47 protein-coding genes, 1 tRNA gene and 1 pseudogene are annotated in these 48,898 nt (G+C 52.8%); 27 read left to right on the top strand and 22 right to left on the bottom strand.

Annotated elements, in window-relative coordinates; all coding sequences use genetic code 11:
- The 5 genes from ACODR9_RS22085 to ACODR9_RS22065 all read left to right on the top strand — a co-directional run.
- Positions 1 to 1,172, top strand: a 1,172-nt coding sequence (locus tag ACODR9_RS22085; RefSeq protein ID WP_488812416.1) for a putative Ig domain-containing protein, incomplete at its 5' end; no start/stop codon positions are given.
- A 62-nt stretch (positions 1,173 to 1,234) separates the two neighbouring features.
- Positions 1,235 to 2,752, top strand: a complete 1,518-nt coding sequence (locus ACODR9_RS22080) for a TolC family protein (RefSeq protein ID WP_488812414.1) — start codon at positions 1,235 to 1,237, stop codon at positions 2,750 to 2,752.
- The gene (locus tag ACODR9_RS22075) at positions 2,749 to 3,510 is read left to right on the top strand and encodes an efflux RND transporter periplasmic adaptor subunit (RefSeq protein WP_488812412.1); all 762 of its coding nucleotides are present in this window, start codon (positions 2,749 to 2,751) and stop codon (positions 3,508 to 3,510) included. The genes ACODR9_RS22080 and ACODR9_RS22075 overlap by 4 nt, the downstream gene beginning before the upstream one ends.
- Before the next feature lie 7 nt (positions 3,511 to 3,517).
- Positions 3,518 to 4,852, top strand: a complete 1,335-nt coding sequence (locus ACODR9_RS22070; RefSeq protein WP_488812410.1) for an efflux RND transporter periplasmic adaptor subunit — start codon at positions 3,518 to 3,520, stop codon at positions 4,850 to 4,852.
- 2 nt (positions 4,853 to 4,854) lie between these two features.
- Positions 4,855 to 6,963: an efflux RND transporter periplasmic adaptor subunit gene (locus tag ACODR9_RS22065; protein WP_488812408.1), complete on the top strand. Its 2,109-nt coding sequence runs from the start codon at positions 4,855 to 4,857 to the stop codon at positions 6,961 to 6,963.
- 131 nt (positions 6,964 to 7,094) lie between these two features.
- Here ACODR9_RS22065 and ACODR9_RS22060 read toward each other — a convergent pair whose 3' ends face one another.
- The 4 genes from ACODR9_RS22060 to tyrS all read right to left on the bottom strand — a co-directional run bounded on the left by ACODR9_RS22060 (position 7,095) and on the right by tyrS (position 11,921).
- Positions 7,095 to 8,465 (bottom strand): DEAD/DEAH box helicase, encoded by a 1,371-nt coding sequence (locus ACODR9_RS22060; RefSeq protein WP_488812406.1) that lies wholly within the window; start codon positions 8,463 to 8,465, stop codon positions 7,095 to 7,097.
- Between the two features lie 361 nt (positions 8,466 to 8,826).
- A complete protein-coding gene (locus ACODR9_RS22055) occupies positions 8,827 to 9,615 on the bottom strand; it encodes a hydroxypyruvate isomerase family protein (protein ID WP_488812404.1) in 789 nt (262 codons plus the stop codon).
- Positions 9,609 to 10,571 (bottom strand): NAD(P)-dependent oxidoreductase, encoded by a 963-nt coding sequence (locus tag ACODR9_RS22050; protein ID WP_488812402.1) that lies wholly within the window; start codon positions 10,569 to 10,571, stop codon positions 9,609 to 9,611. The genes ACODR9_RS22055 and ACODR9_RS22050 overlap by 7 nt, the downstream gene beginning before the upstream one ends.
- 72 nt (positions 10,572 to 10,643) lie before the next feature.
- A complete protein-coding gene (tyrS, locus tag ACODR9_RS22045; protein WP_488812400.1) occupies positions 10,644 to 11,921 on the bottom strand; it encodes a tyrosine--tRNA ligase in 1,278 nt (425 codons plus the stop codon).
- A 274-nt stretch (positions 11,922 to 12,195) separates the two neighbouring features.
- Between tyrS and ACODR9_RS22040 the strand changes: the two genes are divergently transcribed.
- Positions 12,196 to 12,849: a cytochrome b/b6 domain-containing protein gene (locus ACODR9_RS22040; protein ID WP_488812398.1), complete on the top strand. Its 654-nt coding sequence runs from the start codon at positions 12,196 to 12,198 to the stop codon at positions 12,847 to 12,849.
- A 78-nt stretch (positions 12,850 to 12,927) separates the two neighbouring features.
- Here ACODR9_RS22040 and ACODR9_RS22035 read toward each other — a convergent pair whose 3' ends face one another.
- Complete coding sequence (locus ACODR9_RS22035) at positions 12,928 to 13,365, bottom strand: c-type cytochrome (RefSeq protein WP_488812396.1); 438 nt, start codon at positions 13,363 to 13,365, stop codon at positions 12,928 to 12,930.
- A gap of 95 nt (positions 13,366 to 13,460) precedes the next feature.
- Positions 13,461 to 13,901 carry a c-type cytochrome gene (locus ACODR9_RS22030; RefSeq protein ID WP_488812394.1) on the bottom strand — a complete coding sequence of 147 codons (441 nt, stop codon included), beginning with the start codon at positions 13,899 to 13,901 and terminating at the stop codon, positions 13,461 to 13,463.
- A gap of 147 nt (positions 13,902 to 14,048) precedes the next feature.
- Here ACODR9_RS22030 and ACODR9_RS22025 point away from each other — a divergent pair, with 147 nt between their 5' ends.
- The 6 genes from ACODR9_RS22025 to ACODR9_RS22000 are packed head-to-tail and all read left to right on the top strand — an operon-like array spanning position 14,049 to position 18,130.
- Positions 14,049 to 14,483: a Fur family transcriptional regulator gene (locus tag ACODR9_RS22025; protein ID WP_488812392.1), complete on the top strand. Its 435-nt coding sequence runs from the start codon at positions 14,049 to 14,051 to the stop codon at positions 14,481 to 14,483.
- Positions 14,471 to 15,397: a CobW family GTP-binding protein gene (locus ACODR9_RS22020; protein ID WP_488812390.1), complete on the top strand. Its 927-nt coding sequence runs from the start codon at positions 14,471 to 14,473 to the stop codon at positions 15,395 to 15,397. The genes ACODR9_RS22025 and ACODR9_RS22020 overlap by 13 nt, the downstream gene beginning before the upstream one ends.
- Positions 15,398 to 15,405: 8 nt before the next feature.
- Positions 15,406 to 15,618: a hypothetical protein gene (locus tag ACODR9_RS22015; RefSeq protein ID WP_488812388.1), complete on the top strand. Its 213-nt coding sequence runs from the start codon at positions 15,406 to 15,408 to the stop codon at positions 15,616 to 15,618.
- Entirely contained in the window at positions 15,615 to 16,358 is a 744-nt protein-coding gene (locus tag ACODR9_RS22010; protein WP_488812386.1) for a metal ABC transporter ATP-binding protein, read from the top strand. The genes ACODR9_RS22015 and ACODR9_RS22010 overlap by 4 nt, the downstream gene beginning before the upstream one ends.
- Complete coding sequence (locus ACODR9_RS22005) at positions 16,358 to 17,233, top strand: metal ABC transporter permease (RefSeq protein WP_488812384.1); 876 nt, start codon at positions 16,358 to 16,360, stop codon at positions 17,231 to 17,233. Before ACODR9_RS22010 ends, ACODR9_RS22005 begins: the two co-directional genes overlap by 1 nt.
- 9 nt (positions 17,234 to 17,242) lie before the next feature.
- Positions 17,243 to 18,130, top strand: a complete 888-nt coding sequence (locus ACODR9_RS22000) for a metal ABC transporter substrate-binding protein (RefSeq protein WP_488812382.1) — start codon at positions 17,243 to 17,245, stop codon at positions 18,128 to 18,130.
- Between the two features lie 60 nt (positions 18,131 to 18,190).
- Here the strand turns inward: ACODR9_RS22000 and ACODR9_RS21995 are convergent, their stop codons facing one another.
- A complete protein-coding gene (locus ACODR9_RS21995) occupies positions 18,191 to 18,862 on the bottom strand; it encodes a sulfite exporter TauE/SafE family protein (protein ID WP_488812381.1) in 672 nt (223 codons plus the stop codon).
- 301 nt (positions 18,863 to 19,163) lie between these two features.
- Between ACODR9_RS21995 and ACODR9_RS21990 the strand changes: the two genes are divergently transcribed.
- Complete coding sequence (locus ACODR9_RS21990) at positions 19,164 to 19,943, top strand: enoyl-CoA hydratase (RefSeq protein WP_488812379.1); 780 nt, start codon at positions 19,164 to 19,166, stop codon at positions 19,941 to 19,943.
- Positions 19,944 to 20,298: 355 nt separating this feature from the next.
- A complete protein-coding gene (locus ACODR9_RS21985; RefSeq protein ID WP_488812377.1) occupies positions 20,299 to 21,114 on the top strand; it encodes an N-acetylmuramoyl-L-alanine amidase in 816 nt (271 codons plus the stop codon).
- 108 nt (positions 21,115 to 21,222) lie between these two features.
- Here ACODR9_RS21985 and serS read toward each other — a convergent pair whose 3' ends face one another.
- A complete protein-coding gene (gene serS, locus ACODR9_RS21980; RefSeq protein WP_488812375.1) occupies positions 21,223 to 22,509 on the bottom strand; it encodes a serine--tRNA ligase in 1,287 nt (428 codons plus the stop codon).
- Between the two features lie 313 nt (positions 22,510 to 22,822).
- A pseudogene (locus ACODR9_RS21975) lies at positions 22,823 to 23,797 on the bottom strand (replication-associated recombination protein A); the annotation flags it as partial.
- A gap of 181 nt (positions 23,798 to 23,978) precedes the next feature.
- Here ACODR9_RS21975 and ACODR9_RS21970 point away from each other — a divergent pair.
- The 5 genes from ACODR9_RS21970 (at position 23,979) to ACODR9_RS21950 (ending at position 28,136) form a co-directional block, all read left to right on the top strand.
- On the top strand, positions 23,979 to 25,205 hold the full coding sequence (locus ACODR9_RS21970; protein ID WP_488812373.1) for a tyrosine-type recombinase/integrase: 1,227 nt from the start codon (positions 23,979 to 23,981) through the stop codon (positions 25,203 to 25,205).
- Positions 25,206 to 25,273: 68 nt separating this feature from the next.
- Entirely contained in the window at positions 25,274 to 25,591 is a 318-nt protein-coding gene (locus ACODR9_RS21965; RefSeq protein ID WP_488812371.1) for an H-NS histone family protein, read from the top strand.
- A gap of 246 nt (positions 25,592 to 25,837) precedes the next feature.
- Positions 25,838 to 26,839 carry a replication initiation protein gene (locus ACODR9_RS21960; protein ID WP_488812369.1) on the top strand — a complete coding sequence of 334 codons (1,002 nt, stop codon included), beginning with the start codon at positions 25,838 to 25,840 and terminating at the stop codon, positions 26,837 to 26,839.
- A 284-nt stretch (positions 26,840 to 27,123) separates the two neighbouring features.
- Positions 27,124 to 27,654 carry a hypothetical protein gene (locus ACODR9_RS21955; protein WP_488812367.1) on the top strand — a complete coding sequence of 177 codons (531 nt, stop codon included), beginning with the start codon at positions 27,124 to 27,126 and terminating at the stop codon, positions 27,652 to 27,654.
- Positions 27,655 to 27,737: 83 nt separating this feature from the next.
- Positions 27,738 to 28,136, top strand: a complete 399-nt coding sequence (locus ACODR9_RS21950; RefSeq protein WP_488812365.1) for a hypothetical protein — start codon at positions 27,738 to 27,740, stop codon at positions 28,134 to 28,136.
- 28 nt (positions 28,137 to 28,164) lie between these two features.
- On the opposite strand, the gene ACODR9_RS21945 is transcribed toward ACODR9_RS21950, so the two are convergent.
- Positions 28,165 to 30,936 (bottom strand): DotA/TraY family protein, encoded by a 2,772-nt coding sequence (locus ACODR9_RS21945; RefSeq protein WP_488812363.1) that lies wholly within the window; start codon positions 30,934 to 30,936, stop codon positions 28,165 to 28,167.
- 157 nt (positions 30,937 to 31,093) lie between these two features.
- On the opposite strand from ACODR9_RS21945, the gene ACODR9_RS21940 reads away from it, so the two are divergent.
- Both ACODR9_RS21940 and ACODR9_RS21935 read left to right on the top strand, forming a co-directional pair.
- On the top strand, positions 31,094 to 31,429 hold the full coding sequence (locus tag ACODR9_RS21940) for a hypothetical protein (RefSeq protein WP_488812361.1): 336 nt from the start codon (positions 31,094 to 31,096) through the stop codon (positions 31,427 to 31,429).
- 115 nt (positions 31,430 to 31,544) lie between these two features.
- Entirely contained in the window at positions 31,545 to 31,946 is a 402-nt protein-coding gene (locus ACODR9_RS21935; protein WP_488812359.1) for a helix-turn-helix domain-containing protein, read from the top strand.
- Between the two features lie 212 nt (positions 31,947 to 32,158).
- On the opposite strand, the gene ACODR9_RS21930 is transcribed toward ACODR9_RS21935, so the two are convergent.
- From ACODR9_RS21930 to ACODR9_RS21910, 5 genes are all read right to left on the bottom strand, one after another.
- Positions 32,159 to 32,341 (bottom strand): hypothetical protein, encoded by a 183-nt coding sequence (locus ACODR9_RS21930; RefSeq protein ID WP_488812357.1) that lies wholly within the window; start codon positions 32,339 to 32,341, stop codon positions 32,159 to 32,161.
- Positions 32,341 to 32,610 (bottom strand): hypothetical protein, encoded by a 270-nt coding sequence (locus ACODR9_RS21925; protein WP_488812355.1) that lies wholly within the window; start codon positions 32,608 to 32,610, stop codon positions 32,341 to 32,343. The genes ACODR9_RS21930 and ACODR9_RS21925 overlap by 1 nt, the downstream gene beginning before the upstream one ends.
- A 238-nt stretch (positions 32,611 to 32,848) precedes the next feature.
- On the bottom strand, positions 32,849 to 33,226 hold the full coding sequence (locus ACODR9_RS21920; protein WP_488812353.1) for a hypothetical protein: 378 nt from the start codon (positions 33,224 to 33,226) through the stop codon (positions 32,849 to 32,851).
- A 721-nt stretch (positions 33,227 to 33,947) separates the two neighbouring features.
- Positions 33,948 to 36,104 carry a hypothetical protein gene (locus ACODR9_RS21915; RefSeq protein WP_488812351.1) on the bottom strand — a complete coding sequence of 719 codons (2,157 nt, stop codon included), beginning with the start codon at positions 36,102 to 36,104 and terminating at the stop codon, positions 33,948 to 33,950.
- A 53-nt stretch (positions 36,105 to 36,157) separates the two neighbouring features.
- Complete coding sequence (locus tag ACODR9_RS21910; RefSeq protein WP_488812349.1) at positions 36,158 to 37,123, bottom strand: DNA-methyltransferase; 966 nt, start codon at positions 37,121 to 37,123, stop codon at positions 36,158 to 36,160.
- Between the two features lie 72 nt (positions 37,124 to 37,195).
- On the opposite strand from ACODR9_RS21910, the gene ACODR9_RS21905 reads away from it, so the two are divergent.
- Positions 37,196 to 37,978 carry a hypothetical protein gene (locus ACODR9_RS21905; RefSeq protein ID WP_488812347.1) on the top strand — a complete coding sequence of 261 codons (783 nt, stop codon included), beginning with the start codon at positions 37,196 to 37,198 and terminating at the stop codon, positions 37,976 to 37,978.
- 108 nt (positions 37,979 to 38,086) lie between these two features.
- On the opposite strand, the gene ACODR9_RS21900 is transcribed toward ACODR9_RS21905, so the two are convergent.
- From ACODR9_RS21900 to ACODR9_RS21890, 3 genes are read right to left on the bottom strand one after another with little or no spacing between them, the layout of a single operon-like run.
- Positions 38,087 to 38,869, bottom strand: coding sequence for an HNH endonuclease signature motif containing protein (locus ACODR9_RS21900; protein ID WP_488812345.1), 783 nt, complete (start codon positions 38,867 to 38,869; stop codon positions 38,087 to 38,089).
- Positions 38,866 to 40,170, bottom strand: a complete 1,305-nt coding sequence (locus tag ACODR9_RS21895; RefSeq protein ID WP_488812343.1) for a replication-associated recombination protein A — start codon at positions 40,168 to 40,170, stop codon at positions 38,866 to 38,868. Before ACODR9_RS21895 ends, ACODR9_RS21900 begins: the two co-directional genes overlap by 4 nt.
- Positions 40,163 to 40,609: an AAA family ATPase gene (locus ACODR9_RS21890; RefSeq protein WP_488812341.1), complete on the bottom strand. Its 447-nt coding sequence runs from the start codon at positions 40,607 to 40,609 to the stop codon at positions 40,163 to 40,165. Before ACODR9_RS21890 ends, ACODR9_RS21895 begins: the two co-directional genes overlap by 8 nt.
- An 84-nt stretch (positions 40,610 to 40,693) precedes the next feature.
- Here ACODR9_RS21890 and ACODR9_RS21885 point away from each other — a divergent pair, with 84 nt between their 5' ends.
- The gene (locus ACODR9_RS21885) at positions 40,694 to 41,611 is read left to right on the top strand and encodes an alpha/beta hydrolase (protein WP_488812339.1); all 918 of its coding nucleotides are present in this window, start codon (positions 40,694 to 40,696) and stop codon (positions 41,609 to 41,611) included.
- A 51-nt stretch (positions 41,612 to 41,662) separates the two neighbouring features.
- Here ACODR9_RS21885 and lolA read toward each other — a convergent pair whose 3' ends face one another.
- The 3 genes from lolA to ACODR9_RS21870 form a co-directional block, all read right to left on the bottom strand.
- Entirely contained in the window at positions 41,663 to 42,271 is a 609-nt protein-coding gene (gene lolA, locus ACODR9_RS21880; RefSeq protein ID WP_488812337.1) for an outer membrane lipoprotein periplasmic chaperone LolA, read from the bottom strand.
- Positions 42,272 to 42,452: 181 nt separating this feature from the next.
- Positions 42,453 to 43,466 (bottom strand): hypothetical protein, encoded by a 1,014-nt coding sequence (locus ACODR9_RS21875; RefSeq protein ID WP_488812335.1) that lies wholly within the window; start codon positions 43,464 to 43,466, stop codon positions 42,453 to 42,455.
- Between the two features lie 95 nt (positions 43,467 to 43,561).
- On the bottom strand, positions 43,562 to 45,157 hold the full coding sequence (locus ACODR9_RS21870) for an NAD+ synthase (protein WP_488812333.1): 1,596 nt from the start codon (positions 45,155 to 45,157) through the stop codon (positions 43,562 to 43,564).
- A 73-nt stretch (positions 45,158 to 45,230) separates the two neighbouring features.
- Between ACODR9_RS21870 and ACODR9_RS21865 the strand changes: the two genes are divergently transcribed.
- The 4 genes from ACODR9_RS21865 to ACODR9_RS21850 all read left to right on the top strand — a co-directional run bounded on the left by ACODR9_RS21865 (position 45,231) and on the right by ACODR9_RS21850 (position 48,254).
- Positions 45,231 to 46,361: a GNAT family N-acetyltransferase gene (locus tag ACODR9_RS21865; RefSeq protein WP_488812331.1), complete on the top strand. Its 1,131-nt coding sequence runs from the start codon at positions 45,231 to 45,233 to the stop codon at positions 46,359 to 46,361.
- Positions 46,362 to 46,424: 63 nt separating this feature from the next.
- Positions 46,425 to 46,515: transfer RNA gene (locus tag ACODR9_RS21860), tRNA-Ser, on the top strand.
- Between the two features lie 580 nt (positions 46,516 to 47,095).
- The gene (locus tag ACODR9_RS21855) at positions 47,096 to 47,563 is read left to right on the top strand and encodes a hypothetical protein (RefSeq protein ID WP_488812329.1); all 468 of its coding nucleotides are present in this window, start codon (positions 47,096 to 47,098) and stop codon (positions 47,561 to 47,563) included.
- A gap of 88 nt (positions 47,564 to 47,651) precedes the next feature.
- Positions 47,652 to 48,254, top strand: coding sequence for a hypothetical protein (locus ACODR9_RS21850; protein WP_488812327.1), 603 nt, complete (start codon positions 47,652 to 47,654; stop codon positions 48,252 to 48,254).
- A gap of 191 nt (positions 48,255 to 48,445) precedes the next feature.
- Here ACODR9_RS21850 and ACODR9_RS21845 read toward each other — a convergent pair whose 3' ends face one another.
- Positions 48,446 to 48,871 carry a hypothetical protein gene (locus ACODR9_RS21845; RefSeq protein ID WP_488812325.1) on the bottom strand — a complete coding sequence of 142 codons (426 nt, stop codon included), beginning with the start codon at positions 48,869 to 48,871 and terminating at the stop codon, positions 48,446 to 48,448.
- Positions 48,872 to 48,898: the final 27 nt, after the last annotated feature.

The raw sequence follows: 48,898 nt of genomic DNA, 5'->3' as shown, positions 1-48,898 counted from the left end.
GCTACACACTGCCTGCGGCCCTGGCCGACGGCAGCCACAGCATCCAGGCCACTGCGACCGATGCGGCTGGCAATGTTGGCACCTTGGCTACGGCATATAGCATCACGGTGGATACTGTGGCACCACAGGTTCAATCGATCACACCGCTGGACCCGACTTCAACCAGTGCCAGCAGCGCCCGCTATGATGTGGTGTTCAGCAAGGCGATCAGTGGCCTGACTAGCGATGCATTCAGCCTGATCAGCAGTGGCACTGCCCGTGGCCAGATTGTCTCGGTGACGGCTATCAGCAGCACACATTACATCGTGACCCTGTCCAGCCTGGCGGGGGATGGTTCACTAGCATTGGCAGTCAAGCAGAATGGTGCCAGCGATGTGGCAGGCAATAGCAATGCACAGCAGTTTGTTGCGTCGGCTTATCAGCTGCTTTCGCCGGTGGTGATTACGCCTTCGGCACCAAGCCCGACTCCGGTTCCCGAGCCGGACAGCACTGCCACCATCATCAATATTGGCACCATCACGCCGAATATCGTGCTGGCTGCGGTCAGCGGCACCGGCCTCCCCGTCAGTACCGCAGGTACGACGTCGGCACTCACCGGCGTTCCGGGCATTCTTGGGCAAACAGCAGGCCCCATCCCGTTTGGTCAGGACCACTTTGTCCCGTTGCCGCTTGAGCCCTTTGGCAGCAGCCATGTCAATCCATCCTTCGTTTCCAATCAGACCGGCAGCAGCGGCCCCGCCTTGCAGGTGATGCCGGACTTGGGTATCCAGCAGCTGCAAGCCGGGCAAGGCTTCGCGTTCAGTTTGCCGCGCAGCACGGTGCTTACGCAGGGCTCGGACGTTGTGCTGACTGTACAGGTTCGCCAAAGCAATGGTCAGCCATTGCCTGCCTGGCTGAAATTTGACCCGCAGACTGGCCGTTTCAGTGGCACACCACCCACCGGCTGGGATAAGTCTTTGTCACTGGAAATTATCTTCAGTGATCAGCAAGGCCATCGTGGTGTGACGCATATCAAGTTGAATTCCAAGCAAGGCCAGCGTGCTGCTGCTGTGGAGGAAAACAAGGTGGCAATGGCAGGCAAACCGGCCTTGCATGAGCAGTTCCGCCAGCACGGCAAGCTGTCTTTTGACGAGCAGGTGGCTGAATGGCTGCAACAGGAAGATGTGGTCTGAGAAGGCCAAGCCGGAAACAAATCAACAATGTGCAATCAAGCATCAGTTCCAGGGGGGATACTATGACTCGACCAACTAAATGGCACACATCCTGGGCTTTCCCGGTGCTGGCCGCGCTGACCATGCTGGCATTGACAGGCTGCGCCGTCAGCCCGGCACCAATGAGCCTGAGCGACCGGCAAGCCACACTGCAGGCAGACCGGCAGAACATGTTTGGCCATCAGGAGCCGCTGAGCGGACCGGTCAGCTTGCAAGAAGCCATGGCGCGCGCCCTCAAGTACAACCTGGACTACCGGGTCAAGTTGATGGAAGAGGCCATGGCGCAGCGTCAGCTGGATTTGTCCAGCCTGGACATGCTGCCCAAGCTGGCAGTGGCGGCTGGCTACACGGCCCGCAACAAGGATAATGCGTCCTCATCGCAAAATGTTGTCACCGGCGAGCAATCCCTGGTGCCGTCTATTTCCTCCGAAAAGCGCAGCAGTACGGCAGATCTCAGCCTTAGCTGGAATGTGCTGGACTTTGGCGTCAGCTATTACACCGCGCAGCAACAGTCTGATCGCGTGCTGATCCTGCAACAGCGCAAGCGCAAAGTGGCGCAACAGTTGATCCAGCAAGTCCGTGAAGCATGGTGGCAAGCGGTTGGTGCGCAGCAGCTGGAAACTCGCATTGATACCTTGCTGGCCGAAACCAACCGCGCTCTTGACGATGCGCGCCAGGTGGAAAAGCTCAAATTGCGTGCGCCGCTGGAAATGCTGAACTACCGTCGCCAGCTGCTGGATGTCATCCGCCAGATGGGCATGGTGCGCAATGCACTGGCCCAGGCCAAGCCAAGGCTGGCCTCCATCATGAATGTTCCGCCGGGTACCGATTTCAAAGTGGCGGCTCCCAATGGCCTGCCCAGCCCGGAATTGAGCATCAAGCTTGAACAGATGGAAGAAATGGCTTTGCTGAGCCGCCCCGAGCTGAATGAGGCACGGTACAACGAACGTATCAACGTGATCGAAACCCGCAAAGCCATCGCCAAGCTGCTGCCGGGGCTGGAGTTCAGCGTTGGCCAGCACTACGACAGCAACAAATTCCTGGTGAATAATTCCTGGAGTGATGCCGGTTTGCGTGTCAGCTGGAACCTGCTGAATCTGTTTAGCGCCGGGCCCATCACCAAGGCCGCCGATGCCCAGTTGCAAGTCGCCCAGGCTCAGCGCATGGCCCTGAACATGGCGGTACTTACCCAGGTGCACGTGGCCTACCTGGACTGGCAGGGCAAGTCCCGTCAGTTTGCCCAGGAGCAAGAACTCAATGACGTTGAACAGCGCATCTACCAGCAAAACCGCAATGCCACCGATAGTGGGGTGCAAGGCCGCTTGCCTGCGATTCTGGCCGATGCCAATGCGGTATTCTCCACCCTGCGCCTGTATCAGAGTTATGGCGATCTGCAAAACGCCTATGGCCAGATGGCCTCCAGCCTGGGCCTGGATTCATTGCCGGAAAGCACCAGCAGTTACGAACTGCCCGCTTTGACCGCCGCTTTCCAAGGGGCGGAAACACATTGGCAAAGCCAGGTTTCCGGGAGCAAGCAATGACACGAGCGGCAAGCCATGCTGTGGCGTGCTTGCTGATTTCGGCAAGCACGCTGGCGGCAACACCGCCATCCAAACCACTGGCCACCCCGGTGGGCATCAGTAGCGACGGTCGCATTCGCGTGCAGCTGATTGCACGCAATGCCGTTACCTTGTCTGGCGAAATTGCCGCCAAGATTGCGGCCCTGCCGGTACCGGAGGGCGGCAGCTTCAGCAAAGGGCAGGCGCTGGTGCAATTTGACTGCGGCAGTTATCGGGCCCAGCTGCGCAAGGCCCAGGCCTCGCTGGAGGCGGCCACCCAACTGCTCAAGGTCAACAACCAACTGGCCAAGCTAAATTCGGCAGGCGCGCTGGACATTGCCCAGGCAGAGGGAAAGGCAAAGGAAGCCGCTGCCGATACCAGCTATATGCAAACCCTGGTGGGCAAATGCGTCATCAGTGCGCCGTTTAATGGCCGGGTGGCACGGCGCATTGCCGCCGTGCATCAGTATGTCAGCCCGGGAAATCCGGTACTGGATATCGTTGATTCCGGTGCCCTGGAGCTGCGCATGCTGCTTCCTTCCAAATGGCTGACCACGCTCAAGCCCGGCAAAAAATTTACCGTGAGTGTGGACGAGCTGGGTAGCAGTTTCCCGGCCCGGATTGAACGGCTGGGGGCGCAAATCGACCCGGTAAGCCAGTCCATTCTTGCGATAGGCGTGATCGAGGGGAATGGGTCCAGCCTGCTGCCAGGGATGAGCGGCTGGGCCAGCTTCAAGTAGGACATTTATGGGTCATGCGGATAGAAGCCGGGAGTTAGCCGGCCTGTTACAACTGCTGCACCGTGCGCGGGATGCCATCAGCGCAGAGCAGTTGGGATTCATCATCGTCAACGAAAGCCAGCAACTGCTGCCTTACCGGCAGGCGGCATTATGGCGGGAAGGCAGCATCCGCCACGTTGCCGCGCTATCCGGCCTGGCCGAACTTGACCCCACGGCACCCTATATGCAGTGGCTGTCGCAGTTGTTCCGGCATTTGGCGGCAAGGCCAGAGGCCGACGACAGCAAGCCGGACAGCCTGCGGGTCGATCCCCATGCACTCCCGCCTGCCTTGGCGGAGGAATGGCAGTCCTGGCTGCCTGCCCATGCACTCTGGTTGCGGCTGGGGGAGCAGGGGGCCTGCCTGTTGGCCCGCGACATGCCCTGGAACGACTACGAATGCAAGCTGGCAGAAGAGTTGGCACATGGCTACGGGCATGCATTGCTGCGCTTTGCCCCGCGCCACAACTGGAGAGAGCAGGCCGGCCAATGGTTGCGTCCCGGACGCAAGCAGCGGCGCTTGTTGCTTGTTCTGCTGCTGCTGGCCTGCCTGCCGATACGGCTTAGCGTCTTGGCCCGTGGCGAAGTTACACCGCAAGATCCGGTATTGCTGCGCGCACCGCTAAGCGGCGTTATCGACCGCATTCAGGTTCAGCCCAATCAACGGGTAAAAGCGGGAGATGCCTTGTTCGACCTGGATGCAACCACCCTGGCCGGTCAATTTGCCATGGCCGCTGGTGAGCGTGATGCCGCACAGGAAAGCTTTCGCGCCAGCGCCCAGCTGGCCGTGACCGACGACAAGGGCAAGCTGGCCATGGCGCAGGATCGTGCCAAGCTGGAAGAAAAAAGCATCGCCGCAGAATACACCGGGCTGGAACTGCAACGACTGCACGTTACCGCCCCCAATGCGGGGGTGGTGGTGTTTTCCGACCGCAACGACTGGCTGGGCAAAGCGGTAACCCTGGGTGAAAAAGTCATGACCCTGGCCGACCCGGCACATGTGGAGCTGGCCGCCTGGCTGCCCGCCGCCGAAGCGATCGATGTGGCACCCGGAGGCAAGATCACCCTCTACCCCAATGCCTCGCCCACCGAGTCTTATGATGCGGAAATCACCCGCGTTGCCTACAAGGCAGAAGCGGTGGAAAACGGCTTGCTTGCCTATCGCTTGCAAGCACGCTTCCTCAACAACAGCAAACCAAGACTAGGCCAGATGGGGACTGCCCGGGTTTATGGCAACTGGGTGCCACTCATTTATTACGCCTTGCGCCGCCCGCTGACGGCAGCCCGGCAATGGCTGGGATGGTGAAGATGAAAACCACCGTCCTGCCGGCATTGCGTCAGGAACTGACGCTGTACCCTGGCCCGACACAATCCGATGGCTCACCCAGCTGGACGTTGCACGATCCGAGCGCCAACCGGTTTTACCAGCTAGGCTGGGCCAGTTTTGAAATCCTGTCGCGCTGGTCGCTGGGTGACGCCACCGCTGTGCTGCAGGCCGTCAATCAGCAAACCACGCTGCAGCTGGGTAGCGAAGACCTTGATGCCGTACTGCTGTTCCTGTCGCGGCATCAACTATTGCAAACAACGACCGCCGAGCAAAGCAACTGGCTGTGGCAGTTGCACGAAGCCAACCGCCCCAGCCATGCCATGTGGCTGCTCAAGAACTACCTGTTCTTCCGGATTCCACTGGTACGGCCAGAAGCGCTGCTCAAGCGCTTGCTGCCCTGGACCACCTGGCTGTTTCACCCCCGTTTCTGGCTGCTCATGGGCGGTGTCTTGTTACTGGCGCTGGCATTGGTATCGCGGCGCTGGGACGAATTTACCCATACGTTTTCCGCTTATGGTGGTGTGGGTGCTGCAATCGGTATTGGTCTGTCGCTCAGCCTGGCCAAAATCCTGCACGAAATGGGGCATGCGCTGGCGGCACGGCACTTCGGCTGCCGGGTTCCGGCCATGGGTGTTGCCTTCCTGGTGATGATGCCGGTGCTCTACACCGACACCAATGACGCCTGGAAACTGGACAAGCAGCGCCAGCGGCTGCTGATTGGCGGCGCAGGCATGCTGGCCGAGCTGCTGCTGGCGGCCTGGGCCACATTGTTATGGAGTTTTTTGCCGGATGGCCCGTTGCGGGCCGGCGTGTTTCTGCTGGCAACCACCACCTGGCTGGCCACGCTGGCCATTAATGCCAGCCCTTTCATGCGTTTTGATGGTTACTTTCTGCTGGCCGACTACCTGGGACTACCCAATTTGCACAGTCGTGCCTTTGCGCTGGCGCGCTGGCAACTGCGCAAAACCTTGCTGGGGCTGGACGACCCAGTACCAGAACACTTTCCGAAAATGCGCCAGCAGGGGCTGATCCTGTTTGCCTGGGCCACCTGGCTGTATCGGTTGGTGTTGTTTCTGTCGATTGCCTTTTTGGTCTACCACCTGTTTTTCAAGGCCGTTGGCTTGCTGTTGCTGGCGGTGGAGCTGGGATGGTTTATTGCCCGTCCCATCGTCAGCGAGCTGAATATCTGGTGGCAGCGCCGCCAGGAATTGCACTGGTGCAGGCAAAGCCGCCGCAGTACCGTGCTCTTGTTGTCACTGCTATTGGTCCTGATCTTGCCCTGGCAACAGGAAGTGGCCAGCCCCGCCGTGCTAGGTGCCCTGCAATCACAAGGCCTGTATGCGCCGTCCTCCGGCGAGGTAGCAGAAACGCTGGTGCACGATGGTCAGCAAGTCAGGGCAGGCCAGGTTCTGGCACGCTTGCGCTCGTCAATACTGGACGCACAGCTGGCGCTGGCCAATGCCCGCGAGCGAGACCTGGCCTGGCAAGTCTCACAACAGGCTTTTGACCCTGAGTTACAGCGGCATGGCCCCGTATTGCAAAAACAATGGCAAGTTGCCCAAGAGCAAGTAAACACCTTGCGCCAACAACAGGCCAGGCTGACATTGACCGCCCCTTTTGCTGGCCGAGCTGTGGATATCAGTGAAGCACTGCATACCAAAACCATTGTGGCCGAGGGGGAGCATCTGTTGGATGTGGTGGGCCCGCACGGTGTCAAAGGCGAGGCCTTTGTTGATGAAGCCGCCTTGTCTGGCCTCAAGCCCGGTTATATCGCCCGTTTTGTCGCCGATGGTGGGGAATTTGCCAGCGTTCAATGCCGCCTGGGTGTGATTGACCGGCTGAACCTGCCACTACTGGATCAAACGCTACTGGCTTCCAGCTATGGTGGCCCCATTCCCACCGAACAGCGCGAACACGGGCTAAAGCCCTTGTCCGCCATTTTCCGTGTCAGGCTGGAGCAGTGTGACGATCAGGACGCTCCACTAAGAGAACTTGCCGGGTTGGCAAGATTACAGACAGAACGTTACAGCGTGTTGGAGCGTGGTGTCCGGCAATTGCTCGCCATCCTGCGTAAAGAAGCGGGGTTATAAAAACTGCTGCCTGCCGCCAAGGGCCGTGGTGCCGGTGTTTACTTCATGCCCATGCGACGGGCAAAAAAAAACTACCGCTTCCTGATGTGGAGGCGGTAGTTTTGATGAGTCTGATTTAAATAGACTGGCGCTTAGTCAGCGCGCTGGGTGCTGCGCTGGCCTTGGCTGCTGCCGGCAGAGCGCGGGCTGCGACGGTCGTAGCTGCCGCCGCCATTGCCACCAGTGCCACGACCATAGCCGCCTTCGCGACGCTCGCGACCATAACCATTGCCGGTGCTGCTACCGCTGCCACGACGCTGGCCTTGGCCCTGCGCACCGTAACCACCCGGCTTGCCGTTGCGACGCGGGCCTTTCGGCGGGCGACGGGTCGGTTCCAGGCCTTCGATCACGCCTTCGGTGATCTGGCGCTTCAGGTATTGCTCGATACGGCGAACCTTGTGGAATTCTTTCGATTCCGCCAGGGTGATGGCAGTACCGTCACGACCGGCACGACCGGTACGACCGATACGGTGTACGTAGTCTTCAGCCTGTTTCGGCAGGTCGAAGTTCACCACGTGGGTGATGGTCGGTACGTCGATACCGCGCGCAGCAACGTCAGTGGCAACCAGGATTTTGATACGACCGCGACGCAGGTCGTTCAGGGTACGGTTACGCCAGCTTTGCGGCATGTCACCATGCAGGCAGGCGGCGGAGTAGCCCTGATCGGACAGCTTGTCAGCCAGCTCTTCGGTGTAAGCCTTGGTGGCGGAGAAGATCACGCACTGATCAAAGCCCGATTCTTTCAGGATGTGATCCAGCAGACGATGCTTGTGGTTCAGGTCGTCAGCGTACAGCAGGTGTTCTTCGATGGTGCCGCCGGAAGTTTCGGTACGGGCGATTTCGATGCGTTGCGGATCGCGGGTAATCTTTTCAGCCATGCGGCCCACGGTGCCATCCAGCGTGGCGGAGAACAGCACGGTCTGGCGGCTTTCCGGGGTGGCCTTGACGATGGTTTCGATGTCTTCGATGAAGCCCATGTCCAGCATGCGGTCGGCTTCGTCCAGTACCAGCATTTCCAGACGGGAGAAGTCAACACGGCCAGAGCGCATATGGTCCATCAGACGGCCCGGAGTGGCCACGATCAGATCGATCGGGCGGGACAGGGCGCGAGTCTGGTAGCCGAAGGAAGCGCCGCCAACCAGGCAGGCGGTTTTCATCCAACGCAGGTCCTTGCCGTATTCCAGGGCGTTCTTTTCTACTTGCTGAGCCAGTTCGCGGGTCGGGCACAGAACCAGAACGCGCGGGCCTTGGCCCTTGCCGGTGGAGCGCTCGGACAGCTTGGTCAGCGCCGGCAGCAGGAAAGCGGCGGTCTTGCCGCTACCGGTTTGGGCGGAAACCAGCAGGTCGCGGCCAGCAATGGCAGCGGGGATGGCTTCGGCTTGTACGCCGGTGGGCGAGGTGTAACCAGCAGTTTCGAGTGCGCGCAGAATAGTCGGGGCAATGCCCAGATCGGAGAAATGCATAATGTCCTTTCAAACCGGAATAGAGCCGGTGTCGCTTGGCCAGGAGATGTGGCGGTTAGCAGCCTCATTCAGAGGCTGTCGGTCATCGGCACCAACCTGTGCAAGCGGCGAACAGCAGTCCAGTCAAAAGAGACACTACGTGGACGAAGCCTGGGATATCGGTCAGGGACGATGAAGTATCACGCCAGCATGCTTGCTGATTCCTGCAAAAGCTGCTGGCGGAAATGGAAATCAGAAGGGTTCGCACTTTACGGTAAAAAACGTGCGTTTGCAAGCTGTTTTTGCAAAGTGCTTGGCTAAGTGATTGATTCACCGCCAGGTGATGTCGCAAAAAGAGAAAAATTGCATATTTCTGCAATATTCAGCTGTGCCGGCCATTCATGGCTTGCTTTGCCAGTAATGGTTGTAGCCATTGCACTGCACCATCGGTATCGCGATATTCCGCACCACTCCAGTAGGCATAGGGCAGGCTGGCAAGCTGTGCGAACAGCGCGGCGAAATCCAGTGTGCCGCTGCCAGGGGCTCCGCGACCGGGGAAGTCGGCAAACTGCAGATGGCCAATGCGCGGCCAGTGCTGCGCCAGCAAGGCTGCCAGTGGTTCGCCCATGCGTGCCATGTGGTAAAGGTCGACTTGCCAGAAAAGGTTGGGGTGATCCGGCAGTTGCTGCAATTCATCGACCGTGCTGATGAGAAAACCCGGCATGTCATGGCGGTTGATGGCTTCCACGGTGCAGCGGATCTGCTGCGCGGCCAGCGCAGTGGCCGCCAGTTGCAAATTGGCGTGCAGGGTATCCAGTGCCTGCTGGCGGCTGCAGCCTGCGGCCAGGCGGCTGGGCAGGATATTGACGGCTTCCACATCCAGCTGCGTGGCGTAATGCAGGCATTGTTGCAGGCCGCTGGCGAATTCCGCTTCTTTGCCGGGGGTGCTGGCCAGCCCGGTACCACCTTGCATCAGGTCACCGGCGGGGGCGTTGATCAGTACCAGCTGCAACTGATGCTGACTCAGCCAGCCTTGTAGCTGTTCCACTGTGTGTTCATAGGGAAACTGGATTTCCACTGCTGCAAAACCGGCGGCACGGGCGGCGGCAAAGCGCTGCGGCCACGGCAGGTGGCTAAACAGCATGCTGAGGTTGGCGCAGAGCTTCAACATGATTTGGTTTCCTGATTCTGGTCCTGATACAGCTGAATGACGCTGCTAAGGTCGGCCATGGCGTGGCCTTGTGCGGCATGCAGGCGCATCAGCTGGCTGGCCAGTGCCGCCAGCGGGGTGGCGGACTGGCTTTGTCTGGATAGCTGACCGGCGTTGTCCAGGTCCTTCAGCAAGGTGGCCACCTTCCACTGCACCGGCTCGGCCTGGCGCGCAGCCATGCGCGGGGCCAGTATCTGCAAGGGTAGGGAGTCGGCAAAGCCGCCAGCCAGCGCCGCTGCCAGCAGGCTGGCGTCCACGCCATTGTGCTCAGCCAGAGATACCGCTTCGGCAATCAGCATGGCATTGGCCGCCACAATCAGTTGATTGCAGATTTTGGTCACCTGTCCGCTACCGACATCGCCCATACGGGTAATGCGTTGTGACAAGGCCTGCAAGGGCAGGCTGGCGCGCTGGATGTCGGCCTGGCTGCCACCGGCCATGATTACCAGGCTGCCTTGTTCTGCACCTTTAACCCCGCCGGATACCGGCGCATCCACCCAGCTGGCGCCCTGTTGCTTTGCCTGCGCTGCGCAGCGGCGAGTGGTGTCCGGGTCGATGCTGGACATATCGATGATGAGCTGCCCGGCGCGCAAGACAGGCTGTAACTGGGTGATGACGCCTTGCACTGCAGCGGCATCGGCAATGCACAGCATCAGGATGTCGCTGGCAGCAGCCAGTTCAGCCAGCGAGGTGGTGGTTTGCATGCCTTCGGCACCAGCCTGCTCCAGCTTGTCCGGCGAGCGGTTCCAGACGGTGAGCGGGAAGCCGGCCGCTTGCAGCCGCCGACACATGGGCAAGCCCATCAGGCCCAGGCCGATAAAACCGATTTTTTCCATGGTGCTAGCCTTTGTCACAAAGCGGGATGGCGAAATTCTAGTGGCATGCTCGTCGTGGCGTCGAGTCTTGAGCGATGGCATGAAAAAAGCGACCCGGTTGCGTGTGCAAGCGGGTCGCCTTGGCGCTGCCGGGTTAAGGGCAGAGGGCCGGGCTTATGCCTGCCACTCAATCAGCGCGTAGTTCTTCTTGCCGCGCTTGAGCAGGCTGAAGCGGCCAAACAGACGATCACCGGCAGTAAAGCGATGCTCGATGCTGTCTGCCTTGTTGCCATTGATGCTGACGGCACCGCTCTGGATGAAGGTGCGCGCTTCGCTCTTGGACTTGGCCAGACCGCCATTGGCCACAGCGTCAATCAGGCTGTCGTCAGCTGCATTCAGCACGAAGTGCGGCAGGCCGTCCTGCGCCAGTTGGGCGAAGTCGTCTTCGGTCAGGCTGGACAGGTCGTTGCTGAACAGGCTTTGAGTGATGCGCTGGGCGGCGGCCAGGGCGGCCTTGCCGTGTACCAGTTCGGTGACCTGTTCGGCCAGGATGCGCTGGGCCTCCGGCTTGCCATCACGCGCCTTGTCGGCGGCTTCGATGGCGGCGATTTCTGCCACCGACAGGAAGCTGAAGTAACGCAGGAATTTGTACACGTCGGCATCGGCAGTGCCCAGCCAGAACTGGTAGAAGGCGTAGGGCGAGGTTTTGCGCGCATCCAGCCAGATGGTGCCGGATTCGGTTTTGCCAAACTTGGTGCCGTCCGATTTTGTCACCAGCGGCATGGTCAGGCCAAACACCTGTTGCTGGTTCAGGCGACGGGTAAGGTCGGTACCGGCGGTGATATTGCCCCACTGGTCGGAACCACCAATTTGCAGCTTGCAGCCCAGGCGGCGGTTCAGCTCGGAAAAGTCATAACCCTGCAGCAGGCTGTAGGAGAATTCGGTATAGGAAATGCCCTGGTCGTCGCGGCTGATGCGTTGCTGTACCGCTTCTTTCTTGATCATGGCGTTGACCGAGAAATGCTTGCCGATGTCGCGCAGGAATTCCAGTGCGCCCATGCCGCCAAACCAGTCGTAGTTGTTGGCCATGACTGCGGCATTGTCGCCCTCGAAAGACAGGAAGGGCGAAACCTGGGCACGGATTTTCTCCACCCAGCTTTCGATGATGTCCGGGGTATTCAGCTTGCGTTCGGTGGCCTTGAAGCTGGGGTCGCCGATCATGCCGGTGGCACCGCCCACCAGGGCGATGGGGCGATGGCCTGCCAGCTGGAAGCGTTTGAGCATCAGAATGGGAACCAGGCTGCCGATGTGCAGGCTGTCAGCAGTCGGGTCGAATCCGCAATACAGGGTTACCTGTTCCTTGGCCAGAAGTTCGGACAAGGCGGCGGCGTCTGTGGTTTGCGCGATCAGGCCACGGGCCTCCAGATCCTCGATCAGTGAAGCTTGGGTCATTACTTTCTCCAACTCAATGCGTGAAAACAGTGCCACAAGGGGCTGTCAGTGCGTTGGCCGTCTGCGGTCCTCATCCGGGCGGACCGGACTGGAAGGGGCGGCGAAAGGGCTGATTCTACCCGAAAACGGCATTTTCAGAATCCAAAACCGGCATTCTTCGGTGATTACCCCTGTTCTTGGCGGGGGACACAGTCTTTAACCAGTCTGGAGTAGGCAGCCGTGTTACCGCTGGTTACACTTTGGCCTTTTAATGTGCTGCCTGGTGAGTGTGAGCATGGAAAAGATGATCAAGGTATGGGATGCGCCAACCCGGTTGTTTCACTGGAGCCTGGTGCTGCTGTTTGCTGGCATGTGGTTTACCGGTGAGCAGGGCGGCGACTGGCTGCACTATCACGTGTGGTGTGGCGAGGCGATTGCTGCCTTGCTGCTGTTCCGGTTGATCTGGGGTGTGGTGGGCAGCGAAACCGCCCGTTTCCGCCAGTTTGTTAAAGGTCCGGCGGCCATCCGGCGCTATCTGCGCGGCGGCGAGGCCGAGCAGCCCGGCCATAATCCGCTGGGTGGCCTGATGGTGGTGGCGCTGCTGGTAGTGCTGCTGGTGCAGGTAAGCAGTGGCCTGTTTTCCAGCGATGTCGACAGCTACACTTTTGACGGACCGCTAGCCAAGCTGATTAGCAGCGGGCTGTCGGAAGCGGTTACCGGCTTTCACAAGCTGTTTTTCAACTTCATCCTGTTGTTGGTGGCCATGCATGTGGCGGCCATCATTGCTTACCGGGTGCTGAAGAAGCAGAACCTGGTGCGGCCCATGCTGACCGGATATCAGCCGGCACAGGGCAAGGCTGCGCCGCTGTTCTTCCGTGGCTGGCCGGTGGCCTTGTTGTCGCTGCTGCTGTCCTGTGGCGGGGTCTGGCTGTTGCTTACCCGCCTGTAGGCCTGCTACGGCATCCATGAAAAAAGCCCTGATGACTCAGGGCTTTTTCTTTTCAGGTCTGGCTGGCGCAGGCGCAGTTTATTTTTCCGGGCCACGGAAGCTGTCATGACAGGCTTTGCAGCTTTGTGCCACCACGCCGTAGCTCTTCTTGATGCTGGCCAGGTCGCCGTTATGTGCGGTGCTGTCCAGGTCATTGACTGACTTCAGGAAGGTGTCGCGCGCGGCCTGGAACTTGGCCGGCTGGCTCCAGATTTCAGGCTTGGCCCGGCTCTTGCTGTCGATGCTGTTGGCCGGGAAATGGTTGAACGGCTCGGCGGCAATCTGCTTCAGGCCGTCGGCCATGGCAATGAATTTGGCCTTGTTGTACGGGTCGCGTTCACGCACCACCATGCCCATCGGCTCGAAAGCGCGCAGGATTTTCTTGAAGCTCTGGGTGCGGATTTCAGCCGGGGAGTCGGCCATGGCAGCGGGGATGGCCAGTGCTGCAAGCAGCAGGGCAGTGATGGTTTGTTTCATAAGCGGCTATGGTGTGTTGGCTGTGGGTTGTGAGGAAGTTTCACAGAAGAAGTTCAGCAAAATCGTGATCTTCTTCTGCGCAATCAAAAATTCTATCAGTCTTTGCGGAAGGCGTCGTGGCAGCTCTTACAGGACTTCTGCACCGCACCAAACTGGTTCTTGATGCTGGCGGCATCGCCGTTGGCTGCCACTTGCTTCAGCTTGCCGGTTTCGGCCTTGAAGCTATCGACTGCCTTGTTCCAGTCGGCGGATTTGCTCCAGATCTCTGCTTTGGCATCGGTTTTTTGGCTGGTCTTGCCACTGGCGCTGCCCGCCGGGAAATGCTGCCACGGCTGCTGGGCAAGGGCGTCCAGATGCATGGCCAGCTTGCTGAACTCGTCCTTGCTGAAGGTATCGGCCTTTGCCAGCTTGCCCATGGCGGCGGCGTCTTTTTTGAACTGCTTGAAAATTGCCTGGCGTGCCGTTACCGGATCATCGGCGGCAAAGGCCGGGCTGGCCAGCAGGGCGCAAAGGCTGAGCATGAGGGTGGTTTTCATGAAGTCTCCTTCAGGTGGTTGCAGTCTGCTTACAGGGGATAACGCAGGCTAGCACGGCTGGATGACATCCAGTACCCATTGCGTGTTAATGCTTGTGTTGATGTGATGTTATACAGTAACATCCGCTCCATCTGACAGGAGCAGTCTATGGACAGCAATCATTATCTGCAGGCGGCTGAAGCACATTGCGAGCGCCGTGGCTGCAAGCTGACGGCACTGCGCAAACAGGTGCTGGAACTGGTTCTACGCCACCAGGGTGTGGTCAAGGCTTACCAGGTGTTGGCTGATTTGCAAAAAGAGCGCGGCATTGCTGCACCGCCTACGGTGTATCGCGCGCTGGATTTTCTGGTAGAGCAGGGTTTGCTGCATCGGGTGGATGCACTGAACGGCTTTATCGTCTGTGACCATTTTGAGTGTCAGCACGAAAGCATGATTCTGGTGTGTGAAACCTGCGGCAAGGTGCAGGAAGTTGACGTGATGGCGGCACTGGCCGGCCTGCGTGATGTGGCGGCTGCCGCCGACTTCTCCCTGAGCAGCCAGAACCTGATGCTGACCGGACTTTGCAAGGTATGTCGCGTATGAAAAAAACCATTGTCAATCTGTTTACCGGCTTTCTGGGCGTGGGTAAAACCACGGCCTTGCGCCATCTGATTGCCACCCGCCCTGCCAGTGAAAAATGGGCGGTCATTGTCAACGAATTTGGCGAAGTAGGCATCGACGGTGCCGCGCTGATGAATGATGACCTGCCGATAGCAGAAATCGCCGGGGGCTGCCTGTGCTGTGTGGCTGGCCCGCAGATGACGGCCACGGTGGCCACCTTGCTGCGGCGCGAGCGCCCGGACCGCCTGCTGATCGAGGCCAGCGGTCTGGCCCATGCCGCCGGAGTGATCGACGAATTGCGTGCCAAGCCGCTGGGCGAGGCGCTGGAGGTGGGGGCGGTGCTGACGCTGGTGGATCCGCGCCAGTTTGTCAGCCCGGACTACCTACGCCAGCCGCTGTATCGCGATCAGGTGGCCATTGCCGATGTACTGGTGGCCAACAAGACCGACATGGCCGATGTGGAGACGCTGGACGCTTTCCGTACCCAGGCCGGCAAGTTGTTTCCGCCCAAGTCCGTCATTGCCGAGGTGCGTGATGGTCTGGTGGAGGTGAGCTGGCTGGATGCTGCCGTCACCGTCAAGCCGCGCTATCGTCCAGCCATTGCGGCAGACAGCGGCAATGGCTGGGATTCGGCTGGTTGGACCTTCCCGCCGGAGCAGTCCTTCAGCGGCGAAAAACTGACCGATTTCTTTGACGATCTGCCCAAGCGGGTGCCGGGACTGGTACGTGCCAAGGGCGTATTCAAGGTGCTGGACAGCTGGGTGTGGCTGAACTGGGCCGAAGGGCAGTGGGGTGCCAGCCAGGTGTCCTGGCGGCGCGACAGCCGTTTCGAGCTGATTGCGCCTGCACTGGATAACGCTGCCATCGAGGCCGCGTTGCAAGCCTGCTTCGAGTAAATCAACACATGAAACATCAACATTCTTCGTCTGGCGATCAGCATGCACACGCGCATGGCCATGATCACGCCGCTGCACCGCATCAGCATCTGACTGCTGCCAATCTGCGGCCACCAGTCAGCCTGCTGGCGATGTCGGCCTGGCAACGGCTGGCGCTGGCCCTGCTGCTGCTGGCAGTACTGTGGGGCGTGGTGCTGTGGGCATTGCAGGAGGTGGCATGAAGGTCGAACTGGATAACCTTACCGTGTCCTATCAGCGCCATCCGGCGGTGCATCACGTCAGTGGCAGCTTTGCCAGTGGCGATGCCACTGCCATCTTTGGCCCCAATGGTGCGGGCAAAAGTACCTTGCTCAAGGCCATGATCGGCGCGCTCAAGCCCGATTCCGGCCAGGCCCGGCTGGACGGCTTTGCGCGCCAGGATATTGCCTATCTGCCGCAGCAGTCCGAGATCGACCGCTCTTTGCCGGTCAGCGTGCTGGACCTGGTGGCCACCGGCCTGTGGCACCGCACCGGGCCGTTTGGCATGGTTGGCCGCGCCGGCCTTGGCCAGGCCATGGATGCCTTGGAACAAGTGGGCCTGGCCGACTTTGCCCCGCGTCCGATTTCGGCCTTGTCCAGCGGGCAATTCCAGCGCGTGTTGTTTGCCCGCATCTTGTTGCAGGATGCGCGGCTGATCCTGCTGGACGAGCCATTTACCGCCATGGATGCCAAAACCACTTTCGACCTGCTGGAGCTGGTGCGGCGCTGGAAGGAAGAGGGCCGCACCATTATTGCCGTGTTGCACGACTACGAGCAGGTGCGCGCTTATTTTCCGCATACCCTGCTGTTGGCGCGGGAAGTGGTGGCCTGGGGACGCACCGAGCAGGTGCTGACGGATGCCAATCTGAAACGGGCGGTGGACACTGCAGCCCACTGGCAGGACCGCGCTGCGGTATGCCAGGTTGACGGGATCAATGCCTGATGCAACACCTTTACGATTTACTGATTGCCCCCTTTGTGGACTTTGCCTTCATGCGCCGTGCACTGGCCGGTTGCCTGGCCTTGTCGCTGGGCAGCGGCCCCATCGGCCTGTTTCTGGTGATGCGGCGCATGAGCCTGATGGGCGATGCCATGAGCCACGCGGTGCTGCCCGGTGCGGCGGTCGGCTTCATGCTGGCTGGCCTCAGCCTGCCCGCCATGAGCCTGGGCGGTTTTGTCGCCGGGGTGCTGGTGGCGGTGCTGGCGGGCCTTGCCACGCGCTTTTCCGGCATCAAGGAAGACGCCAGCTTTGCGGCCTTCTATTTGTTGTCGCTGGCCATTGGTGTGCTGCTGGTGTCAAAAAGCGGCAGCAATGTGGACCTGATGCACATCCTGTTTGGCTCGGTACTGGCAGTGGACGATGCCGCCCTGTACCTGGTGGGTGGTGTGGCCTCGGTTACCCTGATCGGCCTGGCCTTCATCTATCGCCCCATGTTGCTGGAAAGCCTGGACCCGGTATTCCTGCGTTCGGTGGGGGCGCGTGGCGGCCTGTGGCATATGGCCTTCCTGATGCTGGTGGTACTCAATCTGGTATCCGGCTTTCAGGCACTGGGTACCTTGATGGCGGTGGGCTTGATGATGTTGCCCGCCATTACCGCCCGGCTGTGGTCGGAAACCGTGGAGGGCATGCTGGTGATGGCGGTGAGTGTGGCCTTTGGCAGCGGCCTGGCTGGTTTGCTGCTGTCTTATCACTTTGAGCTGCCCTCCGGCCCCGCCATCATCCTGGTGGCCGGCCTGTTCTACCTGTTTTCGCTGCTGTTCGCTCCGGCGGGCGGTGCCCTGCCGCGCTATATCCGTGCGCGACATTTTGAATCTTGAGGAGAAGGCATGAAAAAGCGTCTGTTGAGCCTGCTGTTGCTGAGCCTGCCGATCACGGCCATGGCAGCCAAATTGCCGGTGGTGGCCAGTTTCAGCATCGTGGGTGACATGACCCGTGAAATCGGTGGCGAGCGGGTGGATGTGGTGTCGCTGGTGGGGCCTGATCAGGATGCCCATGTGTTTCAGCCTGCACCGGCCGATGTGAAGCGCCTGTCGGCTTCACGCCTGTTTGTCACCAATGGTCTGGGCCTGGAAGGCTGGATGGGCCGTCTGACCAAGGCCTCCGGCTACAAGGGGGTGATGGTGGAAGCGGGCAAGGGCATCAAGACGCGCATGGCACCGGCAGAAGAAGGGGAAGGGCATGGTCACGATGTGGTGGACCCGCATGCCTGGCACGATCCGCAACGGGTGCAGGTGTATATCCGCAATATCACCGCTGGCCTGATCAAGGCCGACCCGCAAGGCAAGGATGAGTACAATCGCCGTGCTGCCGATTTTTCCGCACGGGTCAAGCAAGAGGACGACTGGGCTGCCAAGCAGTTTGCTGCCATTCCGGTTGCCAAGCGCAAGATGCTGACCTCACACGATGCCTTCGGCTATTTTGGTGAGCGTTATGGCATCAAGATGCTGGCTATCCAGGGCGTTAGCACCGAAGCCGAAGCATCGGCCAAGGGAGTGGCACAGCTGGTAAAACAGGTAAGGCAGGAAAAGGTGAGCGCGGTGTTCATGGAAAACATGACCGACAAGCGCCTGCTGGAGCAACTGACCCGCGAAGCCAAGGTAAAGATTGGCGGCGAGCTGTATGCCGATGCGCTGTCAAAGCCGAATGGCCCGGCAGCCAGCTATCTCAAGCTGTTCCATTACAATGTGGAAACCGTATTGCAGTCGCTACGCTAAAGCCGCTGGCTTGACACTGCCAGAATCTGAAAGCCGCCCGCTACCGCCAGGGGCGGCTTTTTAGTGGCTGGATGCCAGCAACAGCAAACGGGTCAGCCCCATGCCCGCCACCAGCAGGCCCGCCAGCAGCCTTACCGGGCGCTGCTGTATCCATTGGCGCAAGGTGTCGGCAAACACCCCCATCAACAACAAATTGGGCAAGGTGCCCAGGCCAAAGGCCAACATCAGCAGGCCGCCTTGCAGCGCCTTGCCGCTGGCCAGCGCCGACAGCGTGGCACTGTATACCAGCCCGCAGGGCAGCCAGCCCCACAGCATGCCTGCCAGTAGTGCCGTGCGCGGGCGACGGATGGGCAGCAGCCGTGCCAGCAGGGGTTGCAGCCTTGCCCACACCGGGCGGCCCAGTTTTTCCAGGGAGATGATGGCGCTGGAGAGCCCGGCCAGGTACAGGCCCATGGCAATCAGCATCAGGTTGGCCACGACCAGCAGCGCCAACTGTGCTGGCCTTGCGCTAAGCAAAGTGAGGCCGGCTTCGGCCAGGCCACCCAGCAAAACCCCAGCCATCACATAGCTGAGAATCCGTCCGGTGTTGTAGGACAGCATGATCTGCCAGCGTTGCTGACCGGCAGGCAGATTCAGCGTCAGCGCCGTGACAATGCCGCCGCACATCCCCATGCAATGCCCGCCGCCAAGCAGGCCAGCAAGAAAGATCACCCAGAAACCTGTTTCTAACATGCGACAACCTGTTGCTTAAATCCCTATTCTACCAGAGGGCATAAGCAGCCGGCTTGCCTGATTTTTAAGCAAAATGTGACATTGTAATAGTAAATAAATCTCAAATACTGTTTGGCATTACTGTGTGCGGACAGCTAGAAAAAAAGTAGCAGGGAAAAGAAATCCGCGCTGGAAAAAGGCGGGCTCTGCCCTGAGAATGCTCATTCTTTCCTGTCAGTAATCGGGGATGGCCTGATTAACAAGGCCAATCTGGCAGGAGCTGCAATGTGTAACGACCCAATAGAGAAACTGAGGAAACTACATGGCCAAGTATTTGACGCTCGAACATCTGGGCCAATCTGCAATCATCACCATCAATAATCCTCCTGCCAATGTGTGGACCATCGCCAGCCTGCGCGAACTGGCAGCGCTGATGAAGGATCTGCAAGCGGATAGCGCAGTACGTGCCGTCGTGATTACCGGAGCAGGCGATGCCTTTTTCTGTGCCGGAGCCGATCTGAAACTGTTCAGCAATGGCAACAAGCAGGAAGTGGCAGATTTGCTGGATGCTTTTGCTACGGCTTTTGCTGCGCTGCGTAATTATTCCGGCGTTACTGTCGCGGCCATCAACGGTTATGCGCTGGGTGGCGGGCTGGAATGCGCGCTGATGTGTGACTACATGGTGGTGGAACGTGGTGCCAGACTGGGTTTGCCGGAAACCAGGGTTGGCCTGCTGCCGGCAGGTGGTGGCAGCAAGACGCTGGCCGACAAGGTGGGCGTGTCCTGGGCTAAGCGCATCCTGCTGGGGGGAGAAATCCTGAGTGCAGAAAAAGCCTACGAAATCGGCCTGGTGGAGGAAATTGTCGATCCGGGTTTTGCCAAGATCATGGCGGTAAGCCTGGCTGGAAAAGTGGCTAATCAGGCTCCGCAGGCGGTAGCACGTGCGCGCCAGCTGATTGAATCCAGTGCGGGCAGAACACTGGAGGAGCACCTGCAACAGGAACGTGCGGCCCTGTTGTCGCTGATTGGCGAAGCCGAGCAACTGGAAGGTGTATCTGCCTTTCTGGGCAAGCGTGCACCTGGCTGGGCAGACGAGGACTGACCGGAGCTGTCATGCCGGGTAGGCAGTAAAGCAGCCGGGGCAAGGCTCCGGCTGCTTTACTGTGTATGCCCCAGGCGAGGGCGCTTTGATTGGTGATGAGGCGCAACAGCCGCCGCAGGCATAATATTTAGCATTTGCTAATTTAAGTGTGACGCACTGGGACTTGGGCCAGTTTCTTCCGCGCATTCCTTTGTTGATAATGATTCTCAATCAAAAAATTAATTCATCATTAAATCCCGTCAACAAAACCCCAAGCACTATGCAAACAAAAAAACCTTACCTGTCCCGGACCTATCTTTATAAAACCCTTGTCCTGAGCGCCAGTCAGCTTGTGCTGGCCGGCTGCAGCAATACCATGCCCGCCAAGCTGGCTGACCGCGCAGAAACCCGACCTGCCTATGAAAAGGTGGCAGGCAACTATTTGCTGAATACCAGCCATACCGCTCAAGGCCAGGACGAGCGTATCCGCTTTGTCATCCTGCATTACACAGCACTGAATCAGCCTGATTCCCTCGCCATGCTGACCGGTCCGCTGGTCAGCACGCATTATCTGGTGCCGGAGTTTCCCCAATGGCGCAGCGGTATGCCGGTCATCATGCAATTGGTGCCGGAAAGCAAGCGTGCCTGGCATGCCGGCGTCAGTAGCTGGGGCGGCTGGAGGGCCTTGAATGCTTCTTCGGTGGGCGTGGAAATGGTGAACCGTGGCTACACCGAATTACCTACTGGCTGGCGTCAGTGGTATCCGTATACGCCTGAGCAGATCAAGGCCGTGTCGATCTTGCTTAGGGACGTGATTGCCCGGAACCAGATCCAGCCCTACAACGTGCTGGGCCACAGCGATGTGGCACCCTTGCGCAAGTCCGATCCGGGGCCGTTATTCCCCTGGGAGCAATTAGCCGCCATGGGGCTTGGTGCCTGGCCGGACCCGCAAGTGGTAGAGAAATACCTGGCAGGGCGTGCGCCGCAACAGGCCGCCGTGGTACTGGAGGTGCAACAAAGCCTGAAACGCTATGGTTACGACCAGATCCCCCAGACCGGGGAGCTGGATGAGGATACCCGCAAGACAATCAGTGCATTTCAGATGCACTTTCGTCAGGCCGATATCGGCGGTAATGCCGATGCCCAGACCGAAGCCATTGCCAAGGCATTGGTCGAAAAATACCGCCAATAGCCAAGGGGTGGATTCCATGACCGTTGTTCAGGCTTCACCATTGTTGCCAGCAATAAAAAAAGCCACGACATGTCGTGGCTTTTTTCTTGCAGGCAAAGCCGACATGGCTTAGCCGCCGATCTTGTCCTTGCCGCCCATGTACGGACGCAGCACGGCCGGAATGGTCACGCTGCCATCGGCGTTCTGGTAGTTTTCCAACACCGCCACCAGGGTACGGCCCACGGCCAGGCCAGAGCCGTTCAGCGTGTGTACCAGTTGGTTCTTGCCGTTTTCGTCCTTGAAACGGGCCAGCATGCGGCGCGACTGGAAAGCTTCACAGTTGGAGCAGCTGGAGATTTCGCGGTAGGTGTTCTGCGCCGGCAGCCATACTTCGATATCGTAAGTCTTGGCTGCACCAAAACCCATGTCACCGGTGCACAGGGTAATCACGCGGTAGGGCAGTTCCAGTGCTTTCAGGATGTTCTCGGCGTGGCCAACCATTTCTTCCAGCGCGGCGTAGGAATGGTCTGGGTGCTCGATGCGCACCATTTCCACCTTGTCGAACTGGTGCTGGCGGATCATGCCACGGGTGTCACGGCCATAGCTGCCCGCTTCGGAGCGGAAGCAGGGCGAGTGCGCGGTCAGCTTGAGCGGCAGCTCTTCCATTTTCAGAATGCTGTTGCTCACGGTATTGGTCAGGGTGATTTCCGAAGTGGAAATCAGGTACTGGTCCACCGTGCCTTCTTCGCCGCCCTTGGTCACCTTGAACATGTCTTCGGCAAACTTCGGCAACTGGCCGGTGCCAAGCAGGGCGCTGTCGTTGACGATGTAGGGAGTGTAGTGCTCGGTATAGCCATGCTCGCCGGTGTGGGTGTTGAGCATGAACTGCGCCAGTGCGCGGTGCAGGCGGGCAATGTCACCCTTCAGCACGGTGAAGCGGGCACCGGACAGCTTGGCACCAGTGTCGAAATCCAGGCCCAGCGGGGTGCCGATATCGACGTGGTCTTTCACTGCAAAGTCGAACTGGCGCGGCACGCCCACGCGGCGTACTTCCACATTGTCATTCTCGTCCTTGCCCACCGGAACGGATTCGTTCGGCAGGTTGGGAATGCTCATCAGCAGGGCATCCATCTTGGCTTGCACCGCCTCGAAAGCACTTTCTGCCGCTTTCAGTTCATCGCCCAGGTTTGCCACTTCGGCCATGATGGCAGACACATCCTCACCCTTGCGCTTGGCTTCGCCAATTTGCTTGGAGGTGGCATTGCGGCGCGATTGCAGCTCTTGCATGCGGGTTTGCAGCGCCTTGCGGTCGGCTTCCATGGCGGTGAAAGCGGCGGTATCCAGGGTGTAGCCACGGCTGGCCAGGCGGGCAGCAACGGCGTCCAGATCGTTACGGAGCAATTGAATGTCTAGCATGGAAAATCCTGATGGTATTGAAGTGTCTTGCTGGTAGCGGGCTGTTTAACAGCATCAGCCCCTTACTGAATCCTGCATGCGGAGGGGAAGCAACCGCTTGTGGTGCTGCACTGTCTGCCTGTGGCTGGCAGCACCAACTTGTTCTGTAAAACGCAAGTGTAACGGCAACCGGCAGGCTTTGTCCTGCCTGTTGCAGGCAAAAACAGCATTATAAGCAATGCTGGCGGGCTTGTAGATGCTGGCAGGCGACGCCCGGTTGGCTTGCGCCCGACGTCGGTCTGGCATGGATCAGCCCCAAGTCAGAGCGGCCGCTTTATTTCTTTCCCGCTTCTTCATCCCACTTTTTCAGTTGTGCCAGTTTCTCGCCAATCTTGATTTCCAGCCCGCGCGGCACCGGCTGATACCAGCCTGGTTCCGGCATGTCGTCCGGCAGATAGCTTTCCCCGGCGGCGTAGGCGTTTGGTTCGTCATGGGCGTAGCGGTATTCGTGGCCGTAGCCCAGTTCTTTCATCAGCTTGGTGGGCGCATTGCGCAGGTGCACCGGTACAGGGCGGCTCTTGTCCTGTTTCACAAAGGCGCGGGCCTGGTTGTAGGCCATGTAGCCGGCATTGCTCTTGGCGGCCACCGCCAGGTAGATGGCGGCTTGGGCCAGTGCCAGTTCGCCTTCCGGGCTGCCCAGTCGTTCGTAGGTGGCGGCAGCGTCATTGCAGATCTGCATGGCGCGCGGGTCGGCCAGACCGATGTCCTCCCAGGCCATACGCACCAGGCGGCGTGCCAGGTAGCGCGGGTCGGCCCCGCCATCCAGCATGCGGGTGAGCCAGTACAGTGCGGCGTCCGGGTTGGAGCCGCGCACCGATTTGTGCAGGGCAGAAATCTGGTCGTAGAAGGCGTCGCCGCCCTTGTCGAAACGGCGGGCGTTGACGCTGAGCACCTCGGCCAGAAAGTCCTGGGTGATCTGGCCGGTTTTGCGTGCCAGCGCGGCGGTGCGGGTTTGTTCCAGCAGGTTGAGAAAGCGCCGTGCATCGCCATCGGCGTAGCCGGAGAGGGCGGCAATGGCTTGCTGGTCAAATTCCAGCCCATCCAGTGCGCCCTTGTCGCGTGCGCGCTGGAATAGCAGTACCAGTTCGTCTTCGCCCAGGCTGTTGAGCACATACACCTGCGCGCGGGACAGCAGGGCGGAGTTCACCTCGAATGAGGGGTTTTCCGTGGTGGCACCAATAAAGGTGAGCAGGCCGGATTCGACAAAGGGTAAAAATGCATCCTGCTGGCTTTTGTTGAAGCTCGATATAGTGCTATGGACTCGTTGTAAATCAACGGGTTGCCGTGGCCTAAAGCGTGTTTTTTGCACAAAACACCGCTTTTGATGCACAATTTTTTGCACCACGGTTTTTGATTGTGCAATCTGGGGGCTCAAAGTGTCCGTCTATTCATTCAAGTACAAAGTTCTAAACAGGGAAACAGGCCGCAAGGTGTCTGTTACCCGCTGGCGAGTCCAAATCCGCAAAGGTGGTGAAAACATCAACAAAGTGTTTGATGATGAGTCCACGGCCCGTTCTTTTGAAGAACAGGAGTTGAAGCGGATTGACTCAGGTGTTCCACAGAATCTCATTTTTGATATGAAATATCAAATGGAGATGCCCAACATGAGAACCCTTCTCAAAGACTATTTTGAGAAGTTCATGATCAAGCATGCTGAATCATCACTCAAGACCAATCACAACCGTTGCCTTTCAGCCATCCCTTCCATTCCCATTTACTTCAAAGACATTGGTAGCAAGATTGACAACTACCGTTATCAGAACACCATTGTTGATGCCATGATGAACAGGGTCTTTAACAAGGATCACATTCCATTTGGTGACTTCAAGATTGATACAGTGGATTTCTGGCTGCTGTTTGCCTATATGGAATCAAGGAAAGCTACAGGCATCAAGAACAACACCATCCTCCGTGAGATTTCAACCATCAGTTCAGCCTTTGAAAAGGTCTACAAGCTTTATCCTGACCTCTTCCCAAAAGGATTGATGAATCCAGTGAAGATGCTGCCCAAGGGTGAAAAGCCCAAGCCCTACCTTGGAAGGAAACGGGTTCTCTCTGAAGAAGAGGCGGTACAGATTGCAGAATGGATGAAGTTAAAGAGCAATCCAGAACCCTACTTTGTGTTTGTCACTTGTCTTGAATCTGGAGCACGAAAAAGTGAAGTTCTTGGTGCCCAATGGGAAAATGTGAACTTCAATATCTGGTCTATCTTCATCCCGAAAACAAAGAATGGCAAACCAAGGGATATTCTGATTCCAGATGATGAAGAATTCCGTGCATGGCTCTTGAAGAATCGGATGGCAAAAGGCCCTATCTTCAAGCTAACTGGCTGGAATTTCCGTGCTTATTGGGTTGATGCCTTGAAGGCTTTAGGGATGTATGATGATCCAGATACAAGGCTTCATTTCCACGATACCCGCCGCACTGCACTGACTAAGTTGATTCGTCAAAAAGCTTTGAACAACTTCCAGATTGCAAAGGAAATGGGTGTCTCACCACAGACTGTAGAACAGACCATTCAGAACATGCCAGATCGCCTAGCAGGTGTATTTGCCAAGCTTCGTAGTGGTCAAGCACTCAGCGAAGAAGAAATCATGATGCTGGCAGGACATAGCTCTTCAGCGATTACGAATGTCTACTACGCCGACAGGAATTAATTCCAGATTTCTTTTACACTACAAACACCACCATGGCCACAAACAACCCATCTAAAGGACAGAAGCACATGAGCACCTATGCTGAACTTCAAGCACAAATCAAGAAACTTCAAGAGCAAGCTGAACTCGTTAAAGCCAAAGAACTTGAAACCGTCATTGCGGACATCAAGGCAAAAATTTCTGAATACGAACTGACTGCTGAACAACTGGGACTCTCTACACCAACCACTAAAAAAGGGTCCAAGAAAGCAACAGCTAAAGAAGCCACTGTGATGTACAAGAAAGGTGACTTGACCTGGTCAGGTGCTCCCCGTGGTCGTAAGCCTGATTGGGTTAAACAGATTCAAGATGCAGGTGGTGATATTGAACAATATCGTGTGAAGTAAGAACTTCTAGTACCAAAAAGAAAAGCACCTTCGGGTGCTTTTTTATTTATATTTGACTTTAGTTTAAATTTTCGTATAACAGTACAGAAATGAAAAATGCCCAAGCGGAAACTTGAGCATTTTGAGATTCTGGAACAGAATAAGCGTGGCAGCTTGACCAGATAAAAATATTAAAACGTATTTAATCTAAATTGTCAACATATCAACCATAAAAATTCCAGAATTTCGCAAGAAATAGGAAAATTTATGTTAGATAATTTTATTAATCACTTACCAGAAAAAGTTAGATGCTCTGAAGATCTAGAATTTGGCACTTCATACCAAAAGAAAGAAAAGGCTTTAGCCTTTCCATACATTGAACTCAATCAGTTCTACAAGAAGTTTATTGCTCTTGATATAGATATTCCAGGCTCTGCCTATCTATGGGACGAGAAAGGTCTTCCACCACCCACAATCATCATTGTTAATCCTGCATCAACTCATTCACAGTATTTCTATGAGTTGAAAACTCCTGTCTATTACACAGAGAACTCAAGAAGACAGCCACAGAAGTTCTATGAAGATATGGACTTAGGATTAACCTACAGATTAGGTGCAGACCTATCCTTTGTTTCTCATATAGTCAAAAATCCACTACATGAGTCATGGAGAACTATTGTTCATTCTCAGTGCATCTATGACTTAGAAGACTTCAAAGAATATGGAGTTGAATCTGCTGGACACAAAAGAAAGCTAAGAGAAGAAGCAGATAGTTCACTTGGAGGAAGAAACTGTACCTTGTTTGATACCTTACGATTTTGGGCATATGGTTCAGTGAAGAACTATGACCACCACGATGAATTCACCACCGCAGTAGATAGTAAAGCTTTAAACATCAATCAGAGCTTCACAACCTGGTCTAAGGAAATCCTACCAGCCAAGGAAGTGTTATCTACGGCTAAATCAGTGAGTAAATACACCTGGAGCCGTAGATTCAATCTTGGCAACAAGAAGCTTAAACGAGTGGGAATTCTTGCAGACCAAATCACTGAAGATATGAGTTCAACTGAAAGAAAGAGACTTGGTGCTGACTACACCAATATCACCAGAACAGAGAAGATTGACGATAAGATTAAAGCCGCAATCTATAAATGCCAAGAAAGAGGTCTAGAACCTAATCGTCTGCATTTAACAAAAAATGGCTTATCAGAAAGCACCTATTTCAAGTACAAATCTAAAGTTGAAGACTGGATTAGATTATTAACATAACTAAAAAAACTGCTACATTACGGTATGCTCAGGCTAATTACCCCTTTATGGGGTAGTAGATTTTTAAAAAAACTCATTCAAAAATAAGAACTAAATCCACAAGCAACCAGAATTAGAATAAAAATTGGCGGAGTGGATTTTTTACCACGTTCAAAATAAATTTCTGTTGACGCACTGATTCTGGTTCAACAAACTTGAGCCAGATCCCTAGTATTGAATTCCGATCCACAATACTTGCTTTTTGTCAAGAATTTGTTATTGTAGACTAAACAAAAGGAGTTTCTATGTCTACCTATCAATCCGCAGTCATCAATGGCCTACTGGCAGAGAACATTGGAAAGAACGATCTGGTTCGTAATGCTGATGCAAGAGCCAGAAATGCAGAGTCTGCAAAAGATGATGCAGAACATGAAGCAGAAATGATTCAGATTAAATATAGAAAAGCAACTGAAGATATCATTGCCCTAAGAACTAGAAATCAAGAATTAGAAAATCTTCTGTCTCAACCTTTAAAACAGATTGCTCAAAGGAGTCCTGCATTTAAAAAGAATTACGACACTCTTGTTCAAGTTCAGAATGAAATTCTTGCTGAGTGGATTCTTTCTCAAAAAGCTTATAAAGAAACAGCAATGCAACTTGGCATAAAGTTAGAAATAAGCCCTCAAGAGGTCAAGGACATGGCAAATAAAAATGAATTAATTGTCTTAAATAGCCAATCAACAATTGACTCAGGAAATAATGCATCAACCAGTAAAATTCTTGATGAAAATTTATCGGCAATCATTACCCTTAGAAAGAAAAACGGCAAAGCATAAAAAAGCACCCTAGGGTGCTTTTTATTTACCTATTGACTTTTCTTGGCCATTTCGTATGTTTTTCTTAAAAAGGAGAAGAACATATGGCTATAGTAACTCAAATTATTTCATCCATCTTTTTTATCATTAAGGATTTTTTTGTGGAACAAACCATCATACTTAATGGTCAGAAGCCATCAACACCCATTAATTGCAGCCAGCTTATGGGCTTTGGATTTGCAGAAATTAAGACACTTCCAAATGGTGTTAAATTTATTTTCTTTACTGTAGGTGGAATTCCATTCACGGCACCTGCCACACCAGAGAATATTAAAGCACTGTCAAAGTTCATCCCTGTCTATGAGTTGGATTTTGATGACGACTGCAATATGAAAAAAACGGAGATTCCTGAAAGTGCCGAAAATTCTGTGGCTAGAAGAATCACAAAAACAAGAGCCGCTAAAGATATTAATGAAACCTACAAAAATCATAAGCCTGAATAATAAAAAAGCACCCGAAGGTGCTTTTTTATTATTTCTCATTCTCATTATTAACCTTTTCCTTAATTTCTTCCTTCACTTCCGCTTGCTTTTGTTGCTCAATCACTGGCTCCATTGACTTAGCTTCTTTATATTTTTCAGCAATAGCATTTGTGACCGCTTTAGCATCATTACCATGAGTTTTTAGTGCATCTTGGAATATAGGTTGAAAATTATTACCCAATGTCGCTTGTGCCTTACCTAAATCAGCCATTGCTTTGTTGGCTTTACCAATATTTATCATTGATGGATCGGTACTTGAAGCCCCTGCAAGATTAGCAATATGGTTTCCAGCACCTGGACCAAATCTAGATTCCGCTTGATTTATAATTGACTGATTGGCAACATTTCTTCCAATATTATCCATAGCAGGAACTGCTCCACCATGTCTTGCAAAATTGGTGTCATTCGCATCAATCTTTGCCCCTTCTAATTCAGACAAGAATTGTTCTTGTGCATCCTGACCACCAGCAGCACCAACCATTCTCATCTTATTTTCAAATGCTGATATTTTTTCAGTTGTTTCTGGTCTGTTAAAGTTATTGGTATTGATTCCTAATGCAGATTCCATTCTTGAACCTGTTCCAGCACCAAATTTTTCATCCATCTTCTCGAATACATTACTCATGTTTTTTAGAGTGCCAGATAACATATCTCTATTTCTTTGTTTGAGATCTGCCTGACCTTTATTAAGATCTTTCAATTGCCTTCCAGTGTTTTGCATATTCTGACCTAAGCCACGGCCGGCAGTGAATGCAGCAACCTGATTAATAGCACCAGTAGAACCTTCACCCATCTTGCCAGCATAGTGACCAAGCTGATCACCACCACCACCAATCCACCTCATCAATTCATCAGGTATCACATGCATTAAAGAGAAGGTTTTTTTGATGAAGGAAAACATGATTGCTATATAAATAGCAGCACCTGCAATCATTCCAAAAAACCAGCCAATACCGTTTCCATCACCTTGACTAAATGCAAAGACCTGGAAGTAAACCTTGTTGATGAACTCACCCATCACGGATGAAATGGTTATAGCAGCAATAAACCCAAAGATTGCAAGAACAGGTCTAAGTAACAATCCAAGAATCATCATGTAACCATTACCACCACGACCAGTTAAATCATCACCATTTGGATGAAGGTGCATAATGGCCCATAGTGGAGCAGCAATAATGGCTATTACAACAGCAATTATCCATCCACCCGCAACACCAAGCCACATCATGAAAGGTAGCATTGGAATTAAATATTTCGCAGTAAATGCAAGTGCAGCAAGGGCCAAAATTGGTAAAGCCAACAATCCTAATACAACTAATACCTTATCTGCACCAGAAGCAGTTTTACTAGCTGCTTCAGCAGCCGCCGTGGCAAGACTTGCTGCTTTACCTATTGCAATTTTCCCAAAAACCCAACTTGCGCCAGCAGCAGCACCCAAGACACCAATCACCACAATCCAGATGGTTTGTAATCTACTTCCCATCTCGTTGATGATGATGACTGGGTGTCTTGTGTCGTTCTTCAATTCATATAAATCTACGGTGGTTGCTGCTTGAATCACACCATCCATAAGATTTGTTCCAAGACCTCTTTCTTTTATATGGTCAATAACCTTACTAACCCAAGAACCTATATCTGAAGCAGTTTCATTTAGATAGGATTCTTTGTAGCTAGAAGAAGGGACAGCAGCCATTGCATCAGTGATTTTGTTGTTTGTAATGATAGTGTTCATGAAGTATGCACCTGCCAAAATCCAGCCGTATTGATGTGCAGACTTTGAACTATCGCTAGGATTCAAGGCAACACCTTGTGCAGCCGATTGAATAGTGCTCACATAAGTATCAGCAGCCGCTTGAATTTGCGCATAGTCTGCTTCAGATGTTGGACCATCTATTTCACCAGCATCAAGAACCTGTTTGGATAAGGTTGCCATTGATTGGATCAATGTTGCTGTTGCTGTTTTGTGTGCTTGATTAATGGCTGAAACATCAGTTGGAGCGAATAAATTATCAAGCGGACCTAGATAACCAAGATTACTTGTGGCTGTAGTGTCTTTTGTTGGGGTTGAGTTTGGAACTGGATCAGCAAATTTTATATTTCCACATTGGGTATCTCCAGAACTGAAGATTGCTTTACCATCACCAAATATCCATTCATTTCCAGACAAGACCCAACCATATTGGTACTTATCTGGAAAGTTTAGAATTTCATCCGTGTGATTAACTACATGCTGATTAGATTGAACACAGGCGGTTAGTCTAAAAGTATCCTCGGCTAGTTTAAGAACAGATTTTTTCATGGCAACACTTGGTGTCATGTTGGCTGCTATGCCTGGTGTTTGCATGTAAGAATCCCATACAAGATCAGCTAAACCGATACCCTGTAAAACGCACCACATCACTCCAAGTTGAAAAATGCAGTATCCTTTTCCAATTACGGGAAGAATGCCAGCAGTCCCTAATGAATAGCGAATGGGAATCCATGCTGATGAGAACTTTTTACCAAGCATCTCACCATCATGAGCCGTTCCTATAGTGCCCGCTAATATAGTGTAGGTGGCTAAAATTCCACCAATAATTAATGCCGCCGCATTGAAGGTACTGATTGCATCTCCAAAAGCATCATTCCCTCCGTTAACCAACCCTCCAAATAATTGATTGATGATTTTTACACTAATGTCATCTGATACTGGAGTAAAAGGGAATGCGAATGCAAAACTTGGCATTAATAGCAACCCCAACAACAATAGAATTCTCTTCATTTTTATTCTCCTTATTTTTCTATATACAATTAAGTTACCAAACAAAAATCAAAAGGCAAGTCCATGACTTGCCCTTTGATATCATCACAATATTGGCTTAATAGAAAAATAAGGATGATTAGATTAAATTTATTAGAATAAAAACGATTGTCAATGCTTGACTCTTTCTTTTATTTTTGTATTTATAAAAGAAAAGAGAGTAAAAATGGATGCAAGAACAATTATTTTATTTGGATTATTGGTTGTTGGAGGTTGGGTATCCAACAAGATAAATATTGCCTTGTTTGGATTTTTATTGAAAGACTTATTTGAATCAATTAAGGATGAATTTGGTCAAAGAGGTTTGAATTTTAGAATTGCAATCGGACTAATGCTAATGGATGTTCCCGGATTATTGATTGGTAAAGATCCAGCCTTAAGCATCATATGTACTTCCAGTGCAATCTTCGCCTTGATTATGTTGATAAGAAATTTTCCAAGAAAAGTAGCATAGACAATCACAAAACAACTAAAGCACCTCCGGGTGCTTTTTTATTTGCTAGATCTTCATCCCTCTGGATCACTGTAAGTCTCGCCGGTATACTGACGGTTCTTGACAGGAGAGCTAGATGAACGATTTGAAGAATGAGTTAAAAAAAATCAATGATGCGAAGATCAAGAAGATCGTTGGTGCTTGCCTCAAAAGAAGAAGAGAAGCTTCTAGCTACACACAAGATGAAATCTCTGAAAGACTAGGAATAAGCAAAGCCTCATATGCAAGGTACGAACAAGGGACATCTGAACCATCCATCACCAGGTTGGCCCAGATTGCAGACATCTTTCAGTGCGGTTTGGATCAACTGGTCATTGATACCAGTGTCAGAGTAGAAGAACAGACAAAGCGAATCGCCCTGGCCTTGGAGAATGTCTCTATCTATGACAGGGAAAGCATCATTCAAATCGTTGAACAGGCTTGCAAAATCTCGAGGAATAAGAGCAAAGCACGAAAATTGCCGGATCACCTAAGATGATGTGCCTAATGGATTCCTGAAAGGAAATCAAAATTCAGAGCGGCTTGGTTGCTAAATGGGGCTCACATCAATAATTAAATGCTGTTTAGTTCATCGCTAAAAGCAACCAGCTATGATTTAATTCTAGCAAATCAAAAACTCAAATCAATAGCAGATAGAAGAAAAGCACCCTTGAGGTGCTTTTTTATTTTATTATTGCTAGATGATAATTATTATTTAGCAGTCTTGTTCTTGTCTTCATCATCCCTTGATGGAATATAGGAAGCTACTTCTTCCATCACATCAATCAAATTAACCTCTTCATCATAGACATTGATGAATGTCTTGCCCTCTTTGATGACAGTCTCAGTGAAGGTATTCCCATTCAAAGACTTGATTCTGATTCCTGTATTCATCAAATGAAATCCCATTGACTAGATTCAATCAATCCTGCTTCAACACACACCTTCAACCAGTCCTTACTTAAACGGTTTAAGGAAAGAATCTTGATGTGGTGACTCTTGTAGACCCCACCAACCCAAGCAATGCTTTCATGGTTCAATGGGATTTTGATGTTAGAGCCATCATTGAGTACAACAGCAATTACTTCAGAATCATCCTCATTGTGATGAAGACCGAAGTGAACCCTACTAACCAATTCAGGATTGATTTCTTTTGTGGTCATCTTGTCCTCCTTGTTATTGGTTATCGTAACGTGAAATTGCCCGGCTGGGAGCACCTACTTCATTTGTGTGCCAGGATCTGACACACAAACAAAGCAGGTCGATGGTAAAGCCTCATTCCTGCAACATGAATCACGTTAGTGAAAGGTGCTTCGTCACCTTCTGGACCATGAGGTCCTTGGGGACCGGCATCAGCCAAGGGGAAGTTACCTAGAACAACATCCACTATCAGTAACGATTTCAAACAATATCGCCATCATCACTATCTTCAGAAAATTCACCAAGATAATTTGAATCAAAGTCTGCTTGACCAGGTACAGGATCATTAGATTTAGCTTTGGCTAAGATTCTTTTTCTTTTCTCTATTAAATCCATGAACGGAATGATGTCATCAGCACCACCGTTCTCAATTAGCTCTATAAACCATTTCTGTTTAGATACATAAGCAACTTCTTTTTTGCACATTTCAGCAAGCTTTTCTTCAATAGACATCTTCTGACTTGAAGCAACTAACCTCATTGCTATGTATAAAGAATTGCTGATTCTGGCACTAATTCTTGTTTCCAACCCCACTTTAGTTGAAGTCATTTTTGAAGTCATTTTTTGTGGTTTTTCCATATTTATCTCCTGATGTACACATTAGGAATGTCAAAATATGGAGTGTTGTCAACAGTAACATTGAAGTTTAAACATAGCGGCTGTTGACATGAGAGGTACTGGCGTTTCTAAAACTGATTTGTAGACATTTAAACTGGCGCATAGCGCCTATGCACTTAGATTAGGTGTGCATAGGACGTTGTCCAAAGATTAAATCTAAACATAGCAAATGTCTTAACGGCGTGTGAACGGTGTTTAGTACCATTCAATGTAAACCTAACAGAATCCAAAAGGCATTTTCAAAGACATAGTACACATAGAACCCCCGTTACTTTAACCCCCCCCGTACTTGTGAAAAATAGGGTTTTTATGCTAAAAGCAAGGTCAATCAATCCTACGTTATCCCTTTCGGTCTAACTTTAGGTTGAATATTATGGGTTTTCACCCATACCCGCTGCTGCCGCGAGGCTCGAAAAACTCATCAATCTTTTTGCAAAATTTTGATTTCAAAAAAAGAAAAGCACCCAAAGGTGCTTCCTCTGAAAATCCAGGTTGCATTAACTGACTGCTTTCAAAAAATTGAAATTGATATCCATCCTAGTAGGGCAAGAACCATCGAGAAATTGATCTTTACGATTTGTCAGAGTTAGACATCAAAAAAATATGAAGCCCTCTTAAAATGAAAAATAGAAGGATTAAAATAACAAGAAAATTAAAAAGCACCCGAAGGTGCTTTTCAGAGTCAGGGTAGATTTTTTACTTCAGAATACAAAGTCTTTAGGTGAACTATTCCCAAATCCAGAATCGGTTCATACATGAATGAATTCAAATGAATATTCTCAGGAGTCATCAAGTTCACTTGCTCTAGAACCGACACATCCTCTGGCCTACCTAAGTTCAGTTTCTTGTACTCTTGAAGAAGTTTGATCGTTTGATTTTCTGTGATGGCGGCCACAAATGCAGCATTATTAATTGTTCTAATCATGTGCCGTTCCGCAATAAGTCTGATCGCGATTGAGAGTACAATTTTCCCCTCAAGCTCTACAGCCTCTTCTTGCTGGTTGGACACCGATTCTGCTTCTTCATTTATCAAGTCAATTACAAACTTTCCGGGTGGAGTCAGTGCCAACTGTTGTTTATCAGCTAGCAACTTCTTATATATTGTGCAAAGCTCGTCAAGAGTGAGTGTATCTGTATCGCCTTTAACATGAAGCAATGATGTCAGTTTTAGAAACTCCGCATCCAAACCACAGTATTCAGCCAAATTCCTAACGAACGGAATTGCTGAAATACAAAAAGAAGGTGTATTTAAATTATCCTTCCAATGATTGAATGGGTTTTTCTGATACTTTTCTTGAACAAGTTTTAGCTTTCTACCTGTCTTAGTTGCATGTAACTTGCAATCTCTTCTAAGTCCCAGGCGCCCGCTGATACTTCTATAGAAGTCAAAATTATGGGAGAGGAATAGGCAGAGGAATTGTCCTGAAGCTACAATGTCTTTCAAATATTCAATGATTGCATACTTGTTTTTGTAATCAAAAGAGTCTGCAATATCATCAACTATCAAAATAGTCTTTGCACCTTGCTTCCTCCTTGTTTCAATCTCAAACAAAATATTCAAAATATAAAGTGCTCTTCTTTCACCTTGACTGAGCACCTTTAGCAATGACTCTCTAGCGACATCACCTTCACCATCCCCATCCTTAAATTTGAATGAAATAGTCGGCTGTGTTCCTTTAAGAATCACGTCATCTTGGTTTGCCACATTCATTTTGAATGGCACTGAAAACCGCTTGTTGAAAGCATCAACAACCGCTTCCCATTCTGTTCTTTCACTTTTGGCCTGACCAATGGCCTCTTCAATAGTGACCTTGCTAATTCTATAAGCATCCAGGAATTGGCTATAGAGTTCCTTCTGATCAACCAAGTAGGCAATCCAAAGATCCTTTTGAAGCTTTTTGAAGTCCTTCAGGTTAGGAAGAATGTGCTGATTATCAAAGAGGTAGTCCCTGAATTTTCTAAGCTCAGTATTTTGAATTTTCTTATCTATTGCATCAAATTTTGTAGCAAGATCCTTGTTGGTCAGAATTTTCTTTCTTTCTTCTTCAATCTTTTCAGCAAGCTCATCAGCAGTTGAAATCTCTTTCATTCCATCTTTGGTTCTGAGATTTACAGTATGCTTTGCTTCAAAAAAACCATTGTCTTTGAGTTGTTTGTTGACCGTAGATGCGCTGTAATGATTGAACTGTTTGCTGAGAACATCAGAACTAGAAACTAGTTCGTTATATTTCTGGATGTATTCTTCTAATTGATCCTTAATAGACCCAGACTCTAACAACCCAATAGTCTTATCATTGAAAACTTCTGCATAGACCACCCCAGAGAAAAGTGAATGATCAGCAGCTTTCACCACGTCTTCTAAAGATTCTACTAATTCAGCAACAGTCCTCTTCCCGAAACATTTTAGAACTTCAGTTTCAGGCGTGACCGTTCTACCTGTCAAACCTGAGAGCTGTTTTAACTTGCTAAATAATGCAGATTGTTTCTCAGCAATTTCCCTAAGTGCATCATCATATTTCTGTTTGACCTCACTATTTACAAGAAGAAGTGATGTTTTTTGAGACGAAAAGTCAGCATTGTAGGGTTCAACTACAAATACGGATTCAGCAGAAATATCGCTACCAGCTTCATTCTTGATGACTCTGGCTGATTGTCTATCTGGGAAAATCAGGTCTTTTGTTTCTTGACCCTTAGCCAAGTCATCAAAGGTCTTTGAAAACGAAGTTTTCATGAAGCCATTAGGCGCATAGATGGCATAACCATTGGTGTTGCCAAAATCAAATTCATGCACCAGCTCGCTGATGCCATAGCAGTTCTTGAGGTCTACCGATAACTTCATGATTCCCCCTTTTTTAAGAGTGTAAAAAAAGCACCCGTAGGTGCTTTTGATGTTTATTCCTCAAATCTGAATTTGGCACCATCGAGATATTCTTCAATAGTGTCAATTCCAATCCATCGCCTATTCAGGTCTTCAGCCACATAGCCTGTGGTCATTGATCCACCAAATGGATCGAGAACGACATCACCTTCACTTGTCAGCATCTTGATGAAAAACTCTGGCAACTGCACAGGGAAACGAGCAGGATGAATCTTGATACCTGTTTCCTTGCACTTCTTGGTGTAGACATCATTGGCTGCATTGTTGCCCATCTTCAGAACATCAGATGGAGTGTCATCATCAATGAAATTTGGAGGTATGGACCCACCATTGTGGATCTTATCAAACGATTCATTGATGTTGTGACCAGATGGACGAACTGTAGTCTTGACACCTTTGGCCGCAAGCCGGAGCATGTCCTTACCGTATGGACGAAGAACCTGTCTGTTGTCAGCTTTTGGATGTGGTCCTTTCGAGAACCAGAACACGTACTCAACAGAATCCTTCACGCGAACCCGCTTGACCGTGACCCATTGGGCAGGAACTGGCATCTTGGCGGGGTTGTACCAGAAGGTTTCTTGAGCCAATCTAAAGCCAACCTCTTCAACCAGAGCGATAACAAGCTTAAAATGGTAGATCGATCTCGATGGCTCACCCGGATTCCATGAGCCACCGATGTTAAGAACAAAGCTGCCGTCTTCTGTGAGAATTCTTTTGATTTCTTTTGCAAAATCAACGAACCATTCAACATAGTCTTTTTGGCTCACATTTCCGTACTCTTTCTTGAAATGAAGAGCATAGGGGGGAGAAGTAAAAACCAGATTAATTGAATTATCTGGAATTGATTTCATAACTTCCAGCGAATCAGCATGGAAGATGGCACCGCTTTTCGATTCGAAAAACGGTTTGAATCCGTTGACCAACTTAACAGGAGGTTTCATATCCTCTGTTGAGAGGTCAAGTTTTTGTTGAGCAGTCACAGTGAAAAATTCTCAAAAATTGAAGCAATTGACCAACATTGTGGCGTACATAGTTGAGGGGAGCAAGTCGAAATGAACCAACCGCAGGACCTTACCACCTTCCTGAACAATCTGCCGCCAGAGCAGCAGCAAGCACTCTTCCAGCACTTGAGACAGAAATTCAGCATCCATCCTCTTGAACAACAATGGAACATTTCAGCAGAGTTCGTCCTTGAGGCCATCAGCCGTAGCCAGGACATCACTAAAAGAGGTGTCAGGGGCATCATCGCTGAACTTGCTTTCTCTACCCATATCCTCACACCCATAAAAAATGAGTGGAAGGAAGAAACCATTACAGGCGATCAACCCTACGATGCAAAAATCTCAAAGGTTATTGATGGCAAGACCGTTGAAATTCTAATCCAAACTAAAAACCAGCGAGTTCTGAAAGGTGAACCACTTCACCCAACACAAACCGCAATTAAACAAGATCCAATACTTGCTGACTGGTTTATTGCAGAAACACAGAAAACAAGAACTGGAAAAAAGAAAAAATCTACTACCAACGAAGAAGGTGTTGTTGAGGTTGAAGAAGTTGATACTCGTCCCTATCGGTATGGGGAATTTCACATTCTTTCTGTTTGCATGCAGCCCTCCACAAATGAATGGACTGACTTCATGTTCACGCCAGCATCAACTCTTCTAGCGAGCAACAAGAGTAAGGATCTAGTTGCAACATTTCAACCTGTTCCACCTGCAAATTCCAGAGTTTACAATTGGACGCCTGACTTGCTTGAGTGCATTGACTGGATTCTTCATCCAGAAAAAATGCCAGCCCCTTTCATACCAACACCCAAACCCGTAAAAAAAAAGTAACCAAGAAGCAGAAGGGGAAAGCCAAGAAGGCAGTCAAAAAAACCTCTTCTAAGAAGAGATAGAGAAAGCACCTTCGGGTGCTTTTTTACATCATCGAGAAGAACACCATTAACCAACAAACGAGCACAAATTAACTTCTGGATAATTCCGTCTCAGATAATCCATGAATGGATGGTATGAGGCAGCAAGATTTTGCAACAACTGATTCACTTCTACTGCAACCCGTCTTTTTTCATCTATTGTTAGCTCTGGATTTAAGTAGCTCGTATTAGGGTCACGATCAATCCAAGTTCCAGGAAGATAGGAATTTTTTTTCCCAATAGTGGCATGCTGCTCATAGTCAACAAGTTCACACACACACCGAACGAACTCTGAATAATAACTTTCCAAATTCGAATCACTAAATGGCCTACATTGGGGATTGTCTTTGGGGAAGTTTTCAAAAGTCTCAGTAAGGAAGAAAATTTTCTGATTAAATCTTTCTGGCAATCCGTTAGTTAAATAGATCAGTTGTGTAAACGGGAGACAACACATCAGAGCTTTAAGCCCTGCAACATCCATCGTTCTTCTTTGAGAGTTGCTGTCAAATAACCTCCGAACATGACTCTCATGTTCATCCTTTAACCTATGCAATTCTTCTGGTGGATAAGCAGATGGATTACCATCAACTCTAGAATGATCGCTTGGGCAGAGCAGAATTAAATTCTCATACCCATTGATATCTCCTTCAATGGATAGTTCGCCTCTTGCACCGCCTTTTCTTTTAGCGATGATGTGAGCCATTTCTCCAATTTTTACATCTCTTTCAACAATAAGTTCTCCACACATGCTGCATCGACCAGCGGCCATGCCCCAGAGTTTCGCAATTGTTCTATCCGTTATGCCGCTCATTTCTCACCCGCTTCTTCATCCCACTTCTTCAGTAGGTTCATCTTCTCACCAATCTTGATTTCCAAGCCTCTTGGTACAGGCTGATACCAACCAGGTTCTTCTATCCCATCAGGTAGGTATGTCTCACCAGCAGCATAAGCATTGGGTTCATCATGAGCATATCGGTACTCATGACCATAGCCCAGTTCCTTCATCAACTTTGTTGGCGCATTCCGAAGATGAACAGGAACCTCTCTACTCTTGTCCTGCTTCACGAAAGCTCTAGCCTGGTTGTAAGCCATATAACCAGCATTGCTCTTTGCTGCAATCGCTAGATAAATCACAGCCTGTCCAAGTGCTAGTTCACCTTCTGGACTTCCCAACCGTTCAAAGGTCGTTGCTGCATCATTGGCTATCTGCATAGCTCTTGGATCAGCAAGCCCGATGTCTTCCCAAGCCATCCTGATGATTCTTCTGGATAGATACCTTGGATCAGCACCACCATCCAACATTCTTGTCAGCCAATACAAAGCAGCATCAGGATTGGAACCACGAACAGACTTGTGCAGGGCTGAAATCTGGTCATAGAAATTGTCACCACCCTTATCAAACCTTCTTGAATTCAGAGTGAGTGCATTTCCAATGAACTCTGCATCAATCACTTCAACACCCGCAGCACTAGCAGCCGTTGAACATTGTTCCAGCAGGTTCAAGAATCTTCTGGCATCACCATCTGCATAACCAATGATGGTGTCTACTGCCAAGTCTTCAAACTTCAAGTGTCCAAGAACCTGTTCTTGAACTCTCTTCAACAATTGCTTCAATTCATCTTCTGTCAAAGACTTCAGCACATACACCTGAGCCCTAGACAGCAAAGCAGAATTCACTTCAAACGATGGGTTCTCAGTTGTTGCACCTATGAAAGTGACCAAGCCACTTTCTGCATAGGGAAGAAGAGCATCTTGTTGGGACTTATTGAATCTGTGAATTTCATCCACAAACAGAATCGTCTTCTTTCCTCTATCTAGATTCTGTTGGGCTTGTTCCATCGCGCCCCTGATGTCTTTCACACCAGAGAAGACCGCAGACAGTGCAATGAACTCACAGTCAAAGTAGTTGGCAGTCAGTCGTGCCAGAGTGGTTTTACCAACACCCGGTGGCCCCCAAAAAATCATGGAGTGGGGCTTGCCTGACTGGAAAGCTAACCTCAGTGGCTTACCTTCACCTAGAAGATGTGACTGCCCAATGACCTCTTCCAAGGTCCGTGGTCTGAGTGCTTCTGGCAGTGGTGCAACCGGATCTTGTGCGAACAGATCAGCCATGCTTTACCCCCATTGAACAATGGGGAAGCACAAGTAATTGCACAACAGATTCTATAAGCCGTTGATTTATATAGTGCTTGACAGCTTTGTTGAAGCGGTGTACTTCGTCGACAAACAGAATGGTGTGGCGGCCACTGCGCTGCAGGGCGGCGTGAGCTTGTTCCACCGCGTCGCGGATGTCTTTCACGCCGGAAAACACCGCCGACAGCGGGATGAACTCGGCATCGAAGCTGCCTGCCAGTATGCGCGCCAGCGTGGTTTTGCCCACGCCAGGCGGGCCCCACAGAATCATCGAATGCAGGGTGCCGGATTCCACTGCCAGCCGCAGTGGCTTGCCGGGGCCGATGAGATGCTGCTGGCCAATTACCTCATCCAGCGCGGCGGGGCGCAGGGCTTCGGCCAGCGGTTTTTTCGCTTCCTGGGCAAACAGATCATTCATGGTGGCTAACACGGCGGGAGAAACGGCCTGCTAGTATATCAGCTGCGCTGCAGCCTCCGCAGTGTCAGGCAAAAGGAGTGGGATATGAAACCGGGCATGGCTTTGTTGTTGTTGGCGCTGGCGCTACCGGCGGCGGGCGGGCCGTTGCGGGATTGGCTGCAGCAAGGCACGGCCAGCCACGATGCGCTGGGTGAAGACGAGACAGCCAGCAGCCGGGCCTTGCCGCCTGGTGTGCGCAGGCTGGCCGATGTGGCCTATGGCCAGGATGCGCGCCAGCGGCTGGATGTCTACCTGCCCGCCACGCTTGGACATGATCGCCCCTTGTTGCTGATGGTGCATGGCGGGGCGTGGCGCATGGGCAGCAAGCAGGCGGCCAATGTGGTGGATAACAAGCTGGCGCATTGGTTGCCTGCCGGGGTGGTGCTGGTGTCGCTGGATTACCGTCTGCTGCCGCACGCTGCGGTGGAGCAGCAGGCTGATGATGTCGCCCGTGCGCTGGCCTGGGTGCAGGCGCATGCGGCAGCGTGGGGGGCAAACAAGCGGCAACTGGTGTTGATGGGGCATTCGGCTGGCGCGCATCTGGCGGGCTTGCTGAGCGCCGATCAGGCTTTGCAACAGCGCCATGGCGTGCAGCCCTGGCTGGCCACGGTATTGCTGGATAGTGCGGCGCTGGATGTGGCTGCCATCATGCGTGGGCCACATCTGCCCTTGTACGACAAGGCTTTTGGCGAGGATGCTGCGCGCTGGGCGGCTTTGTCGCCCACGCTGCTGCTGACTGCCGCCGCACCGCCCTTGCTGGCGGTGTGCTCTTCACGCCGGGCAGAGTCCTGCACGCAGGCTCAGGGGCTGGCGGACCAGGGGCGGCAATTGGGGGTAACGGTGCAGGTGTTGCCGCAGGACTTGAGCCATGGCCAGATCAATCAGCAACTGGGCCTGCCGGGCGACTATACCCGACAGGTCGATCAGTTTTTGCAGCGGGCTGGCTGGCAGGTGGCGTGGTAGCGCCAGGGCAAGGCCCGCAGCAAGCTGCTGTCGCGGGCGGTCTGGCTGCAACTAGTCGCCGCTGACCACATCTGCCCCCTTGGGCGGGGTGAAGCTGAAGTGGCTGGTGCTCAGGGCCGGGTTTTTCTGCTGGCCGGCAAAGTGAATGCGGGTGTTGTTGCCAAAGCTGTCAGTCAGCTCCATGTCCACCAGCATCTTGTTGCTAAAGCCCATGCGGATGGCGTTGAAGGTGTTGTCAGCCTTTTTCGGGCTGGCGCTCAGCCATTCCACATTGCCCTGCTTGCCGGCTTCTTTCAGCACATAGTCACGCTCGATGGCATTGTTGCCTGCCAGCAAGGCTGCCGGGCTGCTGCCCAGAGCGCCGTCCAGGTTCTTGCGGGTAACCTGGGACAGATCCTTGTCATAGATCCACAGCGTTTTGCCATCACCCACAATCAGTTGCTCGTAGGGTTTGTTGTAGCTCCAGCGGAATTTGCCGGGACGGGAGATTTCCAGCATGCCGCTGGCTTCTTCATGCTTGCTTTTGGAGCTGACCACCTGGGTAAAGCTGGCGGACAGGGTTTTGGTTTCGCTGACAAAGGCCTTGAGCTGGGCAATGGCCGATGCATGTGCCGGCAGGGCCAGTACAGTGGCCAGCAGGGCCAGGGCGATTTTCTTCATGACTTGTCCTTGTTGCGGCCCACCTGCGGGCGGAGTGCAGGGTGCCGTTGGCCATGCTGCGCCCGCGCTTGGGCAGGGTGGGTAATGCCGAGTGGTGTATTGCGTTGCAGCATAGTGTGACAGCAAGTGAGGCAGCCGGTTCGCTTCATCCTGTTAAGGAATGTAGGGCGGCTGCCCGGCTTTACTTGTCCAGCGACTTCAGCCATTGCGGCTTGGGCAACTGTTCGTAGTCGATGATGTCGTCCGCCGTTGGCTGGTAGGCAAACACTGGCTTGCCGTGATTGCTGTAGCGCAGGTGGAGGTAAGCCAGGCCATGCAGTTGCGGGGTGTCCAGGGTGATTTCCTGGTTTACACCCAGTAACTGGCCTTGGCGGTTGGCGTACAGATGCGACACGGTGCGCGTGGCTTGCAAGTCAGCGGCCGAGCGCTGGGTCAGTACCCGTATCAGCTGCGAGGCAGCGACAGCCTGCTTGCCATCTTCGGGGCGGCCCTGTCGTTCGGCTTCCTGCTGTACCACCTTGGCCAGACCATCGACGATATGCACCACAATCTGGCTTTCTTGCAGCGGATTCATGGCAATGCGCAGCTGGTAGCTGGCACCCAGCTGGCGGGCGGTGGCATCCAGCGGCTCCAGCGTGAATACTTGCTTGTCTACCGCGCCATAGCCTTCATCCACCAGGCCAGGCAGGGCCTGCAGCATGGCATCCAGTGGAATTTTGCTGGCTTGTTCTGCTGGCAGGCGGAAGCGGACAAAGCGCGGTTTTTCGCTGTACAGCTCAGGCATCAGCAGGTCGAATGCTGCCGGGTCCACCAGCAGCGAGAAGTCCCGCAGGTTTAGTTGCAGCGGCAGGGTGATGTTGGCTTGCAGGTTACGCCGGTCAAATCGGAAGGCGGGAATCAGCTCCAGCCGTTTGCTGTCCTGATCTACGGCACCACTGACCGCTACCTTGATGGAGCGGGCCACCTGATTGATGGTGTAGGCCAGTTGCGGCTTGTCATCATCGGCGCTGCTGCCGTGCAGCGAGTTAAAGCCTAGTTCGCCGCTGAAGTTGTAACTGGCGTGCTGCAGGTTTTCACGCAATACCTGGCGGGTGGCCTGGTCTGCGGATTTGCCCGCCAGCGGGCTGGCGCAGCCACCAAGCAGGGCAAGAGTAATGACAAGGGGGAGGGTGGCCAGGGCTGGGCGGAGTTTCATGGGGCTTTCCGGTAATGACAAGGGGATGGCGCGCAGCTTGGCATGACTGGCGAAGAGAGGCAAGCAGACTTGTGTCTGCCTGCCACACCTCGGTTTTAGCTGAACTTGTTGGTGATGGGGTAGCGCCAGTCTTTGCCGAAGCCGCGCTGGGTAACGCGCGGGCCAACCGGGGACTGACGGCGCTTGTACTCGTTGATCTTCAGCAGGCGTACCACCTTGCGCACATCGGCTTCGGCAAAGCCGTCGGCGATGATTTGCTCGGCAGACAAGTTTTCTTCTACATAGCGCGCCATGATGGCATCCAGCACTTCGTACGGCGGCAGGCTGTCCTGGTCTTTCTGGTCCGGGCGCAGCTCGGCGGACGGCGGACGGGTGATGATGCGCTCCGGAATCACTTCTTCCTGGGTATTGCGCCAGCGGCACAGCGCAAATACCAGGGTCTTGGCCACATCCTTCAGTACCGCAAAGCCGCCGGCCATGTCACCGTACAGCGTGCAGTAGCCGGTGGTCATTTCCGATTTGTTGCCGGTGGTCAGCACCAGCTTGCCGGTTTTGTTGGACAGCGCCATCAGCAGGGTGCCGCGAATGCGTGCCTGCAGGTTTTCTTCGGTGGTGTCTTCGGCCAGGCCGTTGAAATTGGCGGCCAGTGCATTCATGAAGCTTTCGTACATCGGCCAGATTTCAATTTCGTCGTATTTCACGCCCAGGCGGCCAATCATGTCGCGCGAATCAATGACGGAAATATCGGCGGTATAGCGCGATGGCATCATCACCGCATGTACCTTGTCCGCGCCCAGTGCATCCACCGCCACCGCCAGTGTCAGTGCCGAGTCGATGCCGCCGGACAGGCCCAGCAGCACGCCGGGGAAGCCGTTTTTGGTAATGTAGTCGCGCACACCCACCACCAGCGCGCGGTACACGCTTTCCAGCGGGTCGGGCAGGGTGGCCATGGCGGGGGCGGTTTGCAGGTCGCCATCGGCAAAGTCGATCAGCAGCAATTCATCGTCATAGGCGGCAGCCTGGGCAATCACCTCACCGGCCTTGTTGACGGCAAAGGACGCGCCATCGAATACCAGTTCGTCCTGGCCACCCACCAGATTGACATAGGCAAACGGCAGGCCGGTTTCCTCGGTACGGTAGCGCAGCACTTCGTGGCGGGTTTCAATCTTGTTGCGATGGAAGGGCGAGGCATTCAGCACCACCACCACATCCGCCCCGGCGTCGGCGGCCTCGGCGGCTGGGTCTACCGACCACACATCCTCGCAAATCAGCACGCCCACCTTGTGCTCGCCCTGCTGGAACACCAGCGGCGTGGCACCCGGAGTAAAGTAGCGGCACTCGTCAAACACTTCGTTATTGGGCAGCAGCATCTTGTGATACTGGCCCAGCCGGTTGCCATCGCGCAGCACGGTGGCGGCGTTAAAGCGTTCGTGGCCCAGCTTGACCGGATGGCCAATCACCAGCGTAATGCCATCCAGCTCCAGCAACTGGTCCATGGCGGCCGAGCAAGCCTGATAGAAGCTGTCGCGCAGCAACAGGTCTTCCGGGCTGTAGCCGGTGAGTGCCAGCTCCGGGGTGACCAGTACATCGGCCCCCTGGGCGATGGCAGCCTGGGCCAGATCGAGAATTTTTCGGGTATTGCCGACGATATCGCCAACAATAGGGTTGAACTGAGCGAGCGCAATACGCATGTTGAACACAACCATGGGTTTGGATAGCGTCGATTTTACCCCAAGAATGGCGGCTTGCCCGAAAGGAAACCACGTGAATCTGCATCTGGCCGATCAACTTAATGCCGTGGATGCGGCAGATTGGAACCAGCTGGCCGCCGATGCCGGCCTGTTCATGCAACGGCAGTGGCTGACTGCGCTGCACGACAGTGGCTGCGCCACCGCCGCCACCGGCTGGCAACCCCTGCCCATCTGGTGCGAGCAGCACGGCCAGCTGCAAGGCCTGGCGCCGGCCTGGCTCAAAAGCCATTCGCGGGGCGAATACGTGTTTGACTGGGCCTGGGCCGAAGCCTGGCAGCGCGCCGGGCTGGATTACTACCCCAAGCTGCTGCTGGCCTCGCCGTTTACTCCGGTGACGGGCAGCCGCCTGCTGGGGCAGGGCGCAGCCCGACAGGTGCTGATTGAGGGCTTGCAGCAAGTGGTGGCGGATTATCAACTATCCTCCGCCCATGTGCTGTTTCCTGCGACAGAAGAACTGGCGCTGCTGCAGCAGGCAGGCTGGTTGATTCGCCACGGCGTGCAGTTTCACTGGCAAAACCAGGACTATGCCGATTTCGATGCTTTTCTGGCTGCGCTGTCGCAAAGCAAGCGCAAGAAAATCCGCCAGGAGCGGCGCAAAGTACGCGATGCCGGCATCACCATCAGCGTGTTGCGTGGTGCAGAAATTACCGATCAGCACTGGCAGTTTTTTGAACGCTGCTACCGCCAGACCTATCTGGAACACCGCTCACCGCCGTATCTCAACCTGGACTTTTTCCGCATGGCAGGGCGCTTGCTGCCCAGCCACTGCGTTCTGTTCATCGCCACCAGAGGCGATCAGCCGATTGCCGCCAGCTGGTGCCTGCAAGACGGCGGCACGCTGTATGGCCGTTACTGGGGGGCGCTGGAAGCGGTGGACTGCCTGCATTTCGAGCTGTGCTATTACAGCGGCATCGAATATGCCATCAGCCATGGCCTGCAATACTTCGAAGGCGGCGCGCAGGGCGAACACAAACTGGCGCGCGGCTTTACCCCGGTCATCACCCACTCTGCCCACTGGATCGCCCACCCGCAATTTCGCCGCGCCATTGCCGACTGGCTGGCCCGCGAACGCGAAGCCATCGGCGATTACCAGCAACAGCTTTTTTTACATAGCGCCTACAAAACCCCTTGCACTGCGCAATAAGGGCTTATATACTGCGCAGCCTCTGAGGCCGAAACGCTGTAAAGCAGGCTTCAGCAGCCATCTGGAGAGGTGGATGAGTGGTTTAAGTCGCACGCCTGGAAAGCGTGTTTAGGGTAATACCCTAACGGGGGTTCGAATCCCCCCCTCTCCGCCAGATATCTACATTAAAGCCCTGATTATTCAGGGCTTTTTTGTTGCCTGTAATTTTCAGTATGCCATTCAGTATGCCATTGAGTCCTCGCTGTCTTGATACGATTTTGGACGATGTTGAACTATGTGCAAGCTGCTTCTTCAGTTGTAATGGTGCAACGGGTGATGAGAGGTGGCATGGCCGCGTGCTCGTTGTCCGGCACTCCTGCGGGTGTCAGAGCCAAAAATCAGACCAAGGCCATAAAGCAAGAGCCACTGCCCGAGAGGACTAGTGGCTCTTGCTTTATGTGAGTTTGGAGTAAAGACTGAGTTTCGGCCAAAGTGGCCACTGATGCTTCGCCCTAAATATGTCCGCAATGTATAAGGCGGCGGACATCGGGCGAGCTGACGCTAGGCAAAAATTGTGGGATAAGTGGCAAGTGGTGGAACGACTGCGCCGTCAGTAAAAATTTTGTTTGTCATTAGGGTGCGCGTGTAACAAACTATTGAAAATCGTTGGTTTTATGTACTACGATGGCTGTCGTTAATATTAATTCAATATACGGATATCGACACCCGTATAAACACTGTTAGCGTTCATAAACATGCCCACTCGCAAGCCATACGCGGATCGTAGCGATCTAGAGAAAGTTCTGTCTCAATGGAAGAAGCTCTCCGGCCTGCGCAAGCGCAATGAATCATCAGCGGCAATCGTTCGTGCTGCGACAGCTGCGGAGCTTGCTGCGAATTACGCAGTCCGCCAAGAATTCACAACAAAGAGCCATCTAGGCGCCGATTTCATTGATCACCAACTTCGTTGGGCGAACGGCATTGCCGGAAAAATTGACAAACTTCTTATCCCCCTAACCAAGGGTGATAAACATCACGCTGCGATCAAGAAATTGAAGAGTGTTTCTGAGAAGATAAATGCAAAGCGCAATGCGATCGCACATCAAGGCGAGTTCTGTAACCCTGGCGAAGCCGATGAAGTAATTGCAAACGCTGAAGATTTCATCGAAACACTGGTGAAAATTTATGAGCCAAAGTTCGTTCTCAAGAAAAGTGGGCGCTAACCATTCCCTCGAGAGGAACCGCCCCCAAGCTGCGCTTGTGGGTTCCCTTCGCGGCTTCGGCTGCCCCTCACGTCAAACGTTAGCCGTTATGAATACCATTACTTCAAACCCCGATGTGACGCATATAAACGAAGAAACCTTTCTGCTGCTTGGGCTGGCCTTGTATTGCGCACAGAAACTTGAGTTCGGTCTGTATGGTATCGTATCTCACATGTCTCATCTGCCAGAAGCAAAGAAAGACAAACGATTCGCAAACTTAACGCCTGACGACTTCCTGTCATCCGATCCAGAAAAGAAAGCGCTTCGAAAAGCAACGCTCGGTCAAATTTGCTCCTTGTTTGGAGAGCGACTACTCTTTTCAGGAGAAGAACTTGAGCAGATCGTAACTGACAGAAATTTGGTTGTTCATGATTTCTGGCGCGAGGTGCGCCCAATTAGGGGTGTAGTTGGCATTCCAAATCCAAACGATTTTCTGTGGAGTTTTATTACAAACGTGGAGCGACTCAACGCGGCAATCAAAGGACTACTTTCTCTCTTGATGGAAGCAGCCGCCCAAATGGAAGGCAGGTCAGAAGAGATCGCTGTAAGCAATGCTGATCTTGAGAACCGCAAGATATTTGAATCAATTGTGGCCGCACGGCTAACAAATCATTCAACCGGACCTACTCAAACAACCGCGCAGTCCGGTTAATTTAAACGTTGAGCGTCCGCATTCTCAAGTCAGCTTTTCCGCTTTGTGCACGGACCCGCCGTTCACGTGGCGCGGTACGACAGGCCGCTTTGGCCGAACTTCTGCCTGTTGCCTTGGTTTTAACCAAAAAAAGAAATCTTTACTAGTGCAAGATAGAGGGCAAGGCCGAAGCCTTGCCCTCTATGTGTGCCCTACCAGTTGAACAGCTTGTCCAGCCAGCTTTCGACCTTGTTGGAGATCACCGACCAACCTTCCCGCAGGATGCTGGTGGCCGTTTCCTTGATGGTTTCCCACAGTCCTTTGCTTGCCGTCTGGTAAGCCTTCCCCGACACGTACTCAGGCTTGGCTTCCCGGGCAATCGACCACTTTTTTTGATTAGGGAGCAGGGTGACGATCTGCTCGACCAGACCGGTGAGGCCATAGCCTTCTTCAGCCGAGGTGACACAGATATGGTCGAGGGCGATGTCGAAGGTTTGGGATAGCTGGATCTGCTTGCGGCTCAGATTGCTTTGCTGGCTGCTGCTCGGTAGATGTCGTTCGTGGTCCCATTCCCAACATGGGGCGACTTTGTCCACCTGGCTGATCACAAACTGAATCGCCCCTTCTTTCCTAGACACTTCGAGAGCCTCACACTAGGCCCCACA

Source organism: Aquitalea sp. FG25, assembly GCF_057809375.1.
Note: the sequence above shows the minus strand (reverse complement) of the source record. Positions and strands in the feature narration are given on the sequence as shown.

Excerpts from the sequence above, each read along its gene's own strand:
- ACODR9_RS22080 (WP_488812414.1), top strand. The coding sequence starts at position 1,235 with ATGACTCGACCAACTAAATGGCACACATCCTGGGCTTTCCCGGTGCTG.
- ACODR9_RS22075 (WP_488812412.1), top strand. The coding sequence starts at position 2,749 with ATGACACGAGCGGCAAGCCATGCTGTGGCGTGCTTGCTGATTTCGGCA.
- ACODR9_RS22070 (WP_488812410.1), top strand. The coding sequence starts at position 3,518 with ATGGGTCATGCGGATAGAAGCCGGGAGTTAGCCGGCCTGTTACAACTG.
- ACODR9_RS22065 (WP_488812408.1), top strand. The coding sequence starts at position 4,855 with ATGAAAACCACCGTCCTGCCGGCATTGCGTCAGGAACTGACGCTGTAC.
- ACODR9_RS22060 (WP_488812406.1), bottom strand. The coding sequence starts at position 8,465 with ATGCATTTCTCCGATCTGGGCATTGCCCCGACTATTCTGCGCGCACTC.
- ACODR9_RS22055 (WP_488812404.1), bottom strand. The coding sequence starts at position 9,615 with ATGTTGAAGCTCTGCGCCAACCTCAGCATGCTGTTTAGCCACCTGCCG.
- ACODR9_RS22050 (WP_488812402.1), bottom strand. The coding sequence starts at position 10,571 with ATGCCATCGCTCAAGACTCGACGCCACGACGAGCATGCCACTAGAATT.
- tyrS (WP_488812400.1), bottom strand. The coding sequence starts at position 11,921 with ATGACCCAAGCTTCACTGATCGAGGATCTGGAGGCCCGTGGCCTGATC.
- ACODR9_RS22040 (WP_488812398.1), top strand. The coding sequence starts at position 12,196 with ATGGAAAAGATGATCAAGGTATGGGATGCGCCAACCCGGTTGTTTCAC.
- ACODR9_RS22035 (WP_488812396.1), bottom strand. The coding sequence starts at position 13,365 with ATGAAACAAACCATCACTGCCCTGCTGCTTGCAGCACTGGCCATCCCC.
- ACODR9_RS22030 (WP_488812394.1), bottom strand. The coding sequence starts at position 13,901 with ATGAAAACCACCCTCATGCTCAGCCTTTGCGCCCTGCTGGCCAGCCCG.
- ACODR9_RS22025 (WP_488812392.1), top strand. The coding sequence starts at position 14,049 with ATGGACAGCAATCATTATCTGCAGGCGGCTGAAGCACATTGCGAGCGC.
- ACODR9_RS22020 (WP_488812390.1), top strand. The coding sequence starts at position 14,471 with ATGTCGCGTATGAAAAAAACCATTGTCAATCTGTTTACCGGCTTTCTG.
- ACODR9_RS22015 (WP_488812388.1), top strand. The coding sequence starts at position 15,406 with ATGAAACATCAACATTCTTCGTCTGGCGATCAGCATGCACACGCGCAT.
- ACODR9_RS22010 (WP_488812386.1), top strand. The coding sequence starts at position 15,615 with ATGAAGGTCGAACTGGATAACCTTACCGTGTCCTATCAGCGCCATCCG.
- ACODR9_RS22005 (WP_488812384.1), top strand. The coding sequence starts at position 16,358 with ATGCAACACCTTTACGATTTACTGATTGCCCCCTTTGTGGACTTTGCC.
- ACODR9_RS22000 (WP_488812382.1), top strand. The coding sequence starts at position 17,243 with ATGAAAAAGCGTCTGTTGAGCCTGCTGTTGCTGAGCCTGCCGATCACG.
- ACODR9_RS21995 (WP_488812381.1), bottom strand. The coding sequence starts at position 18,862 with ATGTTAGAAACAGGTTTCTGGGTGATCTTTCTTGCTGGCCTGCTTGGC.
- ACODR9_RS21990 (WP_488812379.1), top strand. The coding sequence starts at position 19,164 with ATGGCCAAGTATTTGACGCTCGAACATCTGGGCCAATCTGCAATCATC.
- ACODR9_RS21985 (WP_488812377.1), top strand. The coding sequence starts at position 20,299 with ATGCCCGCCAAGCTGGCTGACCGCGCAGAAACCCGACCTGCCTATGAA.
- serS (WP_488812375.1), bottom strand. The coding sequence starts at position 22,509 with ATGCTAGACATTCAATTGCTCCGTAACGATCTGGACGCCGTTGCTGCC.
- ACODR9_RS21965 (WP_488812371.1), top strand. The coding sequence starts at position 25,274 with ATGAGCACCTATGCTGAACTTCAAGCACAAATCAAGAAACTTCAAGAG.
- ACODR9_RS21960 (WP_488812369.1), top strand. The coding sequence starts at position 25,838 with ATGTTAGATAATTTTATTAATCACTTACCAGAAAAAGTTAGATGCTCT.
- ACODR9_RS21955 (WP_488812367.1), top strand. The coding sequence starts at position 27,124 with ATGTCTACCTATCAATCCGCAGTCATCAATGGCCTACTGGCAGAGAAC.
- ACODR9_RS21950 (WP_488812365.1), top strand. The coding sequence starts at position 27,738 with ATGGCTATAGTAACTCAAATTATTTCATCCATCTTTTTTATCATTAAG.
- ACODR9_RS21945 (WP_488812363.1), bottom strand. The coding sequence starts at position 30,936 with ATGAAGAGAATTCTATTGTTGTTGGGGTTGCTATTAATGCCAAGTTTT.
- ACODR9_RS21935 (WP_488812359.1), top strand. The coding sequence starts at position 31,545 with ATGAACGATTTGAAGAATGAGTTAAAAAAAATCAATGATGCGAAGATC.
- ACODR9_RS21930 (WP_488812357.1), bottom strand. The coding sequence starts at position 32,341 with ATGAATACAGGAATCAGAATCAAGTCTTTGAATGGGAATACCTTCACT.
- ACODR9_RS21925 (WP_488812355.1), bottom strand. The coding sequence starts at position 32,610 with ATGACCACAAAAGAAATCAATCCTGAATTGGTTAGTAGGGTTCACTTC.
- ACODR9_RS21920 (WP_488812353.1), bottom strand. The coding sequence starts at position 33,226 with ATGGAAAAACCACAAAAAATGACTTCAAAAATGACTTCAACTAAAGTG.
- ACODR9_RS21915 (WP_488812351.1), bottom strand. The coding sequence starts at position 36,104 with ATGAAGTTATCGGTAGACCTCAAGAACTGCTATGGCATCAGCGAGCTG.
- ACODR9_RS21905 (WP_488812347.1), top strand. The coding sequence starts at position 37,196 with ATGAACCAACCGCAGGACCTTACCACCTTCCTGAACAATCTGCCGCCA.
- ACODR9_RS21900 (WP_488812345.1), bottom strand. The coding sequence starts at position 38,869 with ATGAGCGGCATAACGGATAGAACAATTGCGAAACTCTGGGGCATGGCC.
- ACODR9_RS21895 (WP_488812343.1), bottom strand. The coding sequence starts at position 40,170 with ATGGCTGATCTGTTCGCACAAGATCCGGTTGCACCACTGCCAGAAGCA.
- ACODR9_RS21890 (WP_488812341.1), bottom strand. The coding sequence starts at position 40,609 with ATGAATGATCTGTTTGCCCAGGAAGCGAAAAAACCGCTGGCCGAAGCC.
- ACODR9_RS21885 (WP_488812339.1), top strand. The coding sequence starts at position 40,694 with ATGAAACCGGGCATGGCTTTGTTGTTGTTGGCGCTGGCGCTACCGGCG.
- lolA (WP_488812337.1), bottom strand. The coding sequence starts at position 42,271 with ATGAAGAAAATCGCCCTGGCCCTGCTGGCCACTGTACTGGCCCTGCCG.
- ACODR9_RS21875 (WP_488812335.1), bottom strand. The coding sequence starts at position 43,466 with ATGAAACTCCGCCCAGCCCTGGCCACCCTCCCCCTTGTCATTACTCTT.
- ACODR9_RS21870 (WP_488812333.1), bottom strand. The coding sequence starts at position 45,157 with ATGCGTATTGCGCTCGCTCAGTTCAACCCTATTGTTGGCGATATCGTC.
- ACODR9_RS21855 (WP_488812329.1), top strand. The coding sequence starts at position 47,096 with ATGCCCACTCGCAAGCCATACGCGGATCGTAGCGATCTAGAGAAAGTT.
- ACODR9_RS21850 (WP_488812327.1), top strand. The coding sequence starts at position 47,652 with ATGAATACCATTACTTCAAACCCCGATGTGACGCATATAAACGAAGAA.